At 68.6% G+C, this 42,015-nt stretch carries 40 protein-coding genes, 1 tRNA gene and 1 pseudogene; 38 read left to right on the forward strand and 4 right to left on the reverse strand.

Annotated elements, in window-relative coordinates; genetic code table 11:
- The 29 genes and pseudogenes from MX659_RS08780 to MX659_RS08915 all read left to right on the forward strand — a co-directional run.
- Positions 1-400: pseudogene (locus MX659_RS08780) on the forward strand (hypothetical protein); the annotation flags it as partial.
- Between the two features lie 143 nt (positions 401-543).
- A complete protein-coding gene (locus MX659_RS08785) occupies positions 544-1,770 on the forward strand; it encodes an IS256 family transposase (RefSeq protein ID WP_456154003.1) in 1,227 nt (408 codons plus the stop codon).
- 657 nt (positions 1,771-2,427) lie between these two features.
- Positions 2,428-3,126, forward strand: coding sequence for an RHS repeat-associated core domain-containing protein (locus MX659_RS09225; RefSeq protein ID WP_407674481.1), 699 nt, complete (start codon positions 2,428-2,430; stop codon positions 3,124-3,126).
- Positions 3,123-3,725 (forward strand): hypothetical protein, encoded by a 603-nt coding sequence (locus MX659_RS08790; RefSeq protein WP_267193121.1) that lies wholly within the window; start codon positions 3,123-3,125, stop codon positions 3,723-3,725. Before MX659_RS09225 ends, MX659_RS08790 begins: the two co-directional genes overlap by 4 nt.
- Before the next feature lie 338 nt (positions 3,726-4,063).
- Complete coding sequence (locus tag MX659_RS08795) at positions 4,064-5,506, forward strand: RHS repeat domain-containing protein (RefSeq protein WP_267193122.1); 1,443 nt, start codon at positions 4,064-4,066, stop codon at positions 5,504-5,506.
- 10 nt (positions 5,507-5,516) lie between these two features.
- Positions 5,517-5,882, forward strand: coding sequence for a DUF2628 domain-containing protein (locus tag MX659_RS08800; protein ID WP_267193123.1), 366 nt, complete (start codon positions 5,517-5,519; stop codon positions 5,880-5,882).
- Between the two features lie 188 nt (positions 5,883-6,070).
- A complete protein-coding gene (locus MX659_RS08805; RefSeq protein ID WP_267193124.1) occupies positions 6,071-6,379 on the forward strand; it encodes a hypothetical protein in 309 nt (102 codons plus the stop codon).
- 132 nt (positions 6,380-6,511) lie between these two features.
- Complete coding sequence (locus tag MX659_RS08810) at positions 6,512-7,072, forward strand: RHS repeat-associated core domain-containing protein (protein ID WP_267193157.1); 561 nt, start codon at positions 6,512-6,514, stop codon at positions 7,070-7,072.
- A gap of 48 nt (positions 7,073-7,120) precedes the next feature.
- Positions 7,121-7,492: a hypothetical protein gene (locus MX659_RS08815; protein WP_267193125.1), complete on the forward strand. Its 372-nt coding sequence runs from the start codon at positions 7,121-7,123 to the stop codon at positions 7,490-7,492.
- 184 nt (positions 7,493-7,676) lie between these two features.
- Positions 7,677-8,054 (forward strand): hypothetical protein, encoded by a 378-nt coding sequence (locus tag MX659_RS08820; RefSeq protein ID WP_267193126.1) that lies wholly within the window; start codon positions 7,677-7,679, stop codon positions 8,052-8,054.
- A gap of 222 nt (positions 8,055-8,276) precedes the next feature.
- A complete protein-coding gene (gene pyrR / locus MX659_RS08825; protein ID WP_267193127.1) occupies positions 8,277-8,837 on the forward strand; it encodes a bifunctional pyr operon transcriptional regulator/uracil phosphoribosyltransferase PyrR in 561 nt (186 codons plus the stop codon).
- Entirely contained in the window at positions 8,837-9,772 is a 936-nt protein-coding gene (locus tag MX659_RS08830; RefSeq protein ID WP_267193158.1) for an aspartate carbamoyltransferase catalytic subunit, read from the forward strand. The genes pyrR and MX659_RS08830 overlap by 1 nt, the downstream gene beginning before the upstream one ends.
- A complete protein-coding gene (locus MX659_RS08835) occupies positions 9,756-11,048 on the forward strand; it encodes a dihydroorotase (RefSeq protein ID WP_267193128.1) in 1,293 nt (430 codons plus the stop codon). The genes MX659_RS08830 and MX659_RS08835 overlap by 17 nt, the downstream gene beginning before the upstream one ends.
- Entirely contained in the window at positions 11,045-12,325 is a 1,281-nt protein-coding gene (gene carA / locus MX659_RS08840; protein WP_267193129.1) for a glutamine-hydrolyzing carbamoyl-phosphate synthase small subunit, read from the forward strand. Before MX659_RS08835 ends, carA begins: the two co-directional genes overlap by 4 nt.
- Entirely contained in the window at positions 12,325-13,170 is an 846-nt protein-coding gene (locus tag MX659_RS08845) for a universal stress protein (RefSeq protein WP_267193130.1), read from the forward strand. The genes carA and MX659_RS08845 overlap by 1 nt, the downstream gene beginning before the upstream one ends.
- A gap of 9 nt (positions 13,171-13,179) precedes the next feature.
- On the forward strand, positions 13,180-16,404 hold the full coding sequence (gene carB / locus MX659_RS08850; protein WP_267193131.1) for a carbamoyl-phosphate synthase large subunit: 3,225 nt from the start codon (positions 13,180-13,182) through the stop codon (positions 16,402-16,404).
- Positions 16,401-17,210, forward strand: coding sequence for a dihydroorotate dehydrogenase electron transfer subunit (locus tag MX659_RS08855; RefSeq protein ID WP_267193132.1), 810 nt, complete (start codon positions 16,401-16,403; stop codon positions 17,208-17,210). Before carB ends, MX659_RS08855 begins: the two co-directional genes overlap by 4 nt.
- Positions 17,207-18,145 carry a dihydroorotate dehydrogenase gene (locus tag MX659_RS08860; protein WP_267193133.1) on the forward strand — a complete coding sequence of 313 codons (939 nt, stop codon included), beginning with the start codon at positions 17,207-17,209 and terminating at the stop codon, positions 18,143-18,145. The genes MX659_RS08855 and MX659_RS08860 overlap by 4 nt, the downstream gene beginning before the upstream one ends.
- A gap of 19 nt (positions 18,146-18,164) precedes the next feature.
- On the forward strand, positions 18,165-19,529 hold the full coding sequence (locus MX659_RS08865) for a hypothetical protein (protein ID WP_267193134.1): 1,365 nt from the start codon (positions 18,165-18,167) through the stop codon (positions 19,527-19,529).
- Between the two features lie 5 nt (positions 19,530-19,534).
- Positions 19,535-20,230 carry an orotidine-5'-phosphate decarboxylase gene (gene pyrF / locus MX659_RS08870; protein WP_267193135.1) on the forward strand — a complete coding sequence of 232 codons (696 nt, stop codon included), beginning with the start codon at positions 19,535-19,537 and terminating at the stop codon, positions 20,228-20,230.
- A 6-nt stretch (positions 20,231-20,236) separates the two neighbouring features.
- Positions 20,237-20,818, forward strand: coding sequence for an orotate phosphoribosyltransferase (pyrE, locus tag MX659_RS08875; protein ID WP_267193136.1), 582 nt, complete (start codon positions 20,237-20,239; stop codon positions 20,816-20,818).
- A 115-nt stretch (positions 20,819-20,933) separates the two neighbouring features.
- Positions 20,934-21,242: an integration host factor, actinobacterial type gene (gene mihF, locus MX659_RS08880; RefSeq protein ID WP_267193137.1), complete on the forward strand. Its 309-nt coding sequence runs from the start codon at positions 20,934-20,936 to the stop codon at positions 21,240-21,242.
- Positions 21,243-21,253: 11 nt separating this feature from the next.
- Positions 21,254-21,847, forward strand: coding sequence for a guanylate kinase (gene gmk, locus MX659_RS08885; protein ID WP_267193138.1), 594 nt, complete (start codon positions 21,254-21,256; stop codon positions 21,845-21,847).
- Positions 21,848-22,105, forward strand: a complete 258-nt coding sequence (rpoZ, locus tag MX659_RS08890) for a DNA-directed RNA polymerase subunit omega (protein ID WP_267193139.1) — start codon at positions 21,848-21,850, stop codon at positions 22,103-22,105.
- Between the two features lie 74 nt (positions 22,106-22,179).
- The gene (thiI, locus tag MX659_RS08895; RefSeq protein WP_267193140.1) at positions 22,180-23,406 is read left to right on the forward strand and encodes a tRNA uracil 4-sulfurtransferase ThiI; all 1,227 of its coding nucleotides are present in this window, start codon (positions 22,180-22,182) and stop codon (positions 23,404-23,406) included.
- Entirely contained in the window at positions 23,387-24,478 is a 1,092-nt protein-coding gene (locus MX659_RS08900) for a tRNA-queuosine alpha-mannosyltransferase domain-containing protein (protein WP_267193141.1), read from the forward strand. Before thiI ends, MX659_RS08900 begins: the two co-directional genes overlap by 20 nt.
- A 58-nt stretch (positions 24,479-24,536) precedes the next feature.
- Entirely contained in the window at positions 24,537-24,857 is a 321-nt protein-coding gene (locus tag MX659_RS08905) for a PLD nuclease N-terminal domain-containing protein (protein WP_267193142.1), read from the forward strand.
- Complete coding sequence (locus MX659_RS08910) at positions 24,847-25,773, forward strand: ABC transporter ATP-binding protein (protein ID WP_267193143.1); 927 nt, start codon at positions 24,847-24,849, stop codon at positions 25,771-25,773. Before MX659_RS08905 ends, MX659_RS08910 begins: the two co-directional genes overlap by 11 nt.
- Positions 25,773-26,540: an ABC transporter permease gene (locus tag MX659_RS08915; RefSeq protein WP_267193144.1), complete on the forward strand. Its 768-nt coding sequence runs from the start codon at positions 25,773-25,775 to the stop codon at positions 26,538-26,540. Before MX659_RS08910 ends, MX659_RS08915 begins: the two co-directional genes overlap by 1 nt.
- Positions 26,541-26,563: 23 nt before the next feature.
- Here MX659_RS08915 and MX659_RS08920 read toward each other — a convergent pair whose 3' ends face one another.
- Positions 26,564-27,100, reverse strand: a complete 537-nt coding sequence (locus tag MX659_RS08920; RefSeq protein WP_267193145.1) for a rubredoxin-like domain-containing protein — start codon at positions 27,098-27,100, stop codon at positions 26,564-26,566.
- Between the two features lie 17 nt (positions 27,101-27,117).
- Positions 27,118-27,627: a DJ-1/PfpI family protein gene (locus MX659_RS08925; RefSeq protein WP_267193146.1), complete on the reverse strand. Its 510-nt coding sequence runs from the start codon at positions 27,625-27,627 to the stop codon at positions 27,118-27,120.
- An 84-nt stretch (positions 27,628-27,711) separates the two neighbouring features.
- On the opposite strand from MX659_RS08925, the gene MX659_RS08930 reads away from it, so the two are divergent.
- The 4 genes from MX659_RS08930 to MX659_RS08945 all read left to right on the forward strand — a co-directional run bounded on the left by MX659_RS08930 (position 27,712) and on the right by MX659_RS08945 (position 33,523).
- Entirely contained in the window at positions 27,712-29,868 is a 2,157-nt protein-coding gene (locus MX659_RS08930) for a bifunctional diguanylate cyclase/phosphohydrolase (RefSeq protein WP_267193147.1), read from the forward strand.
- A 149-nt stretch (positions 29,869-30,017) separates the two neighbouring features.
- Complete coding sequence (locus tag MX659_RS08935) at positions 30,018-31,280, forward strand: fucose isomerase (protein WP_267193148.1); 1,263 nt, start codon at positions 30,018-30,020, stop codon at positions 31,278-31,280.
- A 282-nt stretch (positions 31,281-31,562) separates the two neighbouring features.
- A complete protein-coding gene (locus tag MX659_RS08940) occupies positions 31,563-32,780 on the forward strand; it encodes a DEAD/DEAH box helicase (RefSeq protein WP_267193149.1) in 1,218 nt (405 codons plus the stop codon).
- Positions 32,781-32,875: 95 nt separating this feature from the next.
- Positions 32,876-33,523 (forward strand): hypothetical protein, encoded by a 648-nt coding sequence (locus MX659_RS08945; RefSeq protein ID WP_267193150.1) that lies wholly within the window; start codon positions 32,876-32,878, stop codon positions 33,521-33,523.
- A 32-nt stretch (positions 33,524-33,555) separates the two neighbouring features.
- On the opposite strand, the gene MX659_RS08950 is transcribed toward MX659_RS08945, so the two are convergent.
- Together MX659_RS08950 and MX659_RS08955 are read right to left on the reverse strand one after the other, a co-directional pair.
- The gene (locus MX659_RS08950) at positions 33,556-34,449 is read right to left on the reverse strand and encodes a thiamine pyrophosphate-dependent enzyme (RefSeq protein ID WP_267193151.1); all 894 of its coding nucleotides are present in this window, start codon (positions 34,447-34,449) and stop codon (positions 33,556-33,558) included.
- Positions 34,450-36,216, reverse strand: coding sequence for a 2-oxoacid:acceptor oxidoreductase subunit alpha (locus tag MX659_RS08955; protein ID WP_267193152.1), 1,767 nt, complete (start codon positions 36,214-36,216; stop codon positions 34,450-34,452). It lies immediately after the preceding gene.
- A 109-nt stretch (positions 36,217-36,325) separates the two neighbouring features.
- Here MX659_RS08955 and coaBC point away from each other — a divergent pair, with 109 nt between their 5' ends.
- The 5 genes from coaBC to MX659_RS08980 all read left to right on the forward strand — a co-directional run bounded on the left by coaBC (position 36,326) and on the right by MX659_RS08980 (position 42,005).
- Entirely contained in the window at positions 36,326-37,546 is a 1,221-nt protein-coding gene (gene coaBC / locus MX659_RS08960) for a bifunctional phosphopantothenoylcysteine decarboxylase/phosphopantothenate--cysteine ligase CoaBC (RefSeq protein ID WP_267193153.1), read from the forward strand.
- A 48-nt stretch (positions 37,547-37,594) separates the two neighbouring features.
- A tRNA-Pro gene (locus MX659_RS08965) sits at positions 37,595-37,671 on the forward strand.
- Between the two features lie 225 nt (positions 37,672-37,896).
- The gene (gene corA, locus MX659_RS08970) at positions 37,897-38,847 is read left to right on the forward strand and encodes a magnesium/cobalt transporter CorA (protein ID WP_267193154.1); all 951 of its coding nucleotides are present in this window, start codon (positions 37,897-37,899) and stop codon (positions 38,845-38,847) included.
- Entirely contained in the window at positions 38,841-39,518 is a 678-nt protein-coding gene (locus tag MX659_RS08975; RefSeq protein WP_267193155.1) for a CDP-alcohol phosphatidyltransferase family protein, read from the forward strand. Before corA ends, MX659_RS08975 begins: the two co-directional genes overlap by 7 nt.
- A gap of 42 nt (positions 39,519-39,560) precedes the next feature.
- On the forward strand, positions 39,561-42,005 hold the full coding sequence (locus MX659_RS08980; RefSeq protein WP_267193156.1) for a sugar phosphate nucleotidyltransferase: 2,445 nt from the start codon (positions 39,561-39,563) through the stop codon (positions 42,003-42,005).
- Positions 42,006-42,015: the final 10 nt, after the last annotated feature.

Here is a 42,015-nt window from a genome sequence, read left to right on the forward strand (position 1 = left end):
AGCCCAGTTCCTCACCAAGGACCCCGCCAAGGCCGACGGCGAGGAAAGCCCGTACCAGTACTGCGCAGGCGACCCCGTGGGCAAGGTGGATCCGAGCGGGGAGTGGGCGCTTTATGCGCTCCATAGGGTATCGAAAGACGAGGCTCGGGCGGATAGGATCTTCAGAATGGCGGTAGCCGGGCTAGTTGCAGCTGGAACGGCACTAGTGGGAGAACTGACTGCCGGTATCGGGGCCTACGTTCTAATAGGGGTAGGAGTCGGTCAAGCGATGTATGAAGCTACAAGAGTAAATCTTGGCCCGCTGGCCGAGGGGGACTACCTTCACTATGAGGTATCCAACTATGCATACTACGTTAACGTCCCCGGAAGTGGTGTACGAAGGCCCGGCCGCCTGACATGAGGCGGCCACTGCTCCATCCTCGAGTTAACGTCCCCGGAAGTGGTGTACGAAGGCCCGGCCGCCTGACATGAGGCGGCCACTGCTCCATCCTCGAGGGTGATTGAGACCCCGGAATCGAGGAGGAGACAGTGACCAAGGACAACATGGACCGACTGAGCTGGCTTCGCAAGACGCTTGAGGACGCCGATCTCGACGTGATGCGCGAGATGCTCAAGGTCTTCGCAGAAGAACTCATGGGCGCCGAGGCCGATGCGCTGTGTGGCGCCGCCTACGGTGAAAGGTCCGACGAGCGCGTGAACCGGCGCAACGGCTACCGCGAGCGGGAGCTCGACACGCGCGTGGGCACCATCGCACTTTCCGTCCCGAAGCTGCGCGAGGGCAGCTACTACCCGGACTGGCTGCTCGAGAACCGAAGGCGTGCAGAACGGGCGCTCGTGGCAGTCATCGCCGAGTGCTACGTGCGCGGGGTGTCGACCAGACGCGTGGACGGGCTCGTGCGTACGCTCGGCATCGAGGGGATCTCGAAGTCGCAGGTATCGCGTCTGGCCAAGACGCTCGACGAGCAGGTCGCCGCGTTCCGCAACCGTCCCCTTGATACCGGCGCCTACCCATACCTGTGGGTCGACGCGCTCGCGATACGCGTACGCGAGGGAGGGCGTGTGGTGAAGGTGGCCTGCATCGTGGCCACCGCCGTGAACTCCGAGGGCAGGCGCGAGGTCGTGGGCCTCGACACGTTCACGGAGGAGAGTGGTGCGGCATGGACCGCCTTCCTGCGTGGTCTTGTGGCCCGTGGGCTCTCGGGCGTGAAGCTCGTCGTGTCCGACTCCCACAAGGGCCTCATCTCAGCGATCGAAGCCGTGCTTCCCGGTGCCGCCTGGCAGCGGTGCCGCACCCACTTCATGCGAAACGTGCTCACCCGCGTGCCGAAGTCAGCTCAGCCGTTCGTGGCCACCCTCGTGCGCACGATCTTCGCCCAGCCGAGCGCCGAGGAGGTCGCAGCCCAGCTCGCGCGTGTCGTCGAGCAGCTCGCGGAGCGTTTCCCTGATGTGGCCGCCATGCTCGAGGATGCCACAGCCGACATCACGGCCTTCTCGACCTTCCCGACCGCGCACTGGCGCCAGATCTGGTCCAACAACCCCCAGGAACGCCTGAACCGCGAGATCCGGAGACGAAGCGACGTCGTGGGCATCTTCCCGGACCGCGCGAGCATCATCCGGCTCGTGGGCTCCGTGCTCTCCGAGCAGCACGACGAGTGGCAGGTGAGCCGGCGCTACATGTCGGCCGAGTCGATCGAGAAGGCGATGCAGCCGGTCCTCGCCGTCACCGACGGGCTCGACCGGGAGGTGGCGCCCGCGCTCATGGCCGGCTGATGTAAGATACTCGAGGTCGGAGCAGAGGGCTTCATACACCACTTGACGGGACGTGGCCGCATACTACAGTCGCTACCTTGCCAACAGCTGTCATGTCCAAGCGACCCATTACTTCTTGCATCGTGTTCTGGTGCGGAGGAAGCACCTCGGAATCTGGACGAACTGGCGAGAAAAGGCGCTTCCGCGGATCTACGTCAACCTTACACAGAATTGGAAGGTTCCGAGATGCAACGTGAGGTTCAGAGTCAACTACATCAGGTGGGTATGAGGGTGTCTGCGCGCATCAGATTGCTTGGGTCTAGCATCATGATTGGTGCGGTTGTTGCCGCCCACGTGGCAGCGGCTCAGTCATCGGCTGCGCTAGACGGCGCGGTGGCAAAGCTGCACGGCGTGTCACTCGGGCTGCTGCTGGGAGTGGGGATGATGCTGCTGGTCCGAAAAGCGCTTAAGAGCCTTGCCTACCCCCTAGGTGTAGCTTGGTTCTCTTTGCTCATGATATGGGACGGGATGGCGCACAAAGGTTCTGCTAGCAGCGCACTCCTCATGGCATATGCGCCATGGCTCGTGGCAGGTGCGTCAATCCCTTGGGCTGCATGGGCTGTTACTGACGCAGTTCGATCTCGTGGCAGCAGCCTTCGCTGATGCTGGTTCACTATACTGCCTACACAGCCTGCCACCGCGCAGTTCCTGACCAAAGACCCCGCCAAGGCCGACGGCGAGGAAAGCCCGTACCAGTACTGCGGAGGCGACCCCGTGGGGAAGGTCGACCCGAGCGGGGACTTGGCCCGTCGAATCCGCCACGCGAGAACGTCGTTGCGCGTCACAGGGCACAATCTTGCTCTACACATCATTTTTCCGGTCTCCGCAGGAATCGTAGCCAGCGCAGAGGTCGACTGGTCGCTGTATAGCAACGGCTTGCTGGTTGTCTTCATGGCCGTGACATACAACGTTAGCGACTACATACCTAAAGGAGCGGAGATCGACTGCGATTTGCGGGCGGGTCTGGCTGTCAGGGGCGAGGTGCAGCGTTCCAACGGCTCGCTCAGAAGGCGCCGCACCTTTGATAGGTGGGCCTTCAATAGCGGCGCGAAAGGGAGATTCACATGTGCTCTCGCTGCGAGGGCCAATGGCTGGATTTCAGCAGTCGGGCTCGAAGCAGAGGCGGTCGGCCGGTGGGTCGGCGACGGCGTAACCAACTTGCGCACGCACGAGAAACGCACCAAGTGGTCAGGGAACCCGTTTGGCAGGCATAGACCCGGATGGCGCCCTCCCGACTGCAGAAGGTGCCATAGCGTGGTACCGTACAGCCAAGCACCCGTCACGACCCCCTCGCCTGGGAGGCAAGTGCTGCAGTGAGCGGGACGTACAGTAATTTGCGCGCGCTCGCTTGCGACCGGCAGAAGCCATGCTGGCGCTGCTGTGCCGCTGCTGCGCTCGCCGTCGTCCTTGTGATGGGCATGGTCGGCTGCGCGCGCGGCTACCGGTGCGTGGAGCTTTCGAGCGGGGAGGTGGTGCCGATCGGCGGAGTGCGCGCAGCGGTGCCGGAAGACGCGCGGGGCCTGCTCTACACGCGGACCGCTGGAGGGCATGGGGCTGACTCCGCCGGTCGCGACGACGTGCTCGATAGCGGGGAGCTGCGGAGGCTCGAGATCTTCGGGCCCGGTCCGACGATCGTGGTGTCCGAGTACGACAGTTCCGTCGATCTCGAGGAGCCCATGGTCATGGTCTATGGTCGCGAGGAGATCCTCGATGCGGAGAGCATCGCCGGGTCGGTCCCCGCGAAGCTCGGCACGCCTCGGGTTTGGGCCTATCCTGGGCAGGGCGGGCTGCACAGAACCATCTACATGCTCTTCCGCAACGAAACCCGGCAGCTGATGGTCACTGTCGCGTACGTCGATCCAGGAGGCACTCTCGAGGACGCTGCGGAGGCGCTCTCCCGCGTGTTCGAGCAGTGAACAGCGCCGCAGATCGGCCGCGCTGAGAAGATCGAGCCTCGAGGTGGCCTACGACGGCGCGGGCCGCGAGGCGTCGCGCGTCGCCTCCACGCCGGCAGGCGTCCTGTCCCTGTCCTTCGGCGACTTCGACGCGGCGGGCCCTCCCGCGCACGATCGGCGCGGGAAGCGCCGGGTCCAAGACGCGCGTCTTCGACCAGGCAGGCTGGCTTTCTTCTGAGTCCGGCTACGGGTACGCGTCCGGCCTTCCCGTGCCCGGCGCCGAGCTTTCCTAAAACGCCAACACGGGCAGGCTGGAGGCCGAGGCGTACCGGTTCGCGTTCGGCGGGCGCACCGACAGCGTGCGCAGCTACGCCTACACGGCAGACGGCAGGCTCGCCTTCGCGTCGATCTCCGGGATGCCGGATGCCGCGTACGCCTACGAGCCCGGCACGGGCAACCTGATCGGCATCAAGCGCGGCTCGGAGCCGACGGCGACGCTTGCCTACGAGCAAGGCTCGGGCCGCATCGCGGCGCTCCTCTCGCAAGGCGCCACCCAGACGGTCTTCTCCTTCGACAGCCGCGGCAGGCGCGCCTCGCAAGGGACGCCCGCTTCGCCGCAGGCCGTCCGCTTTACCTACGACGACGCGGACCGGCTCGTCGGCTACTCCGACGCCTCTCGGGGCGTGTCTGCGAGCTACGCCTATGACGCCTACGGCCAGCGCGTGCGCTCGGTGGTGGCCTCAGGCTCGCTCGTTACGACCACCACCTACGCCTACGACGGGCTTTCTTTGCTTTACGCGACGACCGTAAGGAGCGACGGCACGACCGAGAGCGTGGCTTACCTCTACGACGCGGCAGGCGCGCCTTTGGCCGGCATCTACGAAGGCAGCGCGAGCGCTTCGCCTGTCGCCTTCTTCATCGCGACGACCGCGCGCGGCGATGTGGCCGAGCTCCTCGATTCTTCCGGCGCGCCGTTCGCGCTGTATTCCTACGACGCCTACGGCAACCCCGGGCAGGTGAGCACGGCCGCAACCGCGCGCATCTCCGCTCCGCTCGCAGAGGCGATCGCGGAGGCGAACGCGCTTCGCTACGCGGGCTACGCCTACGACGCGCACTCGGGCCTGTACTGCCTGTCGAAGCGGTACTACGACCCCGCCACCGCGCAGTTCCTGACCAAGGACCCCGCCAAGGCAGACGGCGAGGAAAGCCCGTACCAGTACTGCGCAGGCGACCCGGCAGGCAAGGTCGACCCGAGCGGGGAGTGGGCGAATCCATGGAGTTGGAGCAATGAGAAGAGCACCCGACTGACATTGGTGTGTGGCGATGTCGTGAAGGTCGGTTTCGGCATTGCTCAGTTTGCCTGGGCCGCGATGCACGGCGGTTCCCCTCCCGATGACTGGGGTGAAGACTACCTGTACAAGCTCCGTGTCACCGTTCGCGTGGGGTTCGCAAGCGATGTTGGGTACACGCAGGTCTCGGTGGCTTGGAAGTCGCTGGCGAAGCTGCGCCTGTCCTGCGCAGACATCCGTCCGAGATTGAGAATCACTGCGGAAACGTACCGGGGTCGGTTTCGGGGACTCAGGGGCGCCAAAGTAAGAACAGTCCGCGACGTGTTCAACCGGAGAGCGGTCGGGCGCAGCACATGCCTCAAGGTGCCTGGCGGTGATGAGGTGTCCTTCGTGCATGTCAAGTTGGAGTTGCTTGTGTTCGGCGGAAGGAGATGGCCTTCGGAGCGTGACTGGAACTCGCTACACTTCTACCGTGCGCGACGCTTGCAACGTGCCGGCAACCTCGTGATGTGAGGAGCGACAGATGGATGGCGAGCAATTCGATGTCGAACGGTTCTGGGGCGGGTTCAGCTGGGGCGCCTTGTTGGCATGCCCGCTGTGGTACCTCGTGAATCGTTTGTGGCTGCGCGCTCTCGGCTTCTTGGCGCTATTCCTCGGTCTCGGACTCCTCGCTGGCAGCCTGGCCGGCGTCGTCGATGGGAAGGTCGTGGGACGCTTCGTCGGAACCATATATCTTGTGGCAGCCACGTGGGCCGCCAGCACCGCTCGTATGGTCGTCCACCGGCGGAGACCCGACCTTGATGTCTCGCGGATGAGGGCTTGGGAGCGCGTTTGGACGGCGGCGGGAGTCCTCGTGTTAGCGATCAAACTCTTGCCGGCGTTTCGCTAGCGCAGATGACGGTGAGCTGGAACGGTGCGGATGGCACGAGAAGCGTCCACGCTCCGGCAGAAGGGCTGAGTTCGTGGCACGTTGCGCGGCGACGTCGTGTCATCCGATACGCGGGTCCCAGGTCACGTGTTTCAAAGGACTGCAGCCTGAGTGGCGCCTGAGCGCTTAGGTCGAGAGAGGAGTCGGGCTTGACGACCCACCACCTGGCGAGTTCAGCAGATTGGCTCGAGGCGTTGCTCATGGCGACCGCTGCAGTCGCCCATGGGTGGCTGATTGCGTTCGGTGTGCGACGCGGTGCCGCAGGCGTGGTCTTGGCTGGCGCGGCGATGCCGGTGCTGTTCTGGGCGTCAGACTGGAGCAGCTGGTCGTCGATTTCTCCGTGGCTGCGCATGGCTGATGTCTGTGTGACGGCGGCTGCGTTGGTGGGGATAGTTGCCATGGTGGCAAAGCGCCGCTCGGGCCGTGGGGCGCCCGCCGCGTCCCATTCCCACGAGTAGGCATCGGGCGCCCAACAATCGTCCGTCGCGCTCTACGCATACGACGCCTGCGGCAGCCCCGGGGCTGTCCTGACGGCTTCAACGGCGCGCATCTCCGCTCCGCTCGCTGAGGCGATCGCGGAAGCGAACGCGCTGCGCTACGCAGGCTACGTGTTCGACGAGCACTCGGGCCTGTACTGCCTCTCGAAGCGGTACTACGACCCTGCCACCGCGCAGTTCCTGACCAAGGACCCCGCCAAGGCGGACGGCGAGGAGAGCCCGTACCAGTACTGCGGAGGCGACCCGGTGGGGAAGGTGGATCCGAGCGGGTTGCACAGCTCTGCCTATGGTGCCCACCGTCACATCGACGGCTATCCGGACAACTCGTGGTGGACGGAGTGGCGGGACGGCACGAGCATCAAGATGGTCCGGGTGGGCTCGATCCGGAACTCCGCAGGGCGCTGGGACTTGTGCCGGTGGGCGCGGCGCCAGCACATGTACATAGGCGTCAACCCGTGGACTCACCTGATCGTCAGCAAAGCTCTTATCCTACGGCTCAGAGGGGTGTCCAAAGCGCTTGGGCGCGCGGCGGAGTGTGCCTTCGACGCTTACCTGATTGTCAAAGTCGGCTCCGAAGGGCGTTTCGGATTCCAGGTCTACCGGATTTCCCGATGGAAGAGATACGGGGAGGTTTTCCGGATACGCGTGTCGTAGCATGATGTGCAGATGGCTGTTCGAGCGTGTGGTCAGAAGGAGGTCTGCATGGGCTCTCTGTCGCCGGGCGCGGCTCGGGCAGGAAGGAGACTGTTCCAGGTAGCGGTAGTTGCCTGCGCCACGGCTTTGGCAGTGCAGAGGTACCTAGCCCGAGGGGTCGATCGGCCGGCTGAGTTCACAGGGACCCTGGTGGCCGCCGGCCTGTTCATCGCGCGCGCTTTGGCGGATGCTGCCGGGCTAGGCAGCCGCGTGCGGTTCCGCGGGGTCGACATAGTGATCGAATCCTTAGGTCTTGTCTTGGCGGGGCAGGTGCTGTCGAGTCCCGAGACGGCACGCGCGCTCGCAGAGGCCCTGCTTGTCATAGGTCTTGTCGTCGGCTTTGTGGTCGAGGGGCAGGCGGACCGTCCGGCAGAGGCATGATGGGAGAACCCTTGCGTTCACCCAAGGTTCCCGAACCTACGTCCGGCCGGCGTGTGCTGTCCACGAGCCGCGGGTGTGGCCTCGCCGAGATGCACGGTCCTCGGGGTTCGAGGATACCTGGCGCGCGTGTGGCGCTCAGAGCGGCTCGTGCGGGAACCACGGGCAGGTGGCGGGGTGAGGCTGCATGGCTGGGATCATCAAGTTCATTGCGGTCGCTGCGTTCGTCGTCGTGGTGACCATGGCGCGCTCGTTCCTGGTCGACACAATCCTCTTCATCGTGAGTCTCGGGAGGCGAGAGCCGCGCATCGAAGGCAGTCTTGCCGAGGAGCTGGCGAGGATCGGCCCGCTCGCGTGCCTCGACGCGGGGGCGCAGCCCGACTACGCGAAGATGGCGGCCTGGCTGGAGGCCGGGATCGGCGAGCGCGGCCGCCTGAGCCCTGCCGAGGCCGCCGCGCTCATCGAGCGGTTCGCCGCGCAGGCAGGCTGCGCAGTCGCCTCTCCGCTGCGCGCCCGCCGCGCCGCGCGCCTCGTGGCGGCGTGGTCGAGGCGGCGGAGCGGGTAGGTCCACGGCTTCCTCGCATGCGCGCTCACGCAGCGCTTGCCCACGGCTTGCGGCTGTAGTATCGTCTGCACGACCTTTAAAACCGGTCCAGCGAGGCCGGCAAGGATGCAACCGCATACGGACCAGAGCCAGCACCGCGCTGCAGCTCAGACGATGTCGCGACGCCTTCTTGCCGCCTGGCGAGGAGGCGTTTTCGTACACCGAGCCGAGGGAGGCGCATCCATGCAGTACCGCGTGAAAGCGCACGTCATGGACGCCACGGCGATTGACCGGGCGCTCGTCAGGATCGCGCACGAGATCCTCGAGGCGAACAAAGGCGTCGAGGGGCTCGCGCTTGCCGGCATCGTCACGCGCGGCGCCGTGATGGCGCAGCGGCTCGCCGAGCGCATCGAGCGCATCGAAGGCGCCCGGGTGCCGGTGGGCACCGTCGACATCTCCTTCTACCGCGACGACGTCGGGACGCGGATGTCGCCCGAGGTGCACCGCACCGACATCCCGTTCGACGTCGAGGGGCGCACGATCGTCCTCGTCGACGACGTGCTGTTCACCGGCCGCACCATCCGCGCTGCGATGGACGCGGTGATGGACTACGGCCGGCCGGCGGCCATCCAGCTCGCCGTGCTCGTCGATCGCGGCCACCGCGAGCTTCCCATCCGCGCGGACTTCGTCGGCAAGAACGTCCCGACCTCCCGCAAGGAGCGCGTGAAGGTATCGTTCGTCGAGACGGACGGCGTCGACGCCGTGGACATCCTCGAGCTCGTGCCCGAGGGAGGGGAGGCGTGATGCTCTCCTGCACGCACATCCTGACGATGGACGACCTGACGCCGGACGACATCGCGCTCATCTTGGACACGGCGGATTCGTTCGCGGAGGTGAACGAGCGCCGCATCAAGAAGCTGCCGACGCTTCGCGGCCGCACCATCGTCAACCTCTTCTTCGAGCCGAGCACGCGCACGAGGACCTCGTTCGAGATCGCCGCGAAACGGCTGTCGGCCGACGGCGTGAACTTCTCGGCGTCGGCGTCGGCCACCGCCAAAGGCGAGAGCCTGCGCGACACCGCCAAGACGCTCTCGGCGATGGCGTGCGACCTCGTGGTGGTGCGCCACAGGTACGCGGGCGCGCCGCAGGTGCTCGCGGAGTGCATGGACGCGCACATCGTCAACGGCGGCGACGGCATCCACCAGCACCCGACGCAAGCGCTGCTCGACCTGTTCACGATGCGGCGGGCGCTGGGGCGGCTGGAGGGGATCACCGTCGGCATCGTGGGCGACATCGCGCACTCGCGCGTGGCGGGCTCGCTCGTCCCCGCGCTGCGCATGGTGGGAGCGCGGCCGATCCTCGTCGGCCCGAAGACGCTCATGCCGGCACGCCCGGACGTGCTCGGCGCCGAGGTGGCGTACTCGCTCGACGAGGTGCTGCCGGAACTCGACGTCGCGTACATGTTGAGGGTCCAGTTCGAGCGTGACGCCGCGATGCCGATTCCGAGCGTGCGCGAGTACGCGCGCCTGTACGGGATGAACGCTGCGCGACTGGCGCGCGCGAAGCCCGAGATGATCGTGATGCACCCGGGTCCGATGAACCGTGGCGTGGAGATCTCCTCAGACGTCGCAGACTCCCCGCGCTCCGTGGTGCTCGACCAGGTGAATGCCGGCGTGGCGGTCCGCATGGCCGTCATGTACCTGCTGCTCGGAGGTGAAGGCAGTGGCGCTGCTGCTTAAGGGAGGCCGCGTCGTCGACCCGGCCGTCGGTCTGGACGCCGTCGCAGACGTCGTGGTCCGCGATGGCGTCATCGTGGAGGTCGGCCAGGGGATCACGATACCGAAAGGCGAGACCATCGACTGCTCCGGCACGGTGGTGATGCCCGGCCTCGTGGACGTGCACACGCACCTGCGTGAGCCCGGGCGCGAGGACGAGGAGACCATCGCGACGGGCACGGCGGCAGCAGCGCACGGCGGGTTCACGGCGGTCTGCGCGATGCCGAACACGACGCCCGTGTGCGACACCGGCGCCGCGGTGCGGTTCGTCGTGGAACGGGCCCAGGAGCAGGGGCTCGTGCGCGTCCACCCGGTCGGCGCGCTCACGCGGGGCCAGGAAGGCCGGCAGCTCGCGGAGATCGGCGACATGCTCGCGGAAGGCGCGGTGGCGTTCAGCGACGATGGGCGCGGCATCCAGTCGGCGGGCATGGCGCGCACGGCGATGGAGTACCTGGCCGGGTTCGATGCGCTGTACGTCGGTCACTGCGAAGACGAGTCGCTCGCAGGCGGCGGCGCGGTGAACGAAGGCGTCGTGTCGACGCGGATGGGGCTTCCCGGGCAGCCAGCGGCAGCCGAGGAGGTCATGGTGGCGCGCGAGGTGCGGCTCGCGGAGCTGACGGGCTGCCGCGTGCACATCGCGCACGTCTCGACGGCAGGATCGCTCGAGCTCGTGCGTCAGGCCAAACGGCGCGGCGCGCGCGTCACCTGCGAGGTCACGCCGCACCACCTGTTCTTGGACGAGGACGCGATCGTCTCGTACGACACGGACTTCAAGATGAACCCGCCGCTGCGGACGCGGGCGGACCGCGAGGCGCTCGTCGCGGGGCTCCTCGACGGGACCGTCGATGCCATCGCGACCGACCACGCGCCGCACGCCGCTCACGAGAAGGAGCTGGAGTTCGAGCTTGCGCCGTTCGGCATCATCGGGCTCGAGACGGCGGTGCCGCTCGTCGTCACGCATCTCGTGGAGCCGGGAGTGCTCGGATGGAGCGACGTCGTGCGGTTGATGAGCCACGGTCCCCGGGCGGCGTTCGGGCTTCCCGAGGTGCGGATCGCGCCAGGGATGCCTGCGGACATCACCGTCGTAGACCCTGATGCTCCAGTAGACGTCGATGTCGCGTGGCTCAAGAGCAAGTCGAGGAACACGCCGTTCAAAGGCCAGACGCTTCGCGGGCGGCCCACCGAGGTGCTCGTCGGCGGCAGGTGGGCGCTCAGAGGCGGGGAGGTGGTGCCGCTGTGAGCCGCACGAGGCGTGCGTTGCTCGCGCTCGAGGACGGCACGGTCTTCGAGGGCGTTGCGTGCGGTATAGACGGCGAGACCGCCGGCGAGATCGTCTTCAACACCTCGATGGCCGGCTACCAGGAGGTCTTCACCGATCCGTCCTACGCCGGGCAGATCGTGACCATGACGATGCCGCACATCGGCAACTACGGCGTGAACGCGGCCGACATGGAGTCGCGCGGGGTGTTCGCGGCGGGGTTCGTCATGCGCCGCTGCTCCGAGGTCGCGTCGAACTGGCGAGCTGAGATGACGCTCGCGGAGTTCTTCGAGCGGTTCGGCGTCGTCGCGGCCGAAGGCATCGACACCCGCCGCCTCACGAAGCACGTGCGCGAAGCGGGCGCGATGCGCTCCGTGCTCTCGACCGTCGACCTCGACCCGAGCTCGCTCGTCGAGAAAGCGCGGCGCTCGCCGGGGCTCGTCGGGCGCGACCTCGTGGCCGAGGTCGCCGTGCGCGAGCGCTTCACCTGGGGCTCGGAGGTGCCGCCCGGGTGCGAGCTGCCGGTCGACACGGGAGTGCTGCCGGTGCGCCCCAGGCACCGGGTCGTGGCGTTCGACTCCGGCATCAAGTGGAACATCCTCAGGCGGCTTGCGGAAGCCGGCTGCGACGTCATCGTCGTGCCGCCCACGACGAGCGCGCACGAAGCGCTCGCGATGGAGCCTGACGGCGTCTTCTTCGCCAACGGGCCCGGCGACCCGGCGGCCGTCACGTACCTCTACGGCACGCTGCGAGAGCTCCTGGGCTCGGTGCCGGTGTTCGGAATCTGCCTCGGGCACCAGATGCTCTCGCTTGCGCTCGGCTGCTCCACCTACAAGCTGAAGTACGGCCATAGGGGCGGCAACCAGCCGGTGAAGAACCTGCTCACCGGACGCGTCGAGATCACGAGCCAGAACCACGGCTTTTGCGTGGACTTCGCGAGCGTCGGACGCCTCCTTCCCGAAGAGAGCGGCGGGCTCACGATGGATCCTGCGGACCTCGGGGCGTGGGTCCGGGCAGGTGTGGCGCCGGTGGTGGAGTCCGAGCGGTTCGGCCGCGTCCAGCTCACGCACGTCAACCTCAACGACATGACGGTCGAGGGCGTTCGTGCGCTCGACCAGCGGGCGTTCTCCGTCCAGTACCACCCCGAGGCGGCGCCAGGACCGCACGACGCGCAGTACCTGTTCGGCTCGTTCGTCCGCCTCATGGAGGGCGAAACGGACGTGTTCGCGATGCCCGGCGGCCTAGGCAAGGAGGCATGATGCTCACGACAGTCCTCGTTCCGGTCGATTTCAGCGACGAGTGCCTGGACGTGCTCGCATTCGCGCGGGGCGCCTCGGCGCTCGGGGTGCGCTCGATCGTGCTCGTCCACGTGGTGGAATCGTCGGGCATGGAAGGCCCGGTGATCGCCGGCAAGGTGGACGAAGCCAGGGCCCGGCTTCAGGAGCTTGCGGGGACGCTCGTAGAAAGCGGGTACGACGTCGAGCTGCGCGTTCCGACCGGCGACACCTTCGACGCGCTGACGGCGCTCGCGGCCGAGCGCACAGTCGACGCGATCCTGTGCGGCTCGCACGCGAAGGGCATCGTCTCGCAGCTCGTCGAGGGCTCGATCTCCGAGCGTCTCATCCGTGACGCGTCGGTGCCGTTGCTGATGGCCCGCTTCGACCTGCTACGCTCGAAGGACGACCCCGCGCAGATGCTCAAGCGGTTCGGCGACGTGGTGGTGCTGCCGACCGACTTCTCGCTCTCGGCGTCCCGCGCGCTCATGCAGGCGCTCCAGATGCCGAAAGGAAGCATCAAGATGCTCTACCTCCTGCACGTGCTGGATCCCGGGCTTTCAGGCGAGCAGCTCAGGCGTCAGGAGGAAGGTGCCGAGTTCCACCTGAAGGCGCTCGAGGCGATGGCCGAGCAGCAGGGCATCCCGACGAGCGTGGTCATCCGCACGGGCGACCCTGCGCGCCAGGTGCTTGCGGAGCTCGATGAGCGGCGGGCGACCGGCGTCATCACCGGTACGCGCGGTCGGAACGCCGTGCAGGAGGTGCTCATGGGCAGCGTATCGATGACGCTGCTCAGGCAAGCGTCGTGTCCCGTCCTGATCGTGCCGTAGAGGAGCGCAATGCCCCGCAGAGACGACATCCACAAGATCCTGCTGATCGGCTCAGGGCCGATCGTCATCGGCCAGGCGTGCGAATTCGACTACTCGGGCGCGCAGGCGTGCAAGGTGCTTCGCGAGGACGGCTACGAGGTCGTGCTCGTGAACAGCAACCCCGCGACGATCATGACCGACCCCGAGTTCGCGGACCGCACGTACGTCGAGCCCATCACGCCTGCGTTCGTCGAGCAGATCATCGCGAGGGAGCGGCCTGACGCGCTGCTGCCGACGCTCGGCGGGCAGACCGGTCTGAACTGCGCGGTCGCGCTCGCGGAATCCGGCGTGCTCGACCGCTACGGCGTCGAGCTCATCGGCGCGAAGGTCGACGTCATCAAGAAGGGCGAGGACAGGCGCCTGTTCGCCGAGGCGATGGCGCGCATCGGGCTTAAGACGCCGAGAAGCGGGTATGCGTACTCGCTTGCGGACGCCGAGCAGATCGTGGCCGAGATCGGATTCCCGGTCGTCGTGCGGCCGAGCTTCACCCTCGGCGGCGCAGGCGGCGGCGTCGCGTACAACGTGGACGAGCTGCGAGACATCGTCACGCACGGTCTTGCGCTGTCGCCGATCGGTGAGGTGCTCATCGAGCAAAGCGTGCTCGGGTGGAAAGAGTTCGAGATGGAGGTCATGCGCGATCGCAACGACAACGCGGTGATCGTGTGCTCCATCGAGAACTTCGACGCCATGGGCGTGCACACCGGCGACTCGATCACGGTGGCCCCAGCACAGACGCTCACCGACCGCGAGTACCAAGCGATGCGCGACGCTTCGATCGCCATCATGCGCGAGATCGGCGTGGAGACCGGCGGCAGCAACGTGCAGTTCGCGATCGACCCGACAGACGGCCGCATGGTCGTCATCGAGATGAACCCGAGGGTGAGCCGTTCGAGCGCGCTCGCGTCGAAAGCGACGGGTTTCCCCATCGCGAAGATCGCGGCGAAGCTCGCGGTGGGCTACACGCTCGATGAGATCCCCAACGACATCACGAAGAAGACACCGGCGTGTTTCGAGCCGAGCATCGACTACACCGTCGTGAAGGTGCCACGGTTCGTCTTCGAGAAGTTCCCCGGCACCGACACCACGCTCACGACGCGCATGAAGTCTGTGGGCGAGGTGATGGCGATCGGCCGCACGTTTTCCGAAGCGCTCGGAAAGGCGTTCCGTTCGCTTGAGAACGGCAGGGACGGCCTGGGATCCGACGGGAAGGACTCCTTCGACGAGGAGCGCTTCGACCGCTACCTCACGACGCCGAACGAGCGGCGACCGCTGTACATGGCCGAAGCGCTGCGCCGCGGGCGCTCGGTAGAAGAGGTCGCTGCGCTCACGCACGTCGATCCGTGGTTCGTCCAGCAGATGGCTGAGGCGGTGCGCTACGAGGCGCTGCTCCGCGGGCGGGCGCTCGACGAGGTGTCCGCCGAGGCGTTCCGCGAGGCGAAGCGCTACGGGCTGTCGGACGCGCAGATCGCGCACCTCACAGGCTCGACCGAAGCCGCGGTCCGCGCGCGCAGGGAAACGCTCGACGTCAAGCCGACGTTCAAGGCGGTCGACACCTGCGCGGCCGAGTTCGCTGCCGAGACGCCGTACTACTACAAGACCTACGAGGACGAGGATGAATCGGCGCCCTCGTCGCGGCGCAAGATCGTCATCTTGGGCGCGGGCCCCAATCGCATCGGTCAGGGCATCGAGTTCGACTACTGCTGCGTGCACGCGGCGTACGCTCTGTCTGAGATAGGGTTCGAGACCATCATGGTGAACTGCAACCCCGAGACGGTCTCCACGGACTACGACACCTCCGACAAGCTCTACTTCGAGCCGCTCACCTTCGAGGACGTGATGGACATCTGCGAGGTCGAGCGGCCGGCAGGGGTGCTCGTGACGTTCGGCGGGCAGACGCCGCTCAAGTTGGCGCACGCGCTCGAAGACGCTGGCGTGCCGATCCTCGGCACGAAGCCGGAAGCGATCGATCTCGCGGAGGACCGCAAGCGGTTCGCGGCTGTGCTCGACGAGCTTTGCATCGCGTATCCGCCGGCGGGAACGGCGACGACGGTCGAGGAGGCGCTTGAAGTCGCGCACCGGATCGGCTACCCGCTCTTGGTGCGCCCGTCGTACGTGCTCGGGGGCCGCGGCATGGTGATCGCGTACTCCGACGAGTACCTGAAGCGGTACATCGAGGAGGCGACGGCGGTGAGCCCCGACCACCCGGTGCTGCTCGACCGGTTCTTGGAAGGCGCGATCGAAGTCGACGTGGATGCGGTGTGCGACGGCGAGAGCGTGTACATCGGCGGCGTCATGGAGCACATCGAGGAGGCCGGGATCCACTCGGGCGACTCGGCGTGCTGCATCCCGCCGTTCTCGCTCGGCAGCGAGACCATCGAGCGCATCAAGGCGCACACGCGCGCGCTCGCGCTTCGGCTCGGCGTCGTGGGGCTGATGAACGTGCAGTTCGCCGTGAAAGACGAGGCTGTCTACGTGCTGGAGGTGAATCCGCGCGCGTCGCGCACCGTGCCGTTCGTGAGCAAGGCCACCGGCGTGCCGCTCGCGAAGGTCGCAGCGCGCGTGATGGCGGGTGTGCGCCTCGCAGAGCTCGGCCTGCCGCCGGAAGACCGGGACCTCGGCCGCTTCTGCGTCAAAGAGGCGGTGATGCCGTTCGGGCGCTTCCCTGGCACGGACAGCGTGCTCGGGCCGGAGATGAAGTCCACCGGCGAGGTCATGGGCGTGGCCGAGGACTTCCCCAGCGCGTACGCGAAGTCGCAGCTCGCCATCGACTACTCGCTTCCGGACGGCGGCACGGCGTTCATCTCCGTGTGCGACCGCGACAAGCGCGCGATCGTGCCGGTGGCGCGGCACCTGCACCAGCTCGGCTTCCGCATCCTTTCGACGAGCGGCACCGCGCGGGCGCTCAAAGCGGCTGGCGTTCCTGTCGAGGTGGTGCTGAAGGTCCACGAAGGGCGGCCGAACGTGGTGGACGCGATCAAGAACGGAGAGATCTCGCTCGTCATCAACACGCCGTTCGGGCGCGAGACGCGCTCCGACGGCTACCACATCCGCACGGCGGCGGTGCAGCACGGCGTGACGAACATCACGACGCTGCAGGCGGCGCAGGCCGTGGTGCAGGCGATCGAGGCGATGAAGGCGGGGCGCCTCTCGGTGATCGCGCTGCAGGACATGTACGGCGATGGAGCGCTCCGATGAGCGCGGACCGTCGCGTCGTCGAGGAGGTCGTGGTCGAGGCGAACGAGCGCGTCGCCACCGGCGTCGGGCTCGTTGCGCTCCGCGCTCCGCGCATCGCCCAGTCGGTGCTGCCAGGGCAGTTCGTGCACCTGAGGATCGCCGAAGGCACGGCGTTCATCCTCAGGCGGCCGTTTTCCGTGCACCGCGCGCACGGCGAGACGATCGAGGTGCTGTACCAGGTCGTCGGCACGGGCACGCGCTGGCTTTCATCGCGTGAGCCGGGCGATGCGATGGACGCCATCGGACCGCTCGGCACCGGGTGGAGCGTCCCGGACGGCGCCGCGCACGCGCTGCTCGTGGCGGGCGGGCTCGGTGCGGCCCCGCTCGGCATGCTCGCAGAGGACCTCGCCGCGCGCGGCGTCGCCGTCACGGTAGCACAGGGCGCGCCGACGGCAGAGCGCCTCGTGGCGCGGGACCTCTTCGAGCGCGTCGCCAGGACGGTCGCGACGGCGACCGACGACGGCTCCGCGGGCGTGCGTGGGTTCGTGACGGCGCTCGTGCCCGGGCTCATCGAGGAAATCCGGCCGGACGTCGTCTACGCCTGCGGTCCCGAGCCCATGATGTGCGCGGTGGCCGCGGCTGCGCGCGATGCGGGCGTCGCGTGCCAGGTCTCGCTCGAGCGGCTGATGGCGTGCGGCGTCGGCGCGTGCCTCTCGTGCACGGTGACGACGAGATCCGGCTTGAAGCGGGCGTGCGCTGACGGCCCGGTGTTCGACGCGGCAGACGTCGTGTGGGCTCAAGACGAGGTCGAGGGGCTGAAGCGATGAGCGAGCCGAAGGTCGACCTGAGCGTGAGGATCGGCGCCCTGACGCTGCGTTCGTGCGTGATTCCCGCGTCCGGCACGTTCGGGTCTGGGCGCGAGTACGCTGGGCTCGTCGACCTCTCCCGCATCGGAGCGGTCGTCACGAAAGGCGTGTCGCTGGAGCCGTGGCCTGGCAACCCGCAACCGCGCATCGTGGAGACCGCCTCGGGCATGCTGAACTCGATCGGCTTGCAGAACCCCGGCGTCGAAGCGTTCTGTGCGAACGACCTGCCGTGGCTCCGGTCGCAGGACCTCGCGGTGATCGTGAACGTGAGCGGTCACTCCATCGACGAGTACGTGGCCGTCGCGGAGAGGCTCGAGCGCGAAGAGGGGGTCTCGGCCCTCGAGCTCAACATCTCGTGCCCGAACGTGGACGCGGGCGGCATGCAGTTCGGGACGTCGTGCGAGGCGGCCGCCGCGGTGACGGCGGCGGTGCGCTCCGTCACGACGAAGACCCTCATCGTGAAGTTGAGCCCGAATGTCACTGACATCGCTGGCATCGCCCGTGCAGCGGTCGACGCTGGCGCTGACGCGGTGAGCCTCATCAACACGCTGCTCGGCATGGCGATCGACGTGCGGACGCAGCGCCCGGTGCTCGCCCGGCGGGTGGGCGGGCTGTCCGGCCCCGCGATCAAGCCGATCGCGCTGCGTATGGTGTGGGACGTCTACGAGGCCGTGAGCGTCCCGGTGATCGGGATGGGGGGCATCGCGGCGCCGCACGACGCCGTCGAGTTCCTGCTCGCCGGAGCGAGCGCCGTGGCGGTGGGGACCGCGAACTTCGTCGACCCGGCAGCGATGACGCGCATCCTCGACGGTATCGAAGCGTACTGCCGCGAGCGGGGGATCGAGCGCGCCTCCGACCTCGTCGGCGCAGCGCACGGCACGCAGAGCGGCTCGTGAGGGGCGGAAGACGAGGCAGATGAGCGACGAGAGCCAGGTTGCCAGGCCGGTGCAGCCGGCGCCTCTCCCGGTGCCGACACCACCGCCTCCCGCGCTGACCCGGCGCCGCCGCGTCCTCTACGCAGTGCTCGCGCTCGTCATCGTCGGCCAATGCGCTCTCGGCGTGAGGTACGCGTTCAAGGCCCTGGATGCGGTCTTCGGTGGTCCGGAGAGCGAGACGGTCCTCGACCAGGACGTGGCCGTTGCGGGGAGCGGATACCTCACCGTGGCGCGGACGACCGGCGACGGACGGTACGTCGTCGTGCAGCACGCGACGGCCGCAGGCGTGCCGGTCGTCGTCGCCATCGACGTCGCCGAGGGCCGCAGCCGGGTGCTCGAGGGCTATCGGGCGCTTTTCGTGGAGCCGGTCGCCCCGGTCGTGTGGATCGAGAAGGTCGATCCCGAAGCCGGTCTGACGGCAGACGGCCTTGGCGATACCTTCGACCACGTACCGGAGCAGCTGCTCGTCTGGCGGCTCGACGAACGCGCGCCGCACGAGGCGCCGTCCGAGCAGAGGTGGGAGCCGATCGCCGGCCCCGGAGGCGTTTCGGCCTTCCTCACGGGAGACGGAACGCTCGGCGCAGGGCCGTCGCGGCTCGCGTTCGGACCGACGGGCGGCAGCCCGTCGACGACAGAAGCGCTGGGTGCGGTCTCAGCAGAGCGCACGCTGGTGCCGGTGGGCTGGTCGCCCTCTGGCCGCTGGTTCGCCGTGGAGGAGCTGCTGCCCGAGGATCCCGACGAGATCGCGGCCAGGCCGGCGGCGTACCGACCCGTCCGGATGATCCACGTCGTCGACCCGTCCACGGGCCGGCCTGTGAGCTCTCAAGAGGTGCCCGCCTTGGGGCTGGCCCCGGCAGCGATGTGGGATCCGAACGAGGACGTGCTGGTGTGGATCGAGCCGTCGTGGTCGTCCGACCCCGCGTCCTCCACCTCGGACGGCACGTGGAGTGCATCGCTCCAGATCGTCAGGCTCGCCGTCTCCCCAGACGGCGCAACGAAGCGTTCGCTCGACGACGATGCGTCCAGGATCGACGCGACAGTCCTGGCGATGCCGATGGCATGGGGGCCTCTGGGAGCGAGCGAGCACGGGATGGTCTGGTGGGTCGGCGGGTCCGTGTACCGGATCGGCGAGTCTGGCGCCTTCGACCTCTCGCTGGGCCGTGATCAGCAGCCGGACAGCGTGCCTGCCTGGGATTCCGAGCGGCATCTCCTCGTCCAGGCGTACGTCGACGTCACCGACGACGGCACGCAGCGGCTCGTCGTGAAGCGCATGAACGAGTACGGCGCGAACAGCCACACGCTGTGGCAAGGCTTGGAAGAACGCCCAACGCTGTTCGGAAGGTGAGGACCGTGCGCGAGAAGATCATCGTTGCGCTGGACTACGACGACCCCGAGCGGGCGCTCGAGGTGGCGCGCTCGCTCGCCGGCAGGGTCGGCTGGATGAAGGTCGGGCTGACGCTGTACGCGATGGGCGGGCGGGCGGTCGTCGAGGAGCTCAAGCGCCTCGGATACCGCGTGTTCGTGGACCTGAAGCTGCACGACATCCCGCACCAGGTCGCAGGCGCCGTCCGGGCGCTCGCGCACGTCGGCGCGGACATGCTCACCGTTCACGCCTCAGGCGGCGCAGCGATGCTCGCTGCCGCAGCGCAGGCGGCCGCGGCGGCCAAGACTGGCGGGGTTCGGCCGTCGATCGTGGCGGTCACCGTGCTCACGAGCATGGATGCGGCGGGGCTCGCCGCCGTGGGCGTGGCACGGCCGCCCGCCGAGCAGGTGGAGCTTCTGGCCACGCTCGCGCGCGACAACGGGTGCGATGGCGTGGTGTGCGCGCCGAGCGAGGCCCGCGCGATGCGTGCGCTCCTCGGGCCGGACGCCCTCGTCGTGACGCCAGGCGTGCGGCCGTCGTGGGCCGCTGCGGACGACCAGGCGCGCATCGCGACGCCGGAAGCCGCGCTCGGGTCCGGCGCGTCGCACCTCGTCATCGGCCGTCCGATCACTGCCGCGCCGGATCCCGTCGCGGCGCTCGAACGCATCGTGGAAGGGGAGTGAGGCCGCATGGCCGCAGGCATGACCGAAACCGAGGTGCTGGAGGCGCTCAAGCAGGCCGACGCCGTCTTGAGCGGGCACTTCCAGCTCACCAGCGGACGGCACTCGGACACGTACGTGCAGTGCGCGCGCGTCTTGGAAGACCCGGGTCTCACGACGCGGCTTGCGCAGGCGATGGCCGAGCGCGTTTCGGTGAACGGCATCGACCTCGTGGCGGCGCCGGCAGTCGGCGGCATCATCATCGGGTTTGCGGTCGCGCAGGCGCTCGACGTGAAGTTCATCTTCAGCGAGCGGGAGCACGGCGCGATGACCTTCCGGCGCGGCTTCTCGGTTCCAGCGGGCGCGCGGGTGCTGGTGGTAGAAGACGTGGTCACGACGGGCGGATCGGTGGCCGAGGTCATCGGACTGGTGCGCGAGGCCGGCGGGGAGCCGGTGGCCGTGACGTCCATCATCGACCGCGGCGGGCCGAAGGTCTTCGACGTCCCGCTGTACCCTCTTCTTCGACTCGAGGTCGACTCTTGGGAGCCGGATTCGTGCGCGCTGTGCGCCGCCGGCGTGCCGCTGTACTCGCCCGGAAGCAGGCGGCTGTAGCGAAATCGCTTGGCATTCTCGCTGGTCACAGGTAGTATCTTCGCCGTGCGTCCGTTTCGCGCACCGACATGAACGGTGCGCCGTGTCCGGTCGGTTCGAGTCACGAGGAGGAACGATGGCCCTGCCCAAGCTGTCCGAGGCAGACCGCAAAGCAGCGCTCGAGAAGGCCGCGAAGGCCCGCCAGGAGCGCGCCGAGCTGCGCCGGAAGATCAAGAGCGGCGAGATCAGCTTCGCCGAGGTGATGAAGCGCGCCGACGATCCGGTCATCGGCCGGATGAAGGTCTCCGCTCTGCTCGAGAGCCTGCCCGGTTTCGGCCGCGCCAAGGCCCAGAAGATCATGGAGGAGCTCGAGATCTCCGAGAGCCGTCGCGTGCAGGGTCTGGGAGCTCGCCAGCGCGAGGGCCTGATGGAGCGTCTGGGCTGATCGAGCACGGCGTGACCGAGCGCACGAGCGCGCAGAGGCCGCGAGGTCGGCTGCTCATCATCTCTGGCCCGTCAGGCGCTGGGAAAGGCACGCTGGTCGACCGGCTCGTCGAGCGCGTTCCCGAGGCGTGGGTGTCCGTGTCGGCGACGACGCGGCCGCCCCGCCCCGGCGAGGTGGACGGCGTCGACTACCGCTTCGTCTCGCCCGAGGAGTTCGACCGTCTCGTGAAGGCCGGCGAGTTCCTCGAGTGGGCGGAGGTGCACGGCAACCGCTACGGGACGCTCCGAAGCGACGTCGAAAAGAAGATCGCCGAGGGCCGGCTCGTGGTGCTCGAGATCGATCCCCAAGGCGCCCAGCAGGTCCGCCGGCTCGTCGACGACGCGGTGTGCGTCTTCGTCGTCGCTCCGTCTTTCGAGGAGCTGGAGCGGCGCATCCGCAAACGCGGGGCCGAGTCCGACGAGGAGATCGCGGCGCGCCTGAAGACGGCCGAAAGAGAGCTCGCGCTTGTGGGGACATACGACTATGTGGTACAAAACGACGACGTCGCCCGAGCCGCAGACGAGCTCGTGGGCATCGCAGAATCCCTCCTAGGAAGGCGATCGTAGATGGTCATCGAACCGGACATCGACCTGCTGTTGTCGAAGGTCGACTCGAAGTACACGCTGTGCATCGTGGCCGCGCGCCGCGCCCGCCAGATCAACGACATGGTCCGCGGCATCCGCGACCAGGCCACGCTCGCGCTGCAGTCGATCCAGACGCCGCAGATCGCGCAGCTCACCAAGACCAAGCCGCTGTCGATCGCGCTCGAGGAGATCGCGAACGGCGACATCGGCTACGTCCGGACCGCCGAGAGCTACAAGTAGCGCTCGACGGCAGTCGGGATCCGCGCGCGCCCCGTGCCGTCGGCTCGAGGGCGCGTCACGTTCTCGGGGGCGCCATGGCATCGCACGCAGCGCTCGTCCACTACCACGAGATCGGGCTGAAGGGCCACAACAAGCGCACCTTCGAGCGCAGGCTGCAAGAGAACCTCGCCTTCGCGCTCGGGTGGCCGGACGCTCGCCGCATCCGCATCGTGGCGAGCCGTCTCGTCGTGCCGTTGGAAGACGAGGATCCCGGAGCCGCCATCGAGCGTCTCGCGTCGGTGCCCGGGGTCGCGTTCGTGGCCGAGGCGCTCGTCGTGTCGCGCGAGCCGCGCGCGATGGAGGAAGCGGCGGTCGCGGCCGTGTCGCGAGCGGCGGCCGACGGCGCGCGCACATTCGCGATCAAGGCGCGCCGGTCTGCGACCGACCATCCCGAGCCGAGCGTCGAGATCGCCCGTCGGGTGGGGGAGCGGGTACGGCGTGAGACCGGGCTCGGAGTCGACCTCACGACCCCCGACGTCACCTGCCACATCGACGTCGTGCACGACCAGGCGTTCGTGTACGCGCGCAAGGTGCAAGGCCCCGGCGGGCTTCCGGCCGGGAGCGCAGGGCGTGTCGTGGCGCTGCTGTCGGCAGGCATCGACTCGCCCGTGGCGGCATGGCGCATCATCCGTCGTGGCGCGGTCGTCGTGGGCGTGCACTTCTCCGGACGCCCGCACACCGACGCGAGCTCCGAGGAAGCGGTGACGGAGATCGGGCGCGTGCTGGAGCGCACTGGCGGTCTCGGACGCATCTACGTCGTGCGCTTCGGCGACCTGCAGCGGGAGATCTCGCTTGCCGCGCCCCCGGACCTGCGGGTGCTGCTCTACCGGCGGCTCATGGTGCGCGTCGCGGAGCGCATCGCCGATGAGGAGCGCGCCAAAGCGCTCGTGACCGGCGAGTCGCTCGGGCAGGTCGCCTCGCAGACGCTCGAGAACATCGCGGCCATCGACGCCGTGGCGCGCCGGCCGGTGTTCCGTCCGCTCATCGGCAGCGACAAGCAGGAGATCGCGGCAGAAGCGCGCAGGATCGGCACGTTCGAGATCTCGACGCGCCCGCAGACGGACTGCTGTACGCTGTTCATGCCGCGCACGCCCGAGACGCACGCGCGCATCGAGGAGGTCGACGCTGCTGAATCTCTCCTTGAGGTCGAGCGTATGGTGAGCGACGCCGTCTCCAGCATGCGGTGGATCGACTTCGCGAGCCCCGTGTACCGCGCTCCGCGCGCCTGGCCTTCGTCGGACGATGCGCGTTCTTATCGTTGAGCCGTACTTCGGCGGCTCGCACAAGGCCGTCTTGGACGCGCTCCTGCCTGAACTCGGGTGGGAGCACGACCTGCTCGCGTTGCCTGCGCGGAAGTGGAAGTGGCGGATGCGCGGCGCGGCGATCCTCATGGCCGAGGAGGTCGCGAGGCTGCACGCGTCCGGCGTGCGGTGGGACCTCGTGTACGCGAGCACGTTCGTGAACCTGCCGGAGCTCCTGGCGCTGTCGCGCCCCGCGCTCGACGGCGTGCCGAGCGTCGTGTACTTTCACGAGAACCAGCTCATGTACCCGGTGCGGCACGAGGCCGAGTGGGACTTCCAGTTCCCGCTCACGAACATCACGAGCGCGCTTGCAGCAGACGCGTGCCTGTTCACCACCCAGTGGCACCTTGACGGGTTCGTGGAGCGCATCGGGCCGTTCCTCAAGCAGTTCCCTGACTTCGTGCCACGCGGCGTGCCGGAGCGGATCGCCGCGAAGTCGGCCGTGCTCCCGCCGCCGTTCGACCCGCGTCCGTTCGACGCGCACGCGGCGCGCCGGGGCGAGCGCGTCCGCATCGTGTGGCCGCACCGGTGGGAGCACGACAAGGACCCGGAGGCGTTCTTCGCTGCCGTGCACGAGCTGGCCGCCGAGGGGCTCGACTTCGAGGTCGCGGTGGCAGGACAGGCGTTCCGCGACACGCGCGAGCAGGTCGAGCGCATGGCCGCCGGTCTCGGATCGCGCCTGGCCGCTCTCGGCGAGCCTAAGGGCCGGGACGCGTATGCAGCGCTGCTCGCGAGCGCGGACGTTGCGGTGTCCACCGCGCGCAACGAGTTCTTCGGGCTCGCGATGGTCGAGGCGTGCTACGCTGGATGCTGGCCCGTGGTGCCCGACCGGCTTGCGTACCCCGAGCTCTATCCGGCGGAGCACCGCTACGGCAGCCATGACGAGCTCGTGGCCCGGCTGCGCGCGCTCGTGCTCGACCGGCCGGCCCCAGGCGCCGCGCGGCGCATCGCCGAGCCGTTCACGGTGCAGCGGCTCGCGCCGGAGTACCGGAAGGTGTTCGAATCGGTGGCGGAACGAGGGAGCGTGCGATGACGGGCCCGGAACTGCAGGCGTTCCCGCTGAGCGACGCGGGCGACCGAAGGAGCGCGTGATGATGCAGACCTCGTGGGCGGACCTTCCGACAGCGGTGCGAGCGGCGTTCGTCGTGCTCGGCGCGGTGCAGATCGGCGTGGAGGCGGCGGCGCTCATCGTGCTCGCGCGCACACCTGCGGAGCGCATCAGGCTGGGCAAGAAGTGGCCGTGGGTGCTCATCATCCTGTTCGTGAACCTCATCGGAGCCGTCGTGTTCCTGGCCGTCGGGCGGACTCCCGAGGTCGCTGCAAAGGAGCCTGGCGCTGGCGTGGCCGGCGAGACGATGGCGCGCGCAGCCAAGATGCTCTACGGGAGCGGCGAGGCGAGCGATGACGACTGATGCCGCCGTCGAGCTTGCTGGTGTGACGAAGCGCTTCGGCGACGTCGTGGCGCTCGATCGCGTGGACCTTCGCGTCCCGAGCGGGGTCATCTTCGGCTTCCTCGGCCCGAACGGCGCAGGCAAGACGACGACGATCCGGCTGCTCACGGGGCTTGCGCGCCCCACTTCAGGCGAGGTGCGGGTGCTCGGCCGCGAGGTGACGAGCGCAGGCTTCGAGGTGTCGTCGCGCGTCGGGTACCTGCCGGACGTGCCGGCCTTCTACGAGTGGATGACGGGGGAGGAGTACCTCGCGTTCGTGGCGTCGCTCTTCGGCCTTGAAAGCAGCGTCGCGAAAAAGCGCGCCGGCGTGCTTCTGGAGGCCGCCGGGCTTGCCGGCGTCCGCACGCGCATCGGCGGCTACTCGCGCGGCATGAAGCAGCGGCTCGGCATCGCTCAGGCGCTCATGAACGCTCCTGCGCTGCTCGTCCTCGACGAACCGACCTCGGCGCTCGACCCCATCGGCCGCAAGGAGGTCCTCGACATGATCGAGGCGCTCGCGGGCAAGGCGACGGTGTTCTTCTCGACGCACATCCTTTCGGATGCCGAGCGAGTGTGCGATGAGGTCGCGATCCTCGACCGGGGACGCGTCGTCGCGAACGCGAGCGTCGACGAGATCCGGTCGCGTGCGGGCCGGAAGGTTGCGCTCGAAGTCGCGGGCGACGTCGAGCGCGTCGAGCGAGCGGTGGCAGCGGCGGCGTGGTGCCGCGGCGTCACGCGCATTGGCGCGCGCATCGAGGCGGCCGTGAGCGACCCGGGGTCCGCGCAGCGCGACGTGCCCGCGATCGTGGCGGCAGCAGGCGCCGGTCTCGTGCGCTTCGAGACCGTCGAGCCCACGCTCGAAGACGTGTTCGTCGAGCTCGTGGAAAGAGCGTCGTGATGCGGGGGTTCCGGCCGTTCTTCCTCAAGGAGCTCCGCGAGATCGCGCGCACCTGGCGCATCTGGGTGCTGCCGTCGATCGTCGTGGTGTTCGCGCTCACGGGTCCCGTGCTCGCCAAGGTCATGCCGGAGATCCTGCGATCGATGTCGAGCGAGCAGCTCGGCGGCGCCGTCATCCGCCTGCCGGAACCGACCTGGAAGGACGCCTACGCGCAGTGGGTGAAGAACCTCACCCAGATCGTCACCTTCGCGCTCGTGATCATGCTCGGCGGGACGGTGGCCTCGGAGGTGCGGTCAGGCACAGCGATCATGGTGCTCACGAAGCCCGTCTCACGCCCCGCGTTCGTGCTCGCGAAGGCCGCTGCGAACGCCGTGCTCGTGACGGCCACGACGCTCCTCGGCGCTGCGGCCACCTGGGCCGTGACGCTCGCCGTGTTCGGCGAGGCTCCGCTGCGGCCGATCGTGCAGCCGACGGCGGCGTGGCTCGCGTGGGCGCTCTTCCTCGTGGCGGTGATGACGCTCGCGTCTGTGCTTGTGCAAAGCCCGAGCGGCGCGGCCGGCGTCGGAATCGGCGTCTACGCCGCCATCAGCATCGCGTCGCTCTCGCGCTGGGCGGTCGAGCACACCCCCGCAGGGCTCATCGGCGCCCCGGGCGCGCTGCTCGCAGGCGATCGTCCGCCGCTTTCGTGGCCGCTTGCGGCCGCAGCGCTCCTCTCGGCAGCAGCGCTCGGCGCGGCCGCCGCTCTGTTCGCTCATAAGGAGCTGTAGCCGAGGCTCCGGCCCGCGGCGGCCTACAGGTACTGCTTCGCGAGCTCGTCGAGCGTGATGTGGTCGGCCTCCACGGCGCTCACCGCGTCCCAGACCTCCTTCAGCCGGGGGTTCGTCGCACGCTCGGCGAAGGTCGCGTACAGCGAGCTCGCGCGGTTCTCGCGGCGCAACGACTCTTCGATGTCGCTCGCCCACGAACCGGTGGTCTCGCCTGGCACCGTGAGGTCCTCGGGCTTGGGGACGCCGGCGAGCTTGCAGAACAGCGAGCAGTGCTCCGCCTCGATGCGCGCCAGACGCTTGTAGGCCGACCGGAGCGTGTCGTTGTCCTTGCGCTCGGCCATGCCGAGGTAGAAGCGGGTGTTGGAGCGCTCGAGCTCGATCGAGGCCTCGAGGTCGGCCCGCTCGACTTCGGTGAGCGCAACCGCGTTGATGGCCGGGTCGTACTTCTCGGGCGCCTCCAGGTACTCCTTGTGCGCACCGCAGAACGGGCAGTTCTCGGGCGCCTCGTACCCGAGGTAGGTCTCGCCGCAGATGCGGCAGCGGTACATCTTCAGCTGCATCGTCGCTCCTTTCGGTCTTACAGGCCCAGTGCGTCGGCGACGGCCTCACCGAACGCTCGCGCGGCGTCCGGGCCGTTGGCGGTGATGATGCGCCCGTCGACCTCGACCGGGCCGTCGGACCACGTCGCGCCGTGTGCGACGAGGTCGTCTTTCTGCGTCGGGTAGGCGGTCGCTCGCCTGCCGCGGAGCAGCCCCGCGTGCGCGAGCGTGCTCGGCGCGATACAGATGGCTGCCACCACCCCGCCGCGCTGCGCGATGCTGCGGGCGAGCTCGTGCGCGCGCTCGTCGTCGAAGTAGACCGCCGAGCCCGCTCCGCCCACGAAGAGCACGGCGTCGAACTCTTCGGGGTCGACCTCGCCGATCGCCGCGTCGGCTTGCGCTTTCGCGCCGAACCGGCCGATGCACTCGCCAGCGTGCGTGCTCGCGGTGACGACCTCGGCGCCGCGCGCACGGAGCACCTCGCGCGGGTGCTCGTACTCCTCGTCGCGGAACTGCTGCGGCGCGACCACCATGACAACGCGCTTCATCGTGCCCTCCAAAGCCCTTGTCCTCGTGTACGCTATAGTATGGCACGGCTCTGACACGCTCGTTCGACCGACGAAAGGCGGCGAATGGACGCTGAGGCGACCGCAGCGCAGCGCCCAGAGGCGCGCACGGCATCTGTGCGGCCGATAGCGCCGCTCGTCGCCCTGTGGCTCCTGCTCGCCGGCACCTATCTCGTGCTGAGCGTGTCCGCTCCGGACCAGCGCCTCGAACCCGTGCGTCAGGCCGCGTACCTGCTGCCGTTCTGGGCGGCCGGGATCTCGTCGGTCCTCATCGCGCTCAAGGCGGCCGCGCATGAGCGTCGGCTGCTGCGCGCGCTCGCTGCAGCGATCGTGCTCGTCGCGACGAGCGAGACGCTCGTGAGCGCGCGCGTCGTGCTCGGCGCGCGCATCGAGTCCGGATGGCCTGTCGCTGCCGAGGTCCTCACGGTGGCAGCGGCCGTCATGATGATCGCTGCGCTCGCCCGCGCCGCCGACCTGCGCGCGTACAGCACGCTCGCTCGGGTGCGGCACGGCATCGACGCGGTCGGTGTGGCGCTTTCCGTGGTCGCGGTCGTGCTCGTGCTCGTCGTCGTCCCGCTCTCCCGCGAGGGCGTCTTCACGTGCGCGCAAGGCGTCGCTGCTGCGGCGTACAGCGGTCTCGGGGCGCTGCTCCTCATCTCCGTCGCCGCGAACTTCGGGCTCGATGTCGCCTCCTCGCCCGAGCCGTGGTTCCGACGGGTGCTCGGCGGTCTGTGGGTGTATGCGCTGGCGACGACGCTCTGGCCCGCGTGGCTGTACGGAACCATGGTTCGGCAGACGAGCGCGTGGGACGCCGCCATCGAGGTCGCGTGGATGTCAGGCATGTCGCTCGCATTCGCTGGCATGCTGGCGCGGCTGCACGAAGGGGTGCGACCGTCCGCTAGCGTGCTGCCGCTGCCGCAGCGGATGCCGCGGTCGCACGTGGCGGTGGCGGCCGCGATCCCGCTCGGCCTCACCGCTTCGGTGGTTTTCTCGATAGCGGCTGGTGCGACGAGCGTGCCTGACGGCTACCGCGGCCCGCTGTTCGTGCTCGGCGGCGCGATCGCTGCTGTCGTGGCAGTGCGGCAGGCGCTCGCCGTGCTTGAGAACCGGCGGCTGCTCACGATGCTCTCGACAGACCCGGTGACCGGCCTGCTCGCGTACCGGCCGTTCCAGGACGCGCTTCAGACCGAGCTCGACATCGCCGATCGCAACGGCGGCACCGTCGCGCTCGTGATGTTCGACATCGACGGCTTCAGGGGCCTGAACGAGGAGTGCGGGCACGAAGCGGGCGACGCGGCCCTCAAGGCGGCGGGCGATGCTATCGCGTGCGCCGTGCGCTCTTCAGACGTCGTCGGACGGCTCGGCGGCGACGAGTTCGCCGTGATCATGGGCGGAGCGTCGCTCGAGAACGCCGAACGCTTCGTTGTGCGCGCGCTCTCGGAGATCCGTGCCGTGAAAGGGCCGTCAGGCGCACCGCTGCAGGCGACTGCGGGCATCGCGCTGTACCCGGTGCACGCGGGGGGCCGTGGCGAGCTCATGCGCTGTGCTGCAGGCTCGCTCTTCTGGGCGAAGCGGCACGACCGGGGCGGATTCGCCGTGTACGACCCGAAGGTCATCACCGCCCTCGACGCCAAAGACGAGATCGAGCACCTCGAGGTCGAGACCCAGGTGCGCGCCGTGCGCGCGCTCGCGGTCGCGGTCGATGCGCGCGATGCGGCCACCCAGTTCCACTCAAAGAACGTCGCGCTGCTTGCGACCGAGCTCGGGCGCGAGCTCGGGCTGCCGCATGAGCACGTCAGGCGGTTGGAGATCGCCGCGCTTTTGCACGACGTCGGCAAGATCGGCGTGTCTGATCGGGTGCTGCGCAAACGAGGTCCGCTCACGGCCGCCGAGGTCATGCACGTGCGCGAGCACCCCGTTCTCGGCGAGCGCATCGTGCGATCGAGCGGGTTCGACGACGTCGCGCCGTGGGTGCGGCACCACCACGAGCGGTACGACGGTACGGGCTATCCCGACGGACTGCGCGGTGAGCGCATCCCGTTCGAGGCGCGACTGCTCGCGGTGTGCGATGCGTTCGACGCGATGACCTCCGAGCGTCCGTACCGCTTCGCGATGTCGCCTTCTGCGGCGCTGCACGAGATCGACTGCTGCATCGGCTCGCAGTTCGACCCGGAGATCGCCGAAGCGTTCATCGCGCTCATGGGTCGCAAGACGCCGATGTGATGTGGAAAAAGAGCGTGCCGGCCGAGGGGAGGGCCGGCACGAAGGAGTGTCAGCTGAGGGGGATGCTGACACACACAAGAAACGCTCGCGTCGGGCGCGAGGTTACGGGTGCGGGCGAAAATGCGTTGCACGAGCACGGAGGAGGAACGATGGGTGCGAGGTTCGGGTACCTGCCGGAGGCGTCGGTGCTCGCCGACGATCCGGCCACCGTCGAGCGCATCATGGGGCCGTACGGGCCGCTGCTCGAGGACGCGGGCGGCACGTGTCTCGGCTCGATCGACGAGGCGAGCGAGCTCCCGGTCGCGTTCTTCGTGGCCACGGGCGGCACCGAAGGCATCGTGCTTGGGGCCGTCGAGCAGCTCCGATCGCGCGGCGTCGTCGATCCCGTGCTGCTCATCGCGCACCCGTCGAACAACTCGCTTCCGGCGTCGCTCGAGACGCTCGCTCGGCTGCAGCGCGACGGGTCCGCCGGGCGCGTCGTCTACCTTGGCGGGCCTGCTGACGACGCCGGCCGACGCACGCTTGCGGAAGCCGCCGAGGGCGTGGCGGTGGCCCGCGTGTTCGCGGGGGCGCGCGTCGGGCGGGTGGGGGAGCCGTCCGACTGGCTCGTGGCGAGCATGCCGGACGCGCAGACCGTGCGGTCGTCGTGGGGCCCCGAGCTCGTGGACGTCCCGATCGCCCGGCTGTTCGACGCGGTGGCGGCGACGCCGGATGTCGCTGCGCTCGCCGAGGCCGACCGCCTGCGCGCGGGCGCACGCGCGTGCGTAGAGCCGAGCGAGCACGACCTGCTGGAAGCCGGCCGGGTCGTTGCGGCGCTGCGCGGTATCGTGCGCGAATATGACCTCGACGCGCTCACGGTGCGCTGCTTCGACCTCGTCTTGAGGTCGAGGACGACCGGCTGCGCTGCGCTTGCCGCGCTCATCGACGAGGGTGTCATCGCCGGGTGCGAAGGTGACGTGCCGAGCACCATCGCGATGCTGTGGGCGCAGCACCTCGTGGGCGCCACGCCGTGGATGGCGAATCCGGCCCGCGTCGACGAGCAGGGGCAGGAGATCGTCCTCGCACACTGCACGGTCCCGCTCTCGATCGTGGAGAGCTACCGGCTTCGCTCCCACTTCGAGTCCGGGCTGGGCGTCGGCATCCAAGGCGCGATGCCGCTCGGGCCGGTCACCCTCCTGCGCATCGGCGGTGCGATGCTCGAGCGCGCATGGATCGCGGAGGGCGAGATCGTGGCTACAGGGGAGGCGGAGGACCTTTGCCGCACGCAGGTCACGGTCCGCGTCGAGGACGGCGACGTCGGGGAGCTTCTACGCGCGCCGCTCGGCAACCACCTGGTGGTCGTGCGCGGCCGGCACGCGGCCCGTTTCCGTGCCTGGCACGACATGGTGCGGCCGGGGGCAGGAGCGGCGTGAGGCGGGCCTGCTGCTGCCTGCCGCTGAGAATCAGCACGACCGAGGCGCCGTACGCCTATCGCACCGATGCGCACGGGAGCGTCATCGACGTGTCGAACTCCGGTCCGCCCCCGCTCGCTCGCTATTGCGCGCTGAAGGGTGTATGATGCTTCCAATGACAGCGTCCGCGTCGAGCGGACGCCCACCCAAGACTCGGTGGTCCGCCGCTTTCCTCGTGATGTGCCAGGACGACTGCGTCTGCTCGCAGTGCGACCCGACACGGCGCACGAGGAAGGAGACTCTTTGAGTTTCGACAACCTGGGTCTTTCGCCACGCCTGCTCGAGGCCGTGGCGGCCATGGGTCACACGCGCCCGACCCCCATCCAGCGTGAAGCCATCCCGCACGTCCTGGCCGGCCGCGACGTCGTCGGCTGCGCTCAGACCGGCACGGGCAAGACGGCGGCCTTCGTGCTGCCGATCATGCAGCGCGTCCAGGCGGCCCCCGGCGGCCCGCGCGCGCTGATCGTGACGCCGACCCGCGAGCTCGCGGTGCAGATCGCCGAGGTCGCGCAGCGGACTGCCGCGCACACCGGCCATCGCGTGGCGGTCGCGTACGGCGGCGTCGGCTACGAGCCCCAGCTCAAGGCGCTCAGGCGAGGCGTGGACGTGCTCGTCGCGACCCCGGGCCGCCTCATCGACCTGATGGAGCGTGGCGCCGCGGACCTCACCCACGTCGAGGTGCTCGTCCTCGACGAGGCCGACCGGATGCTCGACATGGGCTTCTGGCCGCAGGTCCGCACGATCATCGCCGTGCTGCCCGCTGCTCGCCAGAACCTGCTGTTCTCGGCCACGATGACGCCGGAGGTGCTGCGCATCGTCGGCTCGACGCTGCACGAGCCGGTGCGCGTGGACGTCGCGCCCGCCACCACGCCGATCGAGGCGATCGAGCAACAGGTGTATCCCGTAAGCGCTCAACAGAAGACGCAGCTCCTCGTGCACCTGATCGAGCGCCACCGTCCAGAGCGCATCATCGTGTTCACGCGCACCAAGCATCGCGCCGACCGCGTCGCCACGGCACTTCGCCGCAGCGGCATCGAAAGCGCGGCCATCCACGGCGACCGCTCGCAGGGCCAGCGCCAAAGCGCGCTCGACGGGCTGAAGCGCGGCCGTGTGCGCGTTCTGGTGGCGACCGACGTGGTCGCACGCGGCATCGACGTCGCCGACGTCAGCCACGTGGTGAACTACGATCTGCCGAACACCCCGGAAGACTACGTGCACCGCATCGGCCGCACGGCCCGCGCAGGCAAGTCCGGCATGGCGCTTTCGCTGCTCGCGCCAGAAGAGCACGGCGTGTTCCGCGAGATCGAGCTCGCCATCGGCTCCGTGCTTGAGTGCCGCGACGCGGACGGATTCGACTACGCTGATGGCCGCATCGTCCCGAACCCCGCGCGAAGCGCGTCGAAGCCCGTACGGACGGTCTTCAGCTCAAGCAGAGGTCGGGGTCGAGCTCGCAGGCGCTGACGACAACCCTCCCAGAGACGGTTCTCGCGGTCGTATAATCACCGTGTCTTCAGTCGTTCGCCGACACGGCGATCATCTGTGGGGAGGGATGACCGATGAGAAGGCACGTGACGTTGGCTGCAGTCGTGTGCGCAGTCCTTCTGGCGTCGTGGGCTCTGGTGGGCTGCGCTCAAGACGACGCGGGGGCGACGAGCGGAACCTCAGGCCAGCCGCCGACAGCTGCGACGAGCGGTTCGTCTGGGCAGTCGGGACCCGGTGCATATGCGGCCAAGGAGTTCGTCGACCTCGTGACGTCGAAGGCGGTGTCCTGGGCGAGCGATGCGCGTCCCTACAAGATGGAGTCCGGGCGTCCTGGGCAGGACCCTTCGATCGCTGAAGGTGTGTCGGGGCTCTGGAGGGTGTGGTTCGCCTCGGCGTCGAAGAAACAGATGAGCGTCTTCTACCTCCAGGACGGTCAACCTGCGATGTATCCAGAAGGAGGGGGAGGCGGGTTCTCCTACGAGACGCCAGGCCTGTCCGACGTCTGGAAGATCGACAGCGTGGACGCCGTGCGGATCGCCAAGGAAACGGGCATCGCCGAGGTCAAGAGCATGTCGCTGTACGACACGCGCGCAGAGTTCGTCACGAAGGCCAGGGAGGTCCCTGAGTCGTGCGCTGCCTACTGGGACGTCTACGGTCCCGGCGCTGATGGTCTTGACACGCACGTCTACGTCGACGCTGCGACCGGCGCGGTCTACAAGTAGCCTGCGCAGCCGACGCAGGTCACGCCCGTGCCTCACACGCGGTACGGTTCGAGCGCCTGCGTGATGTCCCGCGGGCGCTCGGCGTGCTTGAACATCGGGCGGTCGAGCTGCGGCAGTCCGTCCTGGTAGGTGAACGAGTCGGGATCCTCCAAAAACACGCCGATCGGGATGCGGCACTCGTCCGGCGCGCACGTCAGCTCGTGGAACGTCGACATCGACAGGTGGAACGCTTTCGTGCGGTCCCGAGGATCGTAGTCGGGCAGGTCCTCGACCTTGTAGATGCGTTCGCGGAACCACGAGAAGGTGTTGACCTTGTTCCACGTCACGCACGGCTGGTAGACGTCGACGAGCGAGAAGCCCTTGTGCTGGATCGCCCGCTTGTAGAGCTCCTTCAGGTGCGGGATGTCGCCTGCGAAGCCGCGCGCGACGAAGGTGGCGCCTTGCGCGACCGCGACACCCACGGGGTTCACCGGCTCCTCGATGACGCCACCCGGCGTCGAGGGTGTCCGCATGAACTGGTCCGACGTGGGTGAGGCCTGCCCGGTGGTAAGGCCGTAGATCTGGTTGTTGTGGAAGATGGCGGTGAGGTCGATGTTTCGGCGCACCGAGTGCAGGAAGTGGTTGCCGCCGATGCCGTAGCCGTCTCCGTCGCCCATCTCCACGATGACGGTGAGGTCCGGCCTCGTGAGCGCGATGCCCGTGGCGAGCGGAAGCGCCCGGCCGTGCAGCCCGTGGAAGCCCTGCACGTTGTAGAAATCAGCTCCGTTGCCGTGGCAGCCGATGCCCCACACCATCACCAGCTCCTCGGCAGCAAGCCCGAGCTCCTCGATGGCCTCTTTGAGCGCGCGGTACATGCCGAAGTTGCCGCACCCCGGGCACCAGGTCGGCTTGAGCGCGCCGCGCTCCAGGTCGGCTGCGGTGAGCATCTAGAGCACCTCCTTCACGAACCGCGCGATCTGTTCGGGCGAGAACGGCCGCCCATCGTAGCGGTGCAGCCGAGCGTCAGGTTCGCGCAGCGCGTGCTCGCGGACGAGCGACTCGAGCTGCCCGGTGAGGTTGCCTTCCACGACGGCCGTCCTGCGGGCCGCGTCCATGAAGGCCGCCACCTCCTCGGCAGGGAACGGCCACAGGGTCACCACCTGGAGGATCGCCACGCGCACGCCCTCGCGCGCAAGCATGCGAGCCGCCTCGCGTGCGGGGCCTTTCGTCGTGCCGAAGAGCACGATCCCGATGTCGGCCTCCTCCGGCGGCGAGCCGAACCGCGCCGGCGGCGGGACGATCGCGCGGGCGAGCTCGAGCTTGCGCATCCGCTTCTCGTTCTGCGCGAGGCGCACAGCAGCCTCCTCGCCCAGGGCGCCGAACCCGCGCTCGTCGTGCTCGTACGAGTTCGCGAGCTGCCGCGCACCGCGCACGCCCGGCAGCGCTCGCCACGAGACGCCGTCCTCGGTCACCTTGTACCTGAGGTAGACCCCGTCGGGACCGAGCGCCTCGGGGTGGTCGGCGACGTCGCCCTCAGCGATGAGCTTGCCGCGCTCGACGGTCACCTCGTCAAGGTCGAAGAAGGGCACGGTCTGCCGGTTGTCAGACAGGTACGAGTCGCCGAGGATCACCACCGGCGTCTGGAGCTGGTCGGCGAGGTTGAACGCCTGCCAGGTGAGGCGGAAGGCGTCCTCGCGGTCGCCGGGCGCGAGCACCACGCGCGGGAACTCGCCTTGTGCGGCGTGGATGACGTAACGCAGGTCGCTCTGTTCCGTCCAGGTCGGCATGCCGGTGGCCGGCCCGGGGCGCGTGAAGACGCCCACCACGACGGCGCTCTCGCTCACGCCGGCCATACCGAACGCTTCCACCATGAGCGCGAAGCCGCCGCCAGAGGTCGCGCACATGGCACGCGTGCCGCCGAACGCGGCCCCGACCACCATGTTCATCGCTGCGATCTCGTCTTCGGTGTGCTTCACGACGACGCCGGCGCTCTTCTCGTGCGCCGCCATGAAGTGCAGGAGCGAGGAGGCGGGCGTCATCGGGTACGCGGCGTAAAAGCCGATGCCAGCGGCGAGCGCTCCAAGGCCGATCGCCTCGTTGCCGTCCACGAGCAGCCGCGGCGGCGCGCCAGGCGCGGGCGAGAGCTGCACGAAGAAGTCCGGGCATGCGGCGCGCGCCGCGTCGTAGCCTGCACGCGCAGCAGCGATATTGCTCTCCGCCACCTCGGGCGCCTTGCGTGCGAACTGCTGCCGCAAGGAGTCGCCGAGCGGATCGAGGGGGAAGCCGACGACGCCGAGGACCGCGCCGAGCGCGACCGTGTTCCGCATGATCTTGCCGCCTGCTTCGCGGGCCATCGCGGTGAGCGGCACGGGCACTGACCGCAACCGCTGCGGGACTGTCGCGGCATCGAAGTCGTCGGGGTCGAAGATCACGGCCCCGCCATCGACGACCTCGGCGTGGTGCCGGTCGAGCGTCTCGCGGTTCAAGCAGGCGAGCACGTCCACCGGTTCGACGTGCGAGTAGACGGGCTCGGTGCTCGCCCGCAGAAGGTAGGTGTTATGCCCGCCGCGGATGAGCGAGGGGTACTCGGTGAGGTCGAACACCTCGAGCCCCTCGTGCGCGAACGTGCGGGCGAGCATCTGGCCAGCGGCCTTGATGCCGAAGCCCGCTTCGCCTCCGATGCGGACGCGAAGCTCGGCAGGCGTGGCGGGCATGCGGTCCTCCTCGCGGTCGCTGCGTGCGTTCAGGTGTGGTTATTCCCCGAACCGCGGTTCGCGCCGCCGCGGTCCGAGCGGTGTATCCTTGTGCGGTGAAGGAGGAGCCGTGGCGACCAAGCACACTGCCAAGCAGCAGACGGTGCTCGTCGGCGTGACCGGCGGGATCGGCGCGTACAAGGCGTGCGAGCTCGTGCGCACGCTCATGCGGCGCGGGTTCCGCGTGAAGGTCGTCATGACGGAGGCAGCGACACGGTTCGTCACGCCGCTCACGTTCCGCACGCTCACGCGCGAGCCGGTGGCGACCTCGCTGTGGGCGGATGAGCCCGGCGACCCGGTCCACCACATCTCGCTCGCGCAGGAGGCCGACGTGGTCGTCGTCGCGCCGTGCACGGCCAACGTGCTCGCGAAGATCGCGCACGGACGCGCGGACGACCTTCTGACCACGACGGTGCTCGCCACCGAAGCGCCGGTGGTGCTGGCGCCGGCGATGAACGTCCACATGTGGCGCAAGGACATCACGCAGCACAACGTCGAGGCGCTGCGCGCTCGTGGGTTCGTCGTGGTGGCGCCCGCCTCGGGCGAGCTCGCGTGCGGCGACGTGGGGGAGGGCCGCCTCGCCGCCGTCGAGGACATCGCCGATGCGGTGGAAGCCGAGGCGCGGCGCGTGCACGGCCTCGCCGGCGTCCGCGTGCTCGTGACGGCCGGGCCCACCTACGAGCCGATCGACGCGGTGCGGTTCATCGGCAACCGCTCGTCGGGCAAGACCGGCTACGCCATCGCCGAGGAGGCCGCGCGGCGTGGCGCCGAGGTCACGCTCATAAGCGGCCCGACCGCTCTTCCAGACCCGTTCGAGGTGCGTGTCGTCCGTGTGACGACCGCCGCGGAGATGCGCGATGCGGCGCTCACCGCCTGGCCGGACACGGACGTCGTCATCGCGTCGGCCGCCGTCTCCGACGTGCGACCGGCACGCGCGTACGTCGGCAAGCTCAAGAAAGACGCGCTGCCCGAGGCGATCGAGCTCGAGCGTAATCCGGACGTCCTGGCGGAGCTGGGCGCCTTGAACGACGGAAGCCGTGTGGTCGTCGGATTCGCGGCCGAGACGGGCGATCCGGTCGCCGAAGCGAGGCGCAAGCTGGCCGCGAAGCGCTGCGACCTCGTCGTCGCCAACGACGTTTCCGGCGAGCTCGGGTTCGGCACGGACGCGAACCGGGTGATCTTCGTGACGGCGACCGCCGCCGAGGAGCTGCCGGTGATGGGCAAGCGCGCGATCGCACGCGAGCTGCTCGACCGCGTCGCGCGCATCCGCAGCGAGCGGCTCGGCACTTGAAGGCGTCCGCGAGGAGCCGTAGTATGATAAGCCGCTCTTGGAGCGAGACGGGCTGTGGCGCAGTTTGGTAGCGCACTTGACTGGGGGTCAAGGGGTCGCAGGTTCAAGTCCTGTCAGCCCGACCAGCAAAACCCCAGGTAGGGGGCGGTGTCGGAGGCCTCTCCGGTGCCGCCTCCTCCTCGTTTCGGAGTCGGTGCGCAAGCCGAAGAGCCCAGGATTCTGCGTCTGTGCGACCTGCGCTCTCCAGAGCATCGCCCCCCGTGCCCCTCGCGTTTGGCCGCACGTCAGCGCCTTCTGCTATCCTGTGAGCGCCGGTTCCTGGCGTTTCCGCGTTCTTCCTGGGGGTGGCGATGTCGGCTGCTGTCACCGTGCGCTGGATCGAAGACGGCGTGCTGCGAGCAGGAGGCCTCGACGCGCTCGCGACGCTGCCGCCGGACGCCGTCGTCTGGGCGGACGTGCTCGACCCCGATGAGCCGACGCTCCTCGCGTTAGCGAAGCGCTTCCCGATGCACCCGCTCGCGATCGAGGACTGCTTGCACTTCCCGCAGCGGCCCAAGATCGACGTGTACCCGGACTCCACCTTCGCGATCTGGCTCGTTCCGCTTCTGCTCGACGAAGACGGCGTGGCGACCCACGAGCTCGACGTGTTCCTCGGCGCCGAGCACCTCGTGACCGTCCACCGCGAAGCGATCAAGGCCGTCGATGACGTCGCATCCGAGGCCGCCACGTTCACGGCGCGCGGGGTGGAGTGGACGCTCCATGCCATCCTCGACCGCGCCGTCGACGCGCTCTTCCCGGTGGTGGAGCAGATCGCCGACGCCCTCGAGGAGCTCGAAGACGCCATGCTCGCAGACGCGCGCACCGAACACCTCTCGCGCCTGTACGCGGCCAAGCGCGCGCTCGTGCAGCTCCACAAGATCCTCGTGCCGGAGCGGGACGTCGTGCGCGGTCTGGCACGTCTCGAGGCCTTCGTCGAGCCCGACGCGTACATGTACTTCCAGGACATCGGAGACCACCTCGCGCGGGCCATCGACAGCGTCGAGACCTACCGCGACGTCGCGACCGGCGCGATGGACATCTACCTGTCCGCGCAAAGCAACCGCATGAACGAGATCATGAAGCAGCTCACCGTCATCGCGACGATCTTCATGCCGCTCACGCTCATCTCGAGCATCTACGGCATGAACTTCCGCTACATGCCCGAGCTGGAGTGGCGATACGGCTACTTCGCGGTGCTCGCCGTCATGGCGTTCATCGCTGCGTGGATGGTGTGGTTCTTCCGGAGGAGGCGCTGGTGGTAGGTCCTGACCCGAACGACGCGCGCGGCCGTCACGAAGCCGAGGCAACAGAGCGTCACGACGCCGAAGGGCACGGCGTCTACTCCGTCGCCAACCTCGTGACGCTCCTGCGGCTGCTCATCGTGCCGTTCTTCTTCGCGGTGTTGGTGAGCGGGTCGGAGCGCTCGCGGCTGGCGGCGTTCGGGCTGTATGCGCTCGCGGCCTCCACCGACTGGGTCGACGGCCAGATCGCCCGGCGGACGCACACCGTCACCGAGCTCGGGAAGGTGATCGACCCGCTCGTCGACCGCCTGCTTCTCGCCTCTGGCGTCATCGGGCTGTACGTCATCGGCGTGCTGCCGCTGTGGATCCCCGCGCTGCTCGTCGCGCGGGACGTGTACCTGCTGTACGGCTCGTGGGTGCTCGAGCACAAAGGCGTCCGGCTGCCGGTGGTCTACATCGGCAAGGTCACCACGGCCGTGCTCCTCGCAGGGTTCTCGTCTCTCATCGCGAACTGGCCGCTCGTGCCGTCCATCGCGGCGAGCGGGCCTTCGTGGCTGCCGGGGACGTCGGGCGCGGAGGTTCCGTTGGGCATCTACTTCGTGTACGTCGGCATCGTGCTTTCGCTCATCACCGCTGGCGTGTACACGAGCCGAGCGCGTGCCGCGGCGCACGCGCTCGCGAGACATGCATGATTTCGCACCACCCATGACGCTGCGCGAGGAGGGAGCATCGAGGTGAAGGCAGTCATCATGGCAGGCGGAGAAGGGACGCGGCTGCGTCCGCTCACCAGCATGAGGCCCAAACCCATGGTCCCCGTGTTCAATCAGCCGGTCATGGAGCACATCCTCGGACTCGTGAAGCACCACGGCATCACCGACGTCGTCGCGACGCTCGCGTTCATGCCCCGCGTCATCGAGGACTACTTCGGTGACGGCGACGAGTGGGGGATGAGCATCAGCTACGCGATCGAGGAGAGCCCGCTTGGCACCGCCGGCTCGGTCAAGAACGCGGAAGAAGCGCTTCGCGACGAGCCGTTCCTCGTCATCTCGGGCGACGCGCTCACCGACATCGACCTTTCGCAAGCGATCGAGTTCCACCGCTCGCACGACGGCCCGGTGACGATCGTGCTCAAGCGCGTGCCGGATCCGCTCGAGTACGGCGTGGTCATCACCGACGACGATGGACGCATCCAGCGCTTCTTGGAGAAACCGACGTGGGGCCAGGTCTTCTCCGACACCATCAACACCGGCATCTACGTCCTCGACCCGATGGTGTTCGACCACATCCCGGGCGACCGGCCGTACGACTTCTCCGCCGAGCTCTTCCCGAAGCTCATGGAGGCCGGGCATCCGCTGTACGGCTTCGTGGCGGACGGCTACTGGTGCGACATCGGGAGCCTCGAGTCGTACGTCCAGGCGCACCGCGACGTGCTCGATGGGCTCGCGCACATCTACATACCGGGGGTCCGCAGCGCGACCGACGTCTACTACGGAGCGGGCTCGGACGTCGACGACGACGTCGAGCTCGGCTCGAAGGTCGTCATCGGCGCGAACGCGCGCATCCGCAAGGGCGCGCGCATCGGCGGCTACACCGTGATCGGCGATAACTGCCTCGTCGGGAGCGACGTGAACCTGACGCATTCGATCGTGTGGTCCGATTCTTTCATCGGCGCCGGCGCTGACGTCGAGGGCGCGGTGCTCTGCCGCAAGGTGGACGTGCGGGCCCGGACGCGCATCTACCCGGGCGTCGCTGTCGGCGATGAGACGGTGGTCGGACACGGAGCGGTGCTCAACAACGACGTCCAGGTCTATCCGTACAAGCGCATCGAGGCCGGCGCGATCGTCTCGTCGTCCCTGATCTGGGAGTCGAAGGGCATGCGGTCGCTCTTCGGCTCAGACGGCATCGCGGGCCTCGTGAACATCGACGTGACGCCGGACGTCGCGCTTCACGCTGCGCAGGCGTTCGGGACGCTCCTGCCGAGCAAGAGCCACGTCGTCGTCAGCCGCGACTCGAGCAGGGCGGCCCGGATGATCAAGCGAGCGGTCGTCGCCGGGCTCAACGCGACCGGCTGCCACGTGCGCGACCTGCGCGTGGCATCGCCCGCCGTCACGCGCTTCACCACGCGCGACACGCGCTGCGAAGGCGGCGTCCACGTGTGCTCGTCGGCGAAGGACCCGCAGACCGTGGAGATCCACTTCTATGACAAGCGTGGCATCGACATCGCGCCGTGGCAGGAGAAGAAGGTCGAACGGCTGTACTTCCGCCAGGAGTTCCGGCGCGCGTTCTTCGAAGATGTCGGCGAGATCCTCTACCCGCCGCGCGCCCTCGAGTACTACACGGCCGGTCTGCTGGAGGCGCTGGGCGGCACGCCGCTCGTCAAGCACCGCAAGACCATCGTCGTGGACATGGGCCACAGCCCTGCGTCGTTCGTGCTTTCGCAGGCCGCCGTGGGCTGGGACGTCGAGCTCGTGGCCCTGCGCCCGTTCGTCGACTCGGAGCGCACGCGCGTCTTGCCCGAGGAGCGCGACGCGCAGGTCCGCGCGCTCGCGAACGCGGTCCGCTCGTTCGACGCGGCGCTCGGCGTCTCGATCGACGCGACTGCCGAGCGCGTGACGCTGGTGACGGGCTCAGGCACGGTGCTTGACCCGAACACCGCGCTGCACGCCATGGCATGCCTATGGTGTAAGACCGACGAGACGGGTCGCGGGCTCGCGGTGCCGGTGAGCGCCTCGCGCGTCATCGAGGACATCTGTGGTGCCGACCGCCGTCTCGTCCGCGTGGGCACGACGCGGCGCGCGCTCTCCTCCGCGGCCCTCGACCCCGGGATCGGGTTCGCAGGTTCGCAGACAGGTGGGTTCGTGTTCCCGGACTTCTTGGCGTCCTACGACGCCGTCATGACGATCGGCATGCTGCTCAAGATGCTCGAACAGCGCGATGTCACGCTGGACGAGGTCGTCGAGGGACTGCCGGCGTTCTATCTCAAGCACGCGAGCGTCCCGTGCCCGTTCACGCGCAAGGGAGCCGTGATGCGGGTGATGGCCGAGGTGGCGCAGGAGCACGAGTCCGAGATGACCGAGGGCGTGCGCATCATCGAAGAGCACGGCTGGGCGCTCGTGCTGCCGCACCCGTCGGACGCCACGGTGGAAGCATCACAAACTCGGGGGCTGGTTGACGAATAGCGCGGACTCC

The sequence above is a fragment of the Parvivirga hydrogeniphila genome (assembly GCF_023371205.1).
GTDB lineage: Bacteria > Actinomycetota > Coriobacteriia > Anaerosomatales > Anaerosomataceae > Parvivirga > Parvivirga hydrogeniphila.

Bases quoted from the DNA above. Each gene is read 5' to 3' on its own strand.
- corA (WP_267193154.1), top strand. From the start codon at position 37,897: ATGTCGGCTGCTGTCACCGTGCGCTGGATCGAAGACGGCGTGCTGCGA.
- MX659_RS08915 (WP_267193144.1), top strand. From the start codon at position 25,773: ATGCGGGGGTTCCGGCCGTTCTTCCTCAAGGAGCTCCGCGAGATCGCG.
- mihF (WP_267193137.1), top strand. From the start codon at position 20,934: ATGGCCCTGCCCAAGCTGTCCGAGGCAGACCGCAAAGCAGCGCTCGAG.
- MX659_RS08950 (WP_267193151.1), bottom strand. From the start codon at position 34,449: ATGCTCACCGCAGCCGACCTGGAGCGCGGCGCGCTCAAGCCGACCTGG.
- MX659_RS08905 (WP_267193142.1), top strand. From the start codon at position 24,537: ATGATGCAGACCTCGTGGGCGGACCTTCCGACAGCGGTGCGAGCGGCG.
- MX659_RS08830 (WP_267193158.1), top strand. From the start codon at position 8,837: ATGCTCTCCTGCACGCACATCCTGACGATGGACGACCTGACGCCGGAC.
- rpoZ (WP_267193139.1), top strand. From the start codon at position 21,848: ATGGTCATCGAACCGGACATCGACCTGCTGTTGTCGAAGGTCGACTCG.
- MX659_RS08800 (WP_267193123.1), top strand. From the start codon at position 5,517: ATGGATGGCGAGCAATTCGATGTCGAACGGTTCTGGGGCGGGTTCAGC.
- MX659_RS08900 (WP_267193141.1), top strand. From the start codon at position 23,387: ATGCGCGTTCTTATCGTTGAGCCGTACTTCGGCGGCTCGCACAAGGCC.
- MX659_RS08955 (WP_267193152.1), bottom strand. From the start codon at position 36,216: ATGCCCGCCACGCCTGCCGAGCTTCGCGTCCGCATCGGAGGCGAAGCG.
- MX659_RS08935 (WP_267193148.1), top strand. From the start codon at position 30,018: ATGGGTGCGAGGTTCGGGTACCTGCCGGAGGCGTCGGTGCTCGCCGAC.
- MX659_RS08860 (WP_267193133.1), top strand. From the start codon at position 17,207: ATGAGCGAGCCGAAGGTCGACCTGAGCGTGAGGATCGGCGCCCTGACG.
- pyrR (WP_267193127.1), top strand. From the start codon at position 8,277: ATGCAGTACCGCGTGAAAGCGCACGTCATGGACGCCACGGCGATTGAC.
- MX659_RS08865 (WP_267193134.1), top strand. From the start codon at position 18,165: ATGAGCGACGAGAGCCAGGTTGCCAGGCCGGTGCAGCCGGCGCCTCTC.
- thiI (WP_267193140.1), top strand. From the start codon at position 22,180: ATGGCATCGCACGCAGCGCTCGTCCACTACCACGAGATCGGGCTGAAG.
- pyrE (WP_267193136.1), top strand. From the start codon at position 20,237: ATGGCCGCAGGCATGACCGAAACCGAGGTGCTGGAGGCGCTCAAGCAG.
- MX659_RS08785 (WP_456154003.1), top strand. From the start codon at position 544: ATGGACCGACTGAGCTGGCTTCGCAAGACGCTTGAGGACGCCGATCTC.
- MX659_RS08945 (WP_267193150.1), top strand. From the start codon at position 32,876: ATGAGAAGGCACGTGACGTTGGCTGCAGTCGTGTGCGCAGTCCTTCTG.
- MX659_RS08920 (WP_267193145.1), bottom strand. From the start codon at position 27,100: ATGCAGCTGAAGATGTACCGCTGCCGCATCTGCGGCGAGACCTACCTC.
- MX659_RS08855 (WP_267193132.1), top strand. From the start codon at position 16,401: ATGAGCGCGGACCGTCGCGTCGTCGAGGAGGTCGTGGTCGAGGCGAAC.
- MX659_RS08815 (WP_267193125.1), top strand. From the start codon at position 7,121: ATGGGCTCTCTGTCGCCGGGCGCGGCTCGGGCAGGAAGGAGACTGTTC.
- MX659_RS08845 (WP_267193130.1), top strand. From the start codon at position 12,325: ATGCTCACGACAGTCCTCGTTCCGGTCGATTTCAGCGACGAGTGCCTG.
- MX659_RS08820 (WP_267193126.1), top strand. From the start codon at position 7,677: ATGGCTGGGATCATCAAGTTCATTGCGGTCGCTGCGTTCGTCGTCGTG.
- MX659_RS08930 (WP_267193147.1), top strand. From the start codon at position 27,712: ATGGACGCTGAGGCGACCGCAGCGCAGCGCCCAGAGGCGCGCACGGCA.
- MX659_RS08925 (WP_267193146.1), bottom strand. From the start codon at position 27,627: ATGAAGCGCGTTGTCATGGTGGTCGCGCCGCAGCAGTTCCGCGACGAG.
- MX659_RS08910 (WP_267193143.1), top strand. From the start codon at position 24,847: ATGACGACTGATGCCGCCGTCGAGCTTGCTGGTGTGACGAAGCGCTTC.
- carB (WP_267193131.1), top strand. From the start codon at position 13,180: ATGCCCCGCAGAGACGACATCCACAAGATCCTGCTGATCGGCTCAGGG.